Source organism: Mesorhizobium sp. WSM3879, assembly GCF_002294915.1.
Lineage (GTDB): Bacteria > Pseudomonadota > Alphaproteobacteria > Rhizobiales > Rhizobiaceae > Mesorhizobium.
In genome coordinates this window covers 1-57,671 of the sequence record NZ_NSFZ01000016.1, presented here as the reverse complement: position 1 = coordinate 57,671, position 57,671 = coordinate 1, and the positions used below count along the sequence as shown (strand labels likewise).

45 protein-coding genes and 2 pseudogenes (1 of these 47 running past the window's edge) are annotated in these 57,671 nt (G+C 63.6%); 38 read left to right on the top strand and 9 right to left on the bottom strand.

Annotated features, from left to right (window positions below; all coding sequences use genetic code 11):
- From CK218_RS26580 to CK218_RS26570, 3 genes are all read right to left on the bottom strand, one after another.
- On the bottom strand, positions 1-499 hold the 5' portion of the coding sequence (locus CK218_RS26580; protein WP_066992159.1) for an ATP-binding cassette domain-containing protein. The gene continues 314 nt to the left of window position 1, outside the view; the window shows 499 of its 813 coding nt (coding positions 1-499); it begins with the start codon at positions 497-499; the stop codon falls past the left edge of the window.
- A gap of 229 nt (positions 500-728) precedes the next feature.
- Complete coding sequence (locus CK218_RS26575) at positions 729-1,796, bottom strand: sugar ABC transporter substrate-binding protein (RefSeq protein ID WP_066992156.1); 1,068 nt, start codon at positions 1,794-1,796, stop codon at positions 729-731.
- A gap of 227 nt (positions 1,797-2,023) precedes the next feature.
- Positions 2,024-2,908 carry an AraC family transcriptional regulator gene (locus CK218_RS26570; RefSeq protein WP_095829463.1) on the bottom strand — a complete coding sequence of 295 codons (885 nt, stop codon included), beginning with the start codon at positions 2,906-2,908 and terminating at the stop codon, positions 2,024-2,026.
- Positions 2,909-3,181: 273 nt separating this feature from the next.
- Here CK218_RS26570 and CK218_RS26565 point away from each other — a divergent pair, with 273 nt between their 5' ends.
- The 7 genes from CK218_RS26565 (at position 3,182) to CK218_RS26535 (ending at position 12,444) form a co-directional block, all read left to right on the top strand.
- Positions 3,182-3,784 (top strand): ANTAR domain-containing response regulator, encoded by a 603-nt coding sequence (locus CK218_RS26565; RefSeq protein ID WP_066992153.1) that lies wholly within the window; start codon positions 3,182-3,184, stop codon positions 3,782-3,784.
- Positions 3,781-5,013, top strand: a complete 1,233-nt coding sequence (locus CK218_RS26560; protein ID WP_095829418.1) for a CmpA/NrtA family ABC transporter substrate-binding protein — start codon at positions 3,781-3,783, stop codon at positions 5,011-5,013. The genes CK218_RS26565 and CK218_RS26560 overlap by 4 nt, the downstream gene beginning before the upstream one ends.
- A 357-nt stretch (positions 5,014-5,370) precedes the next feature.
- Complete coding sequence (locus tag CK218_RS26555; protein ID WP_095829462.1) at positions 5,371-5,550, top strand: hypothetical protein; 180 nt, start codon at positions 5,371-5,373, stop codon at positions 5,548-5,550.
- A 63-nt stretch (positions 5,551-5,613) separates the two neighbouring features.
- A complete protein-coding gene (locus CK218_RS26550; RefSeq protein ID WP_095829417.1) occupies positions 5,614-6,915 on the top strand; it encodes a nitrate/nitrite transporter in 1,302 nt (433 codons plus the stop codon).
- Between the two features lie 17 nt (positions 6,916-6,932).
- On the top strand, positions 6,933-9,383 hold the full coding sequence (gene nirB / locus CK218_RS26545; RefSeq protein WP_095829416.1) for a nitrite reductase large subunit NirB: 2,451 nt from the start codon (positions 6,933-6,935) through the stop codon (positions 9,381-9,383).
- Between the two features lie 58 nt (positions 9,384-9,441).
- Entirely contained in the window at positions 9,442-9,771 is a 330-nt protein-coding gene (nirD, locus tag CK218_RS26540; RefSeq protein ID WP_095824989.1) for a nitrite reductase small subunit NirD, read from the top strand.
- Positions 9,772-9,774: 3 nt separating this feature from the next.
- A complete protein-coding gene (locus CK218_RS26535; protein WP_095829415.1) occupies positions 9,775-12,444 on the top strand; it encodes a nitrate reductase in 2,670 nt (889 codons plus the stop codon).
- 16 nt (positions 12,445-12,460) lie between these two features.
- On the opposite strand, the gene CK218_RS26530 is transcribed toward CK218_RS26535, so the two are convergent.
- Together CK218_RS26530 and CK218_RS26525 are read right to left on the bottom strand one after the other, a co-directional pair.
- Positions 12,461-13,678 carry an FAD-dependent oxidoreductase gene (locus tag CK218_RS26530; RefSeq protein WP_095829414.1) on the bottom strand — a complete coding sequence of 406 codons (1,218 nt, stop codon included), beginning with the start codon at positions 13,676-13,678 and terminating at the stop codon, positions 12,461-12,463.
- Positions 13,679-13,693: 15 nt separating this feature from the next.
- Entirely contained in the window at positions 13,694-14,458 is a 765-nt protein-coding gene (locus CK218_RS26525; protein WP_095829413.1) for an HpcH/HpaI aldolase/citrate lyase family protein, read from the bottom strand.
- Positions 14,459-14,562: 104 nt separating this feature from the next.
- On the opposite strand from CK218_RS26525, the gene CK218_RS26520 reads away from it, so the two are divergent.
- From CK218_RS26520 to CK218_RS26435, 18 genes are all read left to right on the top strand, one after another.
- Entirely contained in the window at positions 14,563-15,453 is an 891-nt protein-coding gene (locus tag CK218_RS26520) for a 2-hydroxy-3-oxopropionate reductase (RefSeq protein ID WP_095829412.1), read from the top strand.
- A gap of 3 nt (positions 15,454-15,456) precedes the next feature.
- Positions 15,457-16,269, top strand: coding sequence for a shikimate dehydrogenase (locus tag CK218_RS26515; protein WP_095829411.1), 813 nt, complete (start codon positions 15,457-15,459; stop codon positions 16,267-16,269).
- Positions 16,262-17,158 (top strand): SDR family oxidoreductase, encoded by an 897-nt coding sequence (locus CK218_RS26510; RefSeq protein ID WP_143749708.1) that lies wholly within the window; start codon positions 16,262-16,264, stop codon positions 17,156-17,158. Before CK218_RS26515 ends, CK218_RS26510 begins: the two co-directional genes overlap by 8 nt.
- Positions 17,083-17,430, top strand: a complete 348-nt coding sequence (locus CK218_RS26505) for a RidA family protein (RefSeq protein ID WP_095824994.1) — start codon at positions 17,083-17,085, stop codon at positions 17,428-17,430. The genes CK218_RS26510 and CK218_RS26505 overlap by 76 nt, the downstream gene beginning before the upstream one ends.
- Positions 17,431-17,506: 76 nt before the next feature.
- A complete protein-coding gene (locus tag CK218_RS26500) occupies positions 17,507-18,295 on the top strand; it encodes a FadR/GntR family transcriptional regulator (RefSeq protein WP_179294604.1) in 789 nt (262 codons plus the stop codon).
- 280 nt (positions 18,296-18,575) lie between these two features.
- A complete protein-coding gene (locus CK218_RS26495; protein ID WP_095784018.1) occupies positions 18,576-19,286 on the top strand; it encodes an SDR family oxidoreductase in 711 nt (236 codons plus the stop codon).
- An 11-nt stretch (positions 19,287-19,297) separates the two neighbouring features.
- A complete protein-coding gene (locus tag CK218_RS26490) occupies positions 19,298-20,047 on the top strand; it encodes an SDR family oxidoreductase (protein WP_095784019.1) in 750 nt (249 codons plus the stop codon).
- Positions 20,048-20,130: 83 nt separating this feature from the next.
- Positions 20,131-21,078 carry a LysR substrate-binding domain-containing protein gene (locus CK218_RS26485; RefSeq protein WP_066992107.1) on the top strand — a complete coding sequence of 316 codons (948 nt, stop codon included), beginning with the start codon at positions 20,131-20,133 and terminating at the stop codon, positions 21,076-21,078.
- Positions 21,079-21,165: 87 nt separating this feature from the next.
- A complete protein-coding gene (locus tag CK218_RS26480; protein ID WP_082980382.1) occupies positions 21,166-22,200 on the top strand; it encodes an amino acid ABC transporter substrate-binding protein in 1,035 nt (344 codons plus the stop codon).
- A 77-nt stretch (positions 22,201-22,277) separates the two neighbouring features.
- Positions 22,278-23,444, top strand: coding sequence for an ABC transporter permease subunit (locus CK218_RS26475; RefSeq protein WP_245299545.1), 1,167 nt, complete (start codon positions 22,278-22,280; stop codon positions 23,442-23,444).
- 3 nt (positions 23,445-23,447) lie between these two features.
- Positions 23,448-24,527 (top strand): amino acid ABC transporter permease, encoded by a 1,080-nt coding sequence (locus CK218_RS26470; protein ID WP_095829410.1) that lies wholly within the window; start codon positions 23,448-23,450, stop codon positions 24,525-24,527.
- Positions 24,528-24,540: 13 nt separating this feature from the next.
- The gene (locus tag CK218_RS26465) at positions 24,541-25,296 is read left to right on the top strand and encodes an amino acid ABC transporter ATP-binding protein (protein WP_095829409.1); all 756 of its coding nucleotides are present in this window, start codon (positions 24,541-24,543) and stop codon (positions 25,294-25,296) included.
- Positions 25,297-25,349: 53 nt separating this feature from the next.
- Positions 25,350-26,756: an FAD-binding oxidoreductase gene (locus CK218_RS26460; RefSeq protein ID WP_095829408.1), complete on the top strand. Its 1,407-nt coding sequence runs from the start codon at positions 25,350-25,352 to the stop codon at positions 26,754-26,756.
- A gap of 117 nt (positions 26,757-26,873) precedes the next feature.
- Positions 26,874-28,544, top strand: coding sequence for a thiamine pyrophosphate-binding protein (locus CK218_RS26455; RefSeq protein ID WP_095829407.1), 1,671 nt, complete (start codon positions 26,874-26,876; stop codon positions 28,542-28,544).
- Positions 28,541-30,637: a hydantoinase/oxoprolinase family protein gene (locus tag CK218_RS26450; protein ID WP_095829406.1), complete on the top strand. Its 2,097-nt coding sequence runs from the start codon at positions 28,541-28,543 to the stop codon at positions 30,635-30,637. The genes CK218_RS26455 and CK218_RS26450 overlap by 4 nt, the downstream gene beginning before the upstream one ends.
- The gene (locus tag CK218_RS26445; RefSeq protein WP_066992090.1) at positions 30,634-32,253 is read left to right on the top strand and encodes a hydantoinase B/oxoprolinase family protein; all 1,620 of its coding nucleotides are present in this window, start codon (positions 30,634-30,636) and stop codon (positions 32,251-32,253) included. The genes CK218_RS26450 and CK218_RS26445 overlap by 4 nt, the downstream gene beginning before the upstream one ends.
- Complete coding sequence (locus CK218_RS26440) at positions 32,250-33,452, top strand: pyridoxal phosphate-dependent aminotransferase (RefSeq protein ID WP_095829405.1); 1,203 nt, start codon at positions 32,250-32,252, stop codon at positions 33,450-33,452. Before CK218_RS26445 ends, CK218_RS26440 begins: the two co-directional genes overlap by 4 nt.
- Before the next feature lie 3 nt (positions 33,453-33,455).
- Complete coding sequence (locus tag CK218_RS26435; protein WP_095784029.1) at positions 33,456-34,268, top strand: NAD(P)-dependent oxidoreductase; 813 nt, start codon at positions 33,456-33,458, stop codon at positions 34,266-34,268.
- A gap of 77 nt (positions 34,269-34,345) precedes the next feature.
- On the opposite strand, the gene CK218_RS26430 is transcribed toward CK218_RS26435, so the two are convergent.
- Positions 34,346-35,722 (bottom strand): aspartate aminotransferase family protein, encoded by a 1,377-nt coding sequence (locus CK218_RS26430; protein WP_095829404.1) that lies wholly within the window; start codon positions 35,720-35,722, stop codon positions 34,346-34,348.
- Between the two features lie 263 nt (positions 35,723-35,985).
- Between CK218_RS26430 and CK218_RS26425 the strand changes: the two genes are divergently transcribed.
- The 3 genes and pseudogenes from CK218_RS26425 (at position 35,986) to CK218_RS26415 (ending at position 39,597) form a co-directional block, all read left to right on the top strand.
- Positions 35,986-37,104: an NAD(P)/FAD-dependent oxidoreductase gene (locus CK218_RS26425; protein ID WP_095829461.1), complete on the top strand. Its 1,119-nt coding sequence runs from the start codon at positions 35,986-35,988 to the stop codon at positions 37,102-37,104.
- A 166-nt stretch (positions 37,105-37,270) separates the two neighbouring features.
- Positions 37,271-38,060 (top strand): annotated as a pseudogene (locus tag CK218_RS26420) (enoyl-CoA hydratase-related protein).
- Position 38,061: 1 nt separating this feature from the next.
- On the top strand, positions 38,062-39,597 hold the full coding sequence (locus CK218_RS26415; protein ID WP_280950836.1) for a 3-hydroxyacyl-CoA dehydrogenase: 1,536 nt from the start codon (positions 38,062-38,064) through the stop codon (positions 39,595-39,597).
- Between the two features lie 91 nt (positions 39,598-39,688).
- Here CK218_RS26415 and CK218_RS26410 read toward each other — a convergent pair whose 3' ends face one another.
- The 3 genes from CK218_RS26410 to CK218_RS26400 form a co-directional block, all read right to left on the bottom strand.
- A complete protein-coding gene (locus CK218_RS26410) occupies positions 39,689-40,393 on the bottom strand; it encodes a Crp/Fnr family transcriptional regulator (RefSeq protein WP_082954067.1) in 705 nt (234 codons plus the stop codon).
- Between the two features lie 147 nt (positions 40,394-40,540).
- The gene (locus tag CK218_RS30790) at positions 40,541-40,711 is read right to left on the bottom strand and encodes a hypothetical protein (RefSeq protein WP_170950321.1); all 171 of its coding nucleotides are present in this window, start codon (positions 40,709-40,711) and stop codon (positions 40,541-40,543) included.
- Between the two features lie 139 nt (positions 40,712-40,850).
- Positions 40,851-41,447 (bottom strand): hypothetical protein, encoded by a 597-nt coding sequence (locus CK218_RS26400; protein WP_141245490.1) that lies wholly within the window; start codon positions 41,445-41,447, stop codon positions 40,851-40,853.
- A gap of 372 nt (positions 41,448-41,819) precedes the next feature.
- Between CK218_RS26400 and CK218_RS26395 the strand changes: the two genes are divergently transcribed.
- From CK218_RS26395 to CK218_RS26350, 10 genes and pseudogenes are all read left to right on the top strand, one after another.
- On the top strand, positions 41,820-43,910 hold the full coding sequence (locus CK218_RS26395) for a polysaccharide biosynthesis tyrosine autokinase (RefSeq protein ID WP_095829460.1): 2,091 nt from the start codon (positions 41,820-41,822) through the stop codon (positions 43,908-43,910).
- A gap of 20 nt (positions 43,911-43,930) precedes the next feature.
- Positions 43,931-44,494, top strand: coding sequence for a transcription termination/antitermination NusG family protein (locus CK218_RS26390; RefSeq protein ID WP_095779451.1), 564 nt, complete (start codon positions 43,931-43,933; stop codon positions 44,492-44,494).
- A 271-nt stretch (positions 44,495-44,765) separates the two neighbouring features.
- Positions 44,766-46,514, top strand: coding sequence for a hypothetical protein (locus CK218_RS26385; protein ID WP_179294603.1), 1,749 nt, complete (start codon positions 44,766-44,768; stop codon positions 46,512-46,514).
- A 185-nt stretch (positions 46,515-46,699) separates the two neighbouring features.
- The gene (locus CK218_RS26380) at positions 46,700-47,920 is read left to right on the top strand and encodes a glycosyltransferase (RefSeq protein ID WP_095829400.1); all 1,221 of its coding nucleotides are present in this window, start codon (positions 46,700-46,702) and stop codon (positions 47,918-47,920) included.
- Positions 47,921-48,056: 136 nt separating this feature from the next.
- A complete protein-coding gene (locus tag CK218_RS26375; protein WP_245435199.1) occupies positions 48,057-49,421 on the top strand; it encodes a polysaccharide biosynthesis/export family protein in 1,365 nt (454 codons plus the stop codon).
- Between the two features lie 387 nt (positions 49,422-49,808).
- Positions 49,809-51,632: a type I secretion system permease/ATPase gene (locus CK218_RS26370; protein WP_095829458.1), complete on the top strand. Its 1,824-nt coding sequence runs from the start codon at positions 49,809-49,811 to the stop codon at positions 51,630-51,632.
- A gap of 27 nt (positions 51,633-51,659) precedes the next feature.
- Positions 51,660-52,979 carry an HlyD family type I secretion periplasmic adaptor subunit gene (locus CK218_RS26365; RefSeq protein ID WP_095829399.1) on the top strand — a complete coding sequence of 440 codons (1,320 nt, stop codon included), beginning with the start codon at positions 51,660-51,662 and terminating at the stop codon, positions 52,977-52,979.
- A gap of 60 nt (positions 52,980-53,039) precedes the next feature.
- Positions 53,040-53,993, top strand: coding sequence for a sulfotransferase (locus CK218_RS26360; RefSeq protein WP_095784038.1), 954 nt, complete (start codon positions 53,040-53,042; stop codon positions 53,991-53,993).
- 72 nt (positions 53,994-54,065) lie between these two features.
- The gene (locus CK218_RS26355) at positions 54,066-55,571 is read left to right on the top strand and encodes a lipopolysaccharide biosynthesis protein (protein ID WP_245435198.1); all 1,506 of its coding nucleotides are present in this window, start codon (positions 54,066-54,068) and stop codon (positions 55,569-55,571) included.
- Between the two features lie 151 nt (positions 55,572-55,722).
- Positions 55,723-57,671: pseudogene (locus CK218_RS26350) on the top strand (hypothetical protein); the annotation flags it as partial.

Here is a 57,671-nt window from a genome sequence, read left to right as displayed (position 1 = left end):
GCAGCGAGCGGGCGATCGCCACCGTCTGCCGCTGCCCGCCCGACAGCGACGCCACCGGCTCGCGCACGCTGGGAATCCGTGCCGAGAGCTCGTTGAGCAGTGTCCAGGCGCGGACCTCCATCGAGACCTCGTCGAGGCGAAGCGGATGAAGCTCGCGGCCGAGAAAGATGTTGGCCACGACGTCGAGGTTTTCGCAGAGCGCGAGATCCTGGAAGACGGTGGCGATGCCGAGCTTCAGCGCCGCGGCGGGATTGGCAAGCGTCACCGGCTGGCCGTCGAAAGTGATCGAGCCCGAGCTCGGCATATGCGCGCCGGCCAGGATTTTCACCAGCGTCGACTTGCCGGCGCCGTTGTCGCCAACCAGGGCGACGATTTCCCCGGCATTGATGTCGAGATCGACGTCGGTGAGAGCCGACACCGCGCCGAAATTCTTCGAGATGCCGCGCAGGCTAAGCACCGGCGGACGGCTCGTCGTGGGCGGTGCGTCGGGTATTGCCATTGCGTGTCTCTCTTCCCGCGTTTTGGTCGATCTGTCCGGCCGCCAGGAGGTAGCGGCCGGACACACAGCTCTCAGCCCTGACGGGGCCAGCCGAGCATATCGCAGGCGACGCGGCTGCGCCGCATCGCTGTTGGAGACGATACGGCTCCGCCGCCTCGCTCCTCGAAGACGATGCACCCTTGGGCCGCATCGCTTCTGGGAGACGATGCGGCTTCAGCCGCATCGCTCCTTATTGAATGCCGAGCTTCTTGCAGCCTTCGGCGTAGCGGTCGGTGCAGAGCTGGGCTGCGGTCTGGATCTTCTTGTCGATGATTTCGGCCTTCAAATTCTCCTGCGTCACCACCGCCGGCACGAAGAGTTGCGAGGGCGTATCGTATAGCGTTGTCTCGGCTTTCGGAGTCTCGCCCTTGAGAAGCTGCACAGCAACGTTTGCCGCCGCCGCGGCGACGATTTCGCTCGGCTTGGAGATAGTGTTGTACTGGTCGCCGGCAATGATGAGCTGCAAGGCGGCGATCGTCGCGTCGTTGCCCGTCACCGGCGGCACCGGATCGACGCCGGCTGCCTTGAAGGCGGCAATGGCGCCGCCGCCCGTGCCGTCGTTGGCGGCGACCACGCCGACGATCTTGTTGCCGAAGCGCGAGATCTGTCCCGCCGCCCATTGCTGGGCATTCGATGGCGCCCAGTTCGGCGTGTCAAACTCGGCGAGCGTCTTGTAGCTGCCGGTCTTGAGACCCTCATGGATGCCGTCCTTGATCAGGCCCGCCGCGGCGTCGGTCGGCGAGCCGTTGATCTGCAGCACGCCGACATCGCCGTCGCTCGACACGCCCTTGGCCTTGAGATGCTCGACCAGCGAGGCGGCGATCGCCTTGCCGATGGCCTTGTTGTCGAACGATACATAGAAATCGGCCTTGGCCGTGGGGATCGGACGGTCATAGGCGATCACCTTGACGCCCTGAGCCTGCGCATTGTGCACCAGCGAGGCCGCCGCCGCGGAATCGACCGGGTCGAGCACGACAACCTTCGCGCCCTGGGTGATGACGGAGTTGAACTGCTGCTGTTGCTTGGTGACGTCGGCGTCGGCATTGAGATAGAGCACCTTGCAGCTGTCGCAAAGCTTCTTCATTTCAGCGACGAAGCCCGGATGATCATGCTCTTCGTAACGCGTCGAGCCCTGGTCGGGCATCAGGAACGCGACCGTGGAGCCGGCGATATCCTGCGCATTGGCAAAAGTCGCCCCAAGAGCGAGGCTCGAGACGGCCATCGCGGCTGCTGTCAATCTGGACACGTATCTGGACATAAGGTCTTCTCCAATTCCCATTGTGTGATCTAAACGGACTTCGACATCGAGCCGCGGATGCTGCTCGCGCACCCCATCGGAAGTCCAGTGAACTCGTGCAGCAGCCTCACGGCTTCCTCCCGCTGGCATGACACGAGGAAATACTCGTCCATCGCTGGTTCGCTTGCGCGACCCACCGCTTCGTCCTGGTTCTTGTCTAAGGCTTGTTTCTCCTCCCGAACTCCTTTCTATGCGGCGCGCGCGGCCGCGAAATTATCCGCAACCAATCTCCTGAACTGCGAAGGCGGCATGCCCTTCTCGGCCAGGAACTGGCGATTGAAGTTCGACAGATTGTTGAAGCCGACCTCGAAGCAGATGTCCGAGATCTGCGCCTCTTCGTCGCTCATCAGGATCTGGCAGGCGAGGTTGATGCGCAGCCGCTTGATGTACTGCAGCAGCGACATGCCGGTATGCTTGCGAAACGAGCGCGAGAAGGCGCTCGGCGTCTGTCCCGCGATTGCCGCCAGATCGCCTTCGTTGAATTGCTGGGTCAGGTTCTCGCGGATATAGGCGAGCGCCTGGTTCATGCCCGCAGACATGTATCCGGACGGGTCCGGCAGATAGTTCTCGCTGGCGAGCACGCGCGGCGTAGTTTCGCGGCTCAGCGCCTCCATGATCGACATGAACAGGCTGATCCTGTGAACGCCGTAAGCATGAGTGATCTCCGCCAGCAACGGCATGACCGCCCTGCTCACACTGGCGCTGAACAGGACGCCGCGCCGCGCGAGCTCGAGCAGTGGCGAGACCGCGCCAAGCTCGGGAAAAGTGACGATCGCGCCGCCGATGAATTCCTCGCTGAACTGGACCAGCCTGCAGCGCAGCGGAACTGACTGACCTTCCGGAACCTCGCTGATCCAGTTGTGCGGCAGGTTCGGACCGGTGAGAACGAGGTTGCCGACCTCGAACTCCCCGATGAAGTCGCCGACGAAATAGCGGCCCTTGGTCGCGACGATCTGGTGCAGTTCGTATTCCGGATGAAAATGCCAGCGCACCGTATGGTAGGGATAGCCATGCCACCTCACCGCGAACGACTCGCCAGGCCTTATCTGTATGACTTCCAGATCGGGTCCCATCGATTCCTCCCGCAGGCTGTGCCAGCCTTCGAACCGCGGCCGTTTGTTCCGGCTCATCTAGGGTCAGGATAGCGGCGGCCAAGGATGTGCGCCACCTCGCCACGCCGCGCCGACTGATACGTTTTTGACCTTTTTGGCCTAGCGAAAAACCTGCCTTCGAAAATTAGAAGCTTCGAATATCGGCGACTGGCCGGCGGCGTTTGGGCGTGGGAAAGTCGCCGCGGACCACGCTACCGCATTGCACAATTCCGGCCGGGCTGCACAATAGGGCGCATGTCCGCTGGTTCGTTGACCATCCTTGTTATCGACGAGAACCGCATCCGCGCCTCGATCATTGAGGCCGGATTGCGGGACGCCGGCCATCGCCATGTCACCGTTGTTCATGACGTGGCCGGCATTGCCAAGCGCATCGCCGAGATCGAGCCGGATGTCATCGTCATCGATCTCGAAAATCCCAACCGCGACATGCTGGAGAACATGTTCCAGCTTTCGCGAGCAGTGAAACGGCCGATCGCTATGTTCGTCGACCGCTCCGACCGGGCCTCGATCGAGGCGGCGGTCGAAGCCGGCGTGTCCGCCTATGTGGTCGACGGGCTGAAGAAGGAGCGCATCAAGCCGATTCTCGACATGACGATCAGCCGCTTCAACGCCTTCTCGCGCATGGCGCGCGAACTGGAGGAGGCGCGCAGCGAGCTCGAGAACCGCAAGGTCGTCGATCGCGCCAAAGGCATATTGATGAAGTCGCGCGGCTTGAGCGAGGAGGCCGCTTACGCGCTTCTTCGCAAGACCGCCATGAACCAGAACCGCAAGATCGCCGACATCGCCCAGAGCCTGGTGACGGCGGCGGGATTGCTGGGCCCGCTGGAGGGCGAATGAGCAAGACTGCCGCGCACCAGATCACCGCCGGCTTCATGCCGCTCTTCGACAGCGCCGTCCTTGTAGCAGCCGGCGAGATGGGCTTTGCCACCCGCGAAGGCATCGAGCTCAAGCTGCATCGCGAGACCTCGTGGGCCAACATCCGAGACCGCATCGCCATCGGCCATTTCGACGTGGCACATATGCTGGGGCCGATGCCGCTCGCCTGCAGCCTCGGCCTCACGCCGCTTGCCTCGGAGACCATAGTGCCCTTCTCGCTCGGGCTTGGCGGCAACTGCGTCACCGTCTCCAATGCGGTGTGGCAAGGCATGTCGGCGCACGGGGCCGCGCCCGATCTCGATCCGGCGCGCGCCGGGACGGCGCTTGGCGCTCTCATCCGCGAGCGGGCGGCCGCCGGCCGCGAGCCTTTGCGTTTCGCCGTCGTCCATCCGCATTCCGGGCATAATTACGAGTTGCGCTACTGGCTCGCCGCCTGCAGCATCGATCCCGACCGCGATGTCGAGATCGTCATCGTGCCGCCGCCCTTCATGGCCGATGCGCTCTCCGCCGGCCGCATCGACGGCTATTGCGTCGGAGAGCCCTGGAACAGTGCCGCCGTCGCCGCCGGCACCGGCCGCATCGTCACCGTCAAGGCGCTGCTGTGGCGCAACAGCCCGGAAAAGGTGATCGGCGCGCGCAGAAGCTGGGCCGAGGAAAACCCCGACGCGCTGGCGGCGCTGCTGAGAGCGCTGCATCACTCCGCGCGCTGGTGCCAGGATCCGGTGAACCGCGGCGCGCTGGCCGCGCTGATGGCCAAGCCTGCGTTCCTCGGGCAGCCGGAGGCGATCCAGATGCCGGCACTCACCGGGCGACTTCAGCTCGGCGGCGGCCCGGAGCGCAGCGTTGAGGCTTTCTTCCTGACCTTCGACAAGGCGGCGAACTTTCCCTGGAAGAGCCATGCGCTCTGGTTCTACACGCAGATGGTGCGCTGGGGACAATTGCCGCATACGCCGCAAAACCTGGCGATCGCCCGCGACTGCTACCGGCCCGATCTCTACCGCTCGGCGCTGAAGCCGCTCGGCGTGGCCCTGCCCGGCGCCAACGCCAAAGTGGAAGGCGCGCTGAAGACCGCGACGCCGGTCGGCTCGGCCGGGGCGAGCCTTGTGCTCGGCCCGGACGGATTCTTCGACGGCCAGATCTTCGATCCCGATCGGATCGATGCCTACATCGCGGCCCAGAATCGCGACTGATCATTTGCGCGCCATTCTTGTGCATTGCACAAAATTTGTGCGCCCTGCCCGCTCCGTTGATCAACGTTTCACCGTGTCTCGGCTCGGCCGGGCCGGCGCCTGAAGCGCCTAGCGCTTTGATTCTCCTAGAAATCCGTCTTCCACGCAAAACTGGCACGCTTCGTGCTTTAAGATAATCGCGCCCCTCGCGGGCAATAGAACAGGCGTCCAATGGCGGGCGCCACAGGCAAAGCTGCCGCTCAGGTCGACGCGTGTCCCGGATGTACGGACGCGACAAGCCTGGCCGGCAGCTTTTTTGTTTTGGACCGAAACGCAATCGAAGGCGCCGATCCCAGGCGGCGCCGAACGGAGACGACGATGACGAAACGGATCGGAACTGGCGCTTCCCTGAAGGACTTCACCCGCCGCGATTTCCTGGCGAGCAGCATCCTGACGGCGGTGCTGTTCGCCGCCGCGCTTCTGCTGTTTCCCACCAATCACGACAGAGAGGCCAAGGGTCCGCAAGTCACCGCGCAGGTCCCAGCCTCGGCGCGCTGACCGATGCCGAGCCTTTGATCAACACAACACGCGGTGCCTCCCACGCCGCAAACGGAGCCGACCATGACCGCAAACCTCCAAGCCGCGCCCAGCCAGGACAGTAGCTCCCGGCAGGCGCTCGTCATCTCCACCATCGCCTTCACCGTCTGCTTCGCGGTGTGGACGATCTTCTCCATCATCGGCGTGCGCATAAAGCAGGAGCTCGGCTTGAACGAGACCGAGTTCGGACTGCTGGTCGGCACGCCGATCCTCACCGGCTCGCTCGTGCGCATGGTGCTCGGCGTCTGGACCGACCGCTACGGCGGCCGGCTGGTCTACACCATGACCATGCTCGCGGCGGCGGTCGCGACCTTCCTGCTCGCCTTTGCACACACCTATGAGCAGATGCTGGTCGCGGCGCTCGGCGTCGGGCTTGCCGGCGGCTCCTTCGCGGTCGGCGTCGCCTATGTCTCGCGCTTCTTCCCCGCGCGCAAACAAGGCACGGCTCTCGGCATCTTCGGCGTTGGCAATGTCGGCGCTGCGGTCACCAAGTTCCTGGCGCCGCTCGTACTGATTGCCTGGGGCTGGCAGTCGGTCGCGCTGATCTGGGCCGCGGCGCTGGTTGTCATGGCCGGCGTGTTCTGGTTCATGACCAGCGACGATCCGGTTATCCGCGAGCGCCGTGCCGGTAAGGCAGTACCGGCGAGAAGCTTCTGGCAGGAATTCGCGCCGCTGAAGAACCTGCAGGTCTGGCGCTTCGCCTTCTACTACTTCTTCTCCTTCGGTGCGTTCGTGGCGCTGTCGCTTTGGCTGCCGCGCTATCTGATCGGCGTCTATGGCTTCGGCATCGCCACCGCCGGCATGATTGGGGCCGCCTATTCGATCCCCGCAAGCATTTTCCGCGCTTATGGCGGCGTGCTTTCCGACCGCATCGGCGCCCGTACCGTGCTCTATTGGACCTTCGCCGTATCTGCCGTCGCGACCCTCGTTCTGTCTCTCCCCTCGGCAGATTACGTCGTGCGCGGTATCAGCGGGCCGATCCCGTTCCATGTCGAGATCGGCCCGCTCGCCTTCATCGCCGTCGCCTGCGTGCTCGGCTTCTTCATGAGCCTCGGCAAGGCCGCCGTCTACAAGCACATCCCCGTTTACTACCCGCAGAGCGTCGGCGCGGTCGGCGGGGTGGTGGGCATGATCGGCGGCCTCGGCGGCTTCATCCTGCCGATCGCCTTCGGCGCGCTGAACGACCTCACCGGCGTCTGGTCGAGCTGCTTCATGCTGCTGTTCGTCATCGTGGTCTCGTGCCTTCTCTGGATGCACGCCACCATCCGCCGGATGGAGCGCGCGGCCGCCGTAAAGCCCGCGCCCCTCACCTACGCCGCCGAATAGATCGGAGCTGACCGGACATGAGCGAGAAACTCGTCATCATCGGCAACGGCATGGCCCCCGGCAGGATGCTCGAGCACCTGCTGGAAGCTGCACCCGACCGCTACGCCGTCACCATCTTCAACGCCGAGCCGCGCGTGAATTACGACCGCATCATGCTGTCGCCGGTGCTTTCGGGCGAGAAGGAGTTCGAGGAAATCGTCATCCATGGCGACGGCTGGTACATCAAGCACGGCATCACCCTCTACAAGGGCCACAGGATCGTCGCCATCGACCGCGACGCGAGGACCGTCACCTCGGACCACGGCGTGACCGAAGGCTACGACAGGCTGATCATCGCCACCGGCTCGGTGCCGTTCATCATCCCGGTGCCGGGCAAGGACTTGCCGGGCGTGCTCAGCTACCGCGATCTCGACGACGTCAACGCCATGCTGCTTGCCGCGCAGTCGCGCGCCAAGGCGATCGTCATCGGCGGCGGCTTGCTCGGCCTTGAAGCGGCGGCCGGGCTTAAAGAGCGCGGCATGGACGTGACCGTCCTGCACGTCATGCCGACACTGATGGAGCGCCAGCTCGATCCGGCTGCCGGCTATCTGCTGCAGAAGGCCGTCGAGGCGCGCGGCATCAAGGTCATGACCAAGGCCAACACCAAGGCCATTGTCGGCAATGGCAAAGTCGAGGGCGTCGAACTCATGGACGGCACGATCATTCCGGCGACGCTGGTCGTGATGGCGGTCGGCATCCGCCCGAATATCGCGCTGGCCAAGGACGCAGGGCTGGAAGTCAATCGCGGCATCGTCGTCGACGACCGCATGCAGACATCCGATCCGGCGATCATGGCGCTCGGCGAATGCGCCGAGGTCGGCGGCCATGTCTACGGGTTGGTCGCGCCCCTCTACGAGATGGCCCGAGTGGCGGCAGCCGGGCTGGCGAACGGCGAGGACAGGCGCTTCGTCCATTCCGACACGCCGACCAAGCTCAAGGTCACCGGCATCGACCTTTATTCGCTCGGCGACTTTGCCGACGGCGACGACCGCGAGGAGATCATCCTGCGCGACGCATCCGCCGGCATCTACAAGCGGGTCGTGCTGCAGGACAACCGCATCATCGGCACGGTGCTGTTCGGCGAGACCGCCGACGGCGCCTGGTTCAATGATTTGAAGAAGAAGGCGACCGACATCTCGGAGATGCGTGACACGCTGATCTTCGGCCAGGCATTCCAGGGAGGCGCTTCCTCGGACCCTTTGGCGGCCGTTGCGGCACTGGCGGATGATGCGGAAATCTGCGGCTGCAACGGCGTCTGCAAGGGAAAGATCACCGGCGCGATCACCGGCAAAGGGCTGACCGGGCTCGACGACGTGCGCGCCCACACCAAGGCCTCGGCTTCGTGCGGCTCGTGCACGGGTCTCGTCGAACAACTCCTGAAACTCACGCTGGGCGAGGCCTACAATCCGGCGGCCGTGCAGCCCATGTGCGGCTGCACGAGCCTCGGTCATGACGACGTGCGGCGCCTGATCAAGGCGAAGGGGTTGAAAACGATACCGGCCATCATGCAGGAGCTCGAATGGAAGACCTCCTGCGGCTGCGCGAAGTGCCGGCCCGCGCTCAACTACTATCTGGTCTGCGATTGGCCGGACCAATATGCCGACGACTATCAGTCGCGCTTCATCAACGAGCGTGTGCACGCCAACATCCAGAAGGACGGCACCTATTCGGTCGTGCCGCGCATGTGGGGCGGCGTCACCAGCGCGAGCGAATTGCGCGCCATCGCCGACGTGGTCGATAAGTTCGACATCCCGACCGTGAAGGTGACCGGCGGCCAGCGCATCGACATGCTTGGCATCCGCAAGGAGGACCTGCCTGCGGTATGGGCCGATCTCGGCAAGGCTGGCTTCGTCTCAGGTCATGCCTATGCCAAGGGCCTGCGCACGGTGAAGACCTGCGTCGGCTCCGACTGGTGCCGTTTCGGCACCCAGGATTCGACGGGGCTGGGCATCCGCATCGAGAAGTTCATGTGGGGTTCCTGGACCCCGGCCAAGGTGAAGATGGCGGTCTCGGGATGCCCGCGCAATTGCGCCGAAGCGACCTGCAAGGATGTCGGCGTGGTCTGCGTCGATTCTGGCTACGAGATCCACTTCGCTGGCGCCGCCGGCCTCGACATCAAGGGCACCGAAGTGCTCGGTCTGGTGAAGACCGAGGACGAAGCGGTGGAGGTGATCGTGGCGCTTGTCCAGATGTATCGCGAGCAGGCCCGCTACCTCGAGCGCATCTACAAATGGGCCAAGCGCGTCGGTGCCGCCGAGATCAAAAAGCAGGTCCTGGAGGACGTGGAGAAGCGCCGCGCCTACTTCGAGCGCTTCGTCTTTTCGCAAAAATTCGCGCAGGTCGACCCGTGGTCCGAACGCGTCTCCGGCAAAGACAAGCACGAGTTCCGGCCGCTGGCCTCGGTCGGGTTCGCCGAGGCGGCCGAGTGATGGAGAAGTTCGCGCCATCCTGGACGCTCGCCTATCAAGCAAATACGGGAGTGCCCCAATGAACTGGATCGCAATCGGCTCCGTTTCCGACGTCCCTCGCCGCGGCGCGCGTTGCGTGGCCACCCCGCAAGGCAAGATCGCGGTTTTCCGCACCGCGGATGACCAGGTCTTTGCGATCGAAGACCATTGCCCGCACAAGGGCGGGCCGCTCAGCCAGGGCATCGTCCATGGCGCGGCGGTGACCTGCCCGCTGCACAATTGGGTGATCTCGCTGGAGACCGGCAAGGCGCTCGGCGCCGACGAAGGCTCGGTTAGGACGATCCCGGTCAGGATCGAAGGCGAACGGCTGTTCATTGCGCTCGAAGCGTTGGCCTCGAAAGCGGCCTGAGCCATGGAAGAAGCACGCGAGGTGAGGACCACCTGCCCCTATTGCGGGGTGGGATGCGGCGTGGTGGCCGAGATCGCCGCGGATAGCAAGGCAACCGTCCGCGGCGATCCCGAGCACCCGGCCAATTTCGGCCGCCTTTGCTCTAAGGGTGCCGCGCTTGGCGAAACGCTCGGCCTCGAGGGCCGCTTGCTTCAGCCGGAAATCCAAGGCAGGCAGACGAGTTGGGACGAAGCGCTCGACCTCGCCGCCGCGAAATTCTCGCGTGCGATTGCCGAGCATGGGCCGGACTCGGTTGCCTTCTATGTCTCCGGCCAGTTGCTTACCGAAGATTACTACGTAGCCAACAAGCTGATGAAGGGCTTTATCGGCTCGGGCAATATCGATACCAATTCGCGGCTGTGCATGGCCTCGTCGGTCGCCGGCCACCGCCGCGCTTTCGGCGAGGACATCGTTCCCGGTGTCTATGAGGATTTCGAGCACGCCGATCTGATCGTGCTCACCGGCTCCAACACCGCATGGTGCCACCCCGTGCTCTACCAGCGCATGCTTGCGGCGCAGCGCGAACGCGGAACCAGGATCGTCGTCATCGATCCGCGCCGCACCGCCACGGCCGACGAATGCGACCTGCATCTGGCGCTCGATCCGGGCACGGACGTGCTCTTGTTCAACGGCCTTCTGGCGCATCTCGTCCAGAGCGGAAAGATCGACGCGGATTTCATCCGCACCAGCACATCGGGCTTCGAAGCCGCTGCCGCGCTGGCCGGTGCCGATGCGCCGTCGGTCGCGCGCGTCGAAAAAGGCTGCGGGCTGGCGGCCACGGATGTCCAGGCCTTTTATGAGATCTTCGCCGGCACCGAACGGACGGTCACCGTCTACAGCCAGGGCGTCAACCAGTCGGCACATGGAACCGACAAGGTCAACGCCATCCTCAACTGCCACCTCGCCACCGGCCGCATTGGCAAGCCAGGCATGGGGCCGTTCTCGGTCACGGGCCAGCCGAACGCCATGGGCGGCCGCGAGGTGGGGGGCCTCGCCAACCAACTTGCCGCGCACATGGACTTCGCGGATCAGGCCGCTGTCGAGCGGGTCTCCCGCTTCTGGAAGGCGCCCGGAATCGCGCGACGCGGCGGGCTGAAGGCCGTGGACATGTTCCAGGCGGTTGCCGACGGCCGCATCAAGGCGCTGTGGATCATGGGCACCAATCCCGCGGTGAGCATGCCGGACGCGTCGCGCGTGCGCGCCGCCCTGTCCAAATGCGATTTCGTCGCGGTTTCGGATGTGACCCGCACCGACACCACGCGCTATGCCGACGTGCTGCTGCCCGCCGCTGCCTGGGGCGAGAAGGACGGCACGGTCACAAATTCGGAACGGCGCCTCTCGCGTCAGCGGCCGTTCGTGCCGTCGCCGGGCGAAGTGAAAGCCGATTGGCGCATCATCTGCGAGGTCGCCGCGCGCATGGGCTTCGGCGATGCTTTTGCCTACCAGACGGCGGCCGAAATCTTCCGCGAGCATGCCGCGCTCTCGGCTTTCGAGAACAATGGGGGGCGCTTGTTCGATCTGGGCGAACTGATGGACCTCAGCGATGCGGGCTATGCCGGCTTCGCGCCGCGCCACTGGCCGGCACCAGAATCGCGCGAGTACCAGACGAGATTGTTTGCGGACGGTCGTTTCCCGACACCGGACGGCCGTGCGCGTTTCGTGCCGGTGCGGCAGGAGGCGACGGCGTTTACAGTCGATGCGGACTATCCGCTTGCGCTGAACACGGGCCGGTTGCGCGACCAATGGCACACCATGACGCGTACCGGCACCGTGCCGCGCCTGATGGCCAACACGCCGGAACCGGCGGTCGACCTCAATCCGGCGGATGCGGCCGCGCACCAGCTCAAGGATGGTGACCTTGCCCATCTGTCGACGCGCTTCGGTTTCGTGCGCGCGAGAGTACGTGTGACCAACGCGCAGCGGCGCGGCCATGCCTTCATGCCCATGCATTGGAGCAGCCAGTTCGCGGCCAGGGCCGCCACCGGCCTGCTGTCCTCGCCTGTCACCGACCCGCATTCCGGCCAGCCGGAACTGAAGCATGTCCCAGTCAGAATCGTGCGCGAAAACACTGGATGGGCCGGCGTGCTCATCACGCGGCGCGACCTCAGGCCGACCGGTTTCGTCCACTGGAGCCGCTACGCGGTCGAAGGCGGCTGGGTCTACGAACTGACGGGGACCGAGCCGCCGGACCAGGGCATTCTTCTGGCGCGCAAGCTGCTCGGCGTTCAACGGCAGGATCAACTGCTCGAATACACCGATCGCCGCGGGCTCGCTTATCGCGCCGCTGCGATCGACGAAGGCGGCGCCATGGCTGAGGCCGTGCTGATCGCCGCTCCAGACCAGTTGCCGACGCGGGACTGGCTGGTCTCGCTGCTGGCCACCCGCCAGCCGCTGTCGGCAGGCGATCGCCATGCGCTTCTTTCCGGGCGTTCACCAGCGCCGATGCCCGCCATCGGGCGGGTCGTGTGCTCATGCTTCCACGTCGGCGTCAACCAGCTCGCTTCGGCGGTCGCTGCGGGCTGCGACAGTCTGGAGGCGATCGGCTCGACGCTGCGCGCCGGAACCAACTGCGGGTCGTGCCGCTCGGAGATAAGGGCGATCATCGACGCCCGGCACGTTCAGGCCGCCGAGTGAAATTCTCCGGAACAGCTCAGATCACCGCTTCTTCCAGGAACGGTTCGTTGCGCGGGATGCGCTCGTAACAGAACGGTGACAGGTCCAGCGTCTGGAAGGCGCCGTGAACGATCAGCTCCGACACCGCCCGCCCGACCGCCGGCGACTGCTGCAGGCCGTGCCCTGAGAAGCCGTTGGCGAACATGAAGTTCTTCACCTCCGGGTGAAAGCCGACGATGCCGTTGTGGTCGAGCATGTTGTATTCGTAGTGGCCGGTCCAACTGGTCTGGACCTTGAGCGCGTCGAAGGCCGGAATGCGGTGCCACAGCGCCGGCCAGATATAATCGTCGAACTCCTCGAAATGCATTTCGAAATCGTCGTAATCGGCCGGCCCGTCGCCCTGCGGCGTGTTGCCGGTAAGGAAGAGCTCGCCTTCCGGGCGCACGAAAGTGCCGGAAAGGTCGATGACGTTGGGCATTCGCCCAGGGATCGGGTTGGCGCTGGCGAAGACGAAGCTGTAGCGCTTGTACGGGGCTACCGGGATGGAAAGGCCGGCCATGGCAGCGACCTGCTGCGCTCGCGGGCCGGCGGCGTTGACCAGGGTTCCGCAAGCGACTGTCTCGCCGGTCGCCAGCCGAGCGGAGACAACCCGCCCATCGACGACATCCAGTCCGGTCACGGCATTGTCGATGTACTCGACCCCGCTGGCGCGCGCGGCGCGGCGGAAGCCGTTCAACATGCCCATGGAATCGAACCAGCCCTCTTCGCGCGCACCCCACGAACCGCCGCCGAGGTCGTCGACATTCAGCCAGGGGAAGCGTTCCTTCAGCGGACCCGGCTCGAGGAAGACGGTGTGGGCGCCGAGGCTGCGCTGCAGCTCGACCCGCTCCTTGGCCGCCTCCACGCCTTCCGGCGAACAGCAATAGAGATATCCGTGCTCCTTGAAGCCGAGATCGGGCGCCGGCTCATTCGTGTAGAAGGGCGCCATCCGCTCCTGGAAACCGCGGATGATCTCGATGCCGAACTGGCTGATCTTCACATTGATCGGATTGGAGTATTGCTGGCGGATGGCGCTGGTGGAGAGCGCCGTCGAGGAGAATTCGTAGCTGGAGTCGCGCTCGACCACGAGGATCGAGGCGCCACTGCCCAGCGCCTGGCTCAGCCAATAGGCCGTCGAAGAGCCGATGACGGCACCGCCGACGATGACGATGTCGTAGGCGTAGCGCGAGGGTGCTTTGTAAGGGGGGATCGCCACGGCCGTCTCCCGAGTCTAGCGGTTGAAGGACGCAATCAGGGCGTCCGAGCCCCGCGCCAACAGGCCGAGGTCGGAACCGACGGCAACCATGGTGAAGCCTTCGGCGAGATAGCGGTCGGCGTCGGCCTTCACGGGAGCCAAAATCCCGCTCGCCTTGCCTGCCGCGGCCGCGGCCTTGCGCACGGAAGCGATCGCCTCCTGCACATGCGCAGCGCCGGGATTGCCCATCGCGCCCATATTCATGGAAAGATCGCCGGGCCCGACAAACAGAACGTCCACGCCATCCACCGCTGCGATCTCAGCCGCATTGGCGACGCCGGCCGCGTCCTCGATCTGCACCGCCAACAACTGCTGCTCGCGCGCTTTCGCATGATACCCGGCGATACGGCCGAAGGCGTTGGCGCGATGGCCGACCGAGAAGCCGCGGAAGCCGCCCGGAGCATAGGTCATCGCCGCGACGATTTTGCGCGCCTGGTCCGGCGTGCGCACATTCGGAATCATCAGGCTGCGGGCACCGACATCCAGGGCCTGCTTCATCAGGTTGGGATCGTCGGACGGCAGGCGCACCACCGCCTCGCACGGAAATGCCGCCGCGACCTGAAGCTGCGCCATGATGCTGCGCAGATCGTTGGGGCTGTGCTCGCCGTCGATCAGCAGCCAGCCCGCTCCGGAACCAGCCACCACTTCTGTGGTCAGCGCTGAAGCCAGCGAGCACCAGATGCCGATATGAGGCCGGCCGGCCTTAACGGCCGCCTTCAGCGAATTGACGCGCTCTTGCATTTGCGATCGGTCTCCAGTGGAAGAGGCATTGAAATTTGTATGATGTCCTATATCATACGCCTCCATTGAGCTGCAAGACGCTCTGGCGAGCACGGGAGTTGCGCATGAAAATCGGTTTCATCGGACTTGGCGTCATGGGCGCGCCCATGGCGCGGCATCTTGCCGATGCCGGGCACGAGATCGTCACGGTGCTCAATCGCTCTCCTCTGCCTGCGGATCTGAAAGCGTCGGTGCTGGCTTCCCCGGCGGAAGTGGCGCGGGTTTGCGAAATCATCATCACCATGCTGCCCGATACGCCCGACGTGGAGCGCGTCCTGCTCGGGCCGGGTGGCGTGCTCGAAGGGATTTCAGCCGGCAAGCTGGTCATCGACATGAGCTCGATCAGCCCGATCGCCACCGCGCAATTCGCGGCGAAGTTCAGGGAAGCGGGAGGCGGCTTCCTCGACGCACCCGTCTCCGGCGGCGAGGTCGGCGCAAAAGCGGCGAGTCTCACCATCATGGTCGGCGGGCCGGCTGCCGAATTCGAGCGCGCGCTGCCCATCTTCGAAAAGCTCGGCAAGAATATCACCCTGATCGGCGAGAAGAACGGCGCCGGCCAGACCTGCAAGATAGCCAACCAGATCATCGTCGCGCTCAACATAGAAGCCGTTGCCGAAGCGCTTGTTTTTGCCAGCAAAGCGGGCTGCGATCCGGCGAAGGTCCGAAGCGCGCTGATGGGCGGCTTCGCCTCGTCCCGCGTGCTCGAAGTGCATGGCGAGCGCATGATCGCCCGCACCTTCGCGCCGGGCTTCCGCATCCGCCTGCACCAGAAGGATCTCAACCTCGCGCTCGAAAGCGCCCGCGCGTTTGGAGCCGCCCTGCCGAGCACGGCGCTGGCGCAGCAACTGATGAATGCCTGTGCGGCCCGCCCGGGCGGCGCGGAAGCAGACCACTCGTCGCTCGTCCGGGCTCTCGAGGTCCTGAGCGATCATGAACTGTCAAACGGAAAGGAATAACCGATGCGCGGAACCGGCAAGGCCGATGTCTTCGTCATGCTGGCCCATCCCGTGGGCCACGCGAAAAGCCCTGGGATCTTCAACGAGATCTTCGAGCAGAAGGGGCTCGACAGTCTGATGGTGCCGCTGAGCTGCCGTCCGGAAGATTTCGATACTTTCTGGGCCGGCATCACGGCGGCGGAGAACATCCGCGGCGTGATCATCTCGGTGCCCTATAAGGTCCCGGTCTACCACAAATGCGCCGCCGCCCACGATCGCGCCACGCGCGTGCAAAGCGCGAATTCCGTGCGCCGGCAGGCGGACGGCACCTGGTATGCCGACAATTTCGACGGCGTCGGCTTCATCGACGGCTTGAAGGCCGGCGGACACCGGATCGCCGGCCGGCGCATCCTCCAGGTCGGCGCAGGCGGTGCGGGCGCATCGCTGACCTACTGCCTCGCCGAGGAAGGCGCGACGGAGATCCGCCTGGCCGATTTCGACAGGGAACGCGCGCAAAAACTCGCTTCGCTGGTCAACAAGTCGTTCCCCGATTGCCGCATCGAGGTCGGCGAACCCGATCCGTCCGGAATGGACATGGCGATCAACGCGACGCCCTCCGGGCTGAAGGCCGGCGATCCGCTGCCGATGGATGTGAACAAGCTGACGCCGGAGATGACCGTGGTCGACATCATCATGGAGCCGGCCGAAACGGCCCTGCTCAAGGCGGCGAAAGAGATCGGCTGCCGCATCCAGCCCGGACGCCCGATGATGGACTTCCAGGTCGAGGCCATGGCCGCATTCTTCGACATCGAGCGAAAGGAGCGCCACAATGGCTGAGGCTTCGACCGCGGTCGTCATCGGCGGCACATCCGGGATCGGCCGCGCTATTGCGGAGCGCTTCGCCGAGGAAGGCTACCAGGTGGTCGTCGCAGGCCGGGACGCGAGCCGCGGCAAGGAAGCCGCCGAGGCCTGCGAGAGCGCCGGCGCCCCACGCGCCGCGTTTGTCCAGACCGATGTCGGCGATCCCGCTTCCGTCGAGGCGCTGGCGCAAGACGTCAGCAATGCGTTCGGCACCCCTCATGTCGTGGTCAACTGCGCCGGCATCCTGCAGAGCGGCAAGCATGTGCTCGACCAGGACCTCACCGAAGACGAGCAGATGTGGCGGATCAATTATCGCGGCACGCTGCTTGGCTGCCAGCTGTTCGGCCGGCTGATGTCGGCCGCCGGGCGCGGCGCGATCCTCAATGTCGGCTCGCTCGCCTCCTTCGCGCCGCTGTCGCTTCCGGCCTACACGCCCGGAAAGCATGCGGTGCTGGCGCTCACCCAGATCCTGGCTGCCGAACTCGGCCCGCATGGAGTCCGTGTGAACGCCGTAGCGCCGGGCTATACCCTCTCCGACGGGCTGAAGGCCAGGATCGCCAAGGGCGAACGCAACCCGGAAGCGATCCAGGCCACCACCGCGCTGCGCCGCTTCGTCGAGCCGCGCGATGTCGCCGAGGCGGCGCTGTTCCTCTGCTCCGACCGTGCCGCCTCGATCACCGGCGTCACGCTGCCCGTCGATGCCGGCTGGCTCGTCCAGGCGCCGTACGCGCAGTACCTGCAGGGCAACCCCCATCCGGCAGACGCCGGCCATCTGACGAGGAAGAACCAGTGGGCGATATCCAGCGCTTCGACTTCGACACCCGCATCCATCATGGCGTTATCCACAACGGCACGCTCTACCTGACCGGCCAGGTTGCCAGGCCGGGCCAACCGGCGGCCGACCAGATGCGCGAGGTGCTCGCCAAGATCGATGCCCTGCTCGCCACGGCAGGCACCGACAAGACCCGCATCCTCCACGTCCAGATGTGGCTGGACGACGTGCGGGATTTCGACGAAGTCAATGCGGTCTGGGACGCCTGGATGCCGAAAGAGCATGCGCCGGCACGCTCTTCCGGCGAGGGGCGGATGGCCAAGCCCGGCATGCTGGTCGAACTGATCGTCACCGCGGCGGTTTGAATGGTCTCGCCGGTTCGGGCATCATCCCGAATCTGAACTTGAACGGCCCTAGTCTGGACTTGAACGGAAGGCCTGAATGACGAAGCGCAAGCCGCTTTCCACCCTCGTGGCGGAGAGCCTGGCCGAAAAAATCCGCTCCGGTGAGTTGCAGCCGGGCGCGCAACTGCCGACCGAGGCGGAGCTTTGCGCCGAATACGATGTCAGCCGCACCGTCGTGCGCGAAGCCGTGGCGCGGCTGCGCTCCGAGGGCATGGTGGTGCCGCAGCAGGGTCGCGGCATGTTCGTCAGCGAAACACCCGTGCCGCGCAATTTCTCGATCCCGGACGAGGCGCTGAGAACCTTGCCGGAAACCATCGCCTTGCTCGAACTCAGGTTGAGCGTCGAAGTCGAATCCGCCGGGCTCTGCGCCGAACGCCGCACCGACAAGGAGGCGAGCGCCATCCGTGCCATGATGGATGACATCGACGCGCAGCAGGCCGACCCGGCGGCCGTCCAGATCCACTACGACTACGATTTCCACCTCGCGATCGCCAAAGCCGCGCGCAACGAATTCATCCATGGCTTCCTGGCCTATCTCGGACCGATGATCGTGCCGCGCTTCCAGCTCGGCTATGTCGTCGAGCCGGCCCTGAAGGACAGCTATTACGCTCGCATCCACAGCGAGCACAAAGCCATCGTCGATGCCATCGAAAGACAGGACGGCGGCAAGGCCCGCCAGGCCATGCGCAAGCATCTGTACAACAGCCTCGGGCGCGTTCGCGCCCTGGCGCGGGCTTCCGGAGTCGAGGCGACCGACGCGGAGCAAAAGGCCGCCGCAGCCTCGCTCTTCACCAAAATGAAAAGGCCTGCGCCAACGGTCGGTTAGGGCCGGGACGGGTTCGATCCTTCGCGTGGGCACCGAATGTGACTTGCCGCGCGTCGCGAAAGCCGTGTTTTTGTTCCACCGACGACCGGGAACCTTCTCCCGCGCGCCGACGGGATTATTTTCCTTTGGTTCGCAGCGTTGGAGGCCACGCAGGCAGCGTGGAACGTTTGAGCTGCCGGAAAGGCTCTCGAAAGTTTATCTTTCCTTTTTGCTGCTTTTCTTGGTTTCGCGGCACCGGTCGAGGCCGCAGACTAAAGATCAGGCAATAGGGGAAGCCCACGTGACGACAGCCTTCATCACAGGTGCGACGAGCGGCATTGGGCGAGCCATCGCCATCGCGTTGAGCGACGCCGGTTACGACGTCTATGCGGTCGGTCGCAGCCAGGCGGCGCTGAAAGAACTGCAGTCCGAGCGTCCTGGCATCCTGCCGATCGCCGTTGACGTTACCGACCGCGAGGCTTTGGAATCGGTCCTGGCCGATCTCACCATCGATGTGCTGATCAACAACGCCGGCATCATGCCGCCGCTCGGCAATTTCGCCGACATGACGATCGCAGACATCGACACCACGTTAGAGGTGAACCTCAGCGCGGCGATCCTGCTCACCCGCCTCGTCGCGCCGCAGATGCGCGAGCGCCAGTCAGGCCACATCTTGTTCACCGGCTCCACCGCCGGCCACGCGGCCTATTCCAACATCGCCGTCTATTCGGCCACCAAGGCGGCGATCTCCGGCTTTGCCGCTGCCTTGCGCGCCGACCTCTCGCCGTCCGGCATACGCGTCACCGAGATCGTCGCCGGTCGGGTCGAGACGCAGCTCTACAAAGACATCCTCGACGCCGACGCCCGGGCGGCGATGTACGCCGGAAAAGTGGTGCAGCCGGACGACGTGGGCAGGATGGTCGTCGCTGTGCTGGCGCTCCCCGCTTGGGCCGACGTTACTCGTTTCGACATCATGCCGACCTGGCCGACCTCGCCCAGCGGCACCAAGTAAGGAAAACTGCAATGAAGGATCTTTCCGTTCTGATCGTCGGCGGCGGCGCCGGCCTTGGCGCCCTTCTCGCTCGCATGGCTGTGGAGGCCGGGGCAGCAAAGATCGGCATCATCGACATCAACCAGGAAGCTGCCGAGAGCGCTCTCGAAGCGGCGAAGGCCAAGGGCCTGCCTACGGCTGCCGCAGCTTGCGACATCCAGATCGGACCGCAGTGTCACGCCGCCTTCGACGCCATTGTCGCGAAGCTCGGGCGCGTCGACACGCTGATCAATTGCGCCGCGATCTATCCTCGGCGTCCGCTCCTCGAGATCACCGACGCCGAGTGGGACGCCTCCAACGGCATCAACATCAAGGGCACGTACCACATGATGGTGGCGGCCGTTCGCCACATGCAGTCGCAAGAGCCAAAAGCGCATGTGCGTGGAAGGATCGTAAACCTCACTTCCGTCGACGCCTTCAAGGCGCATCCGCAGAACGCCCATTATGCGGCGACCAAGGCCGCCGTCGTCAGCCTCACGCGCTCCTTTGCCCATCACGTCGCCAAGGACGGGATTTTGGTGAATTCCGTCGCGCCCGCCGGCATGGCCACCGAGAAGGCCAAGGCGCTCGGTTTTCTCGAGGAACTGGCCAAGGCAAGCCCGCTCGGCCGCGGCGCCGAGCCGACCGAGATCGCCGAGTGGGTGCTCATGACCGGCGGCCCGAAGAACACCTATATGACCGGTGAAAACGTAATCGTCTCAGGCGGTTACATCTACGCCTGAATCGGTTTTCATAAGCCGGCGGCGTCTGAAATCCAGCAGTGCATGATCAACGGAGTCTCGAACGAAAGGAGGCGGACTTCACGATGACCGGCAAGCTTCGCCTTCCTTCGCTCAATGCGCTTCGCGTCTTCCACGCCGTCGCACAGCACAAGAGCTTCCGGCAGGCCGCCGACGAGCTCCTGGTGACGCCGCAAGCCGTCGGTCAGCAGATCAAGCTTTTGGAAGACACGCTGCAGGTGACGCTGTTCGAGCGCAAGGGGCGCTCGATCGAGCTGACTGAGTCGGCGATCCTGCTCTCGCACTATGTCAAAGCCGGCTTCGACGAATTTTCCGAAGGCGTTCGCCGCGTCACCAAATCGAACTACCGGGACCGCATCAATCTCAATGCGAGCCCCTACTTCGCGACGCACTATCTGCTGCCCAGGCTTTCATTGTTCCGCGAGATCCTGCCGGGCGCTGATCTGCGCCTGACGACGATGGTCGACCTGCCCGATTTCGGGCGTGACGACATCGATATGACGGTGCAGTGGGGCTATGGCAACTGGCCGGACTACGAGACCACGCTGCTGGTGCCGGACCCGAAGATCATATGCTGCACCCCGGCGATTGGCGAGAAGATCAAGTCGGCGCAGGACCTGACGCGGTTCACGCTGCTCGACACCGTCAAGTCGAAGCGGCTGTGGCCCGACATATTGCGGCACCTCGGAGTGGAACTGGCTGAAGGCGACCGCAGCATCGGCTTCGATGACGCCGCCACCATGCGCCGTGCGACGCTCCAAGGCATCGGTGTCGGCCTGGTTTCCGTCATCGATGCCGAGGAGGACTTCAGGTCGGGCGCGCTGGTCGCGCCACTTGGCCGTGACGCCCTCTCGGACATGAAGCCGGAAGAAGTCCCCGGCTTCTACCTCGTCATGCCGCGCGGGCATCTGCGCGTGAAGGCGGTGGCCGCCCTGCATCGCTGGCTCGTCCAGCAGGATTGGGGCAGCGACCTCAAGCTTTCTCTGCCGAAACCGACACCGCTCTCCGATTAGGAGCGGCTTAGCGACCGAGGGCCGAAGCGCGTGTTTCGGGCCTCCAACAACAAGAACAAGTGAACCTCAACAGTGGAGACAACAAACATGAAAATGACGAAATGGGGGGCCGCAGCCATGGCCCTTGGCCTGGTTCATTTTGCGGCGCCGGCCGAGGCGGCGGGCGGCAAGACGCTGGAAACCGTGAAGGCGCGCGGCGTGCTCAACTGCACGGGCCATGACGGCTCCTATCTCGGCTTCGCCGAGGTAGACGACAAGGGCAACTGGAAGGGCATGGACATCGACCTCTGCAAGGCGGTGGCGACCGCCGTGTTCGGCGACCCGGCCAAGCTGAAGATCGTCCCGATCAGCTGGGCGCAGCGCTGGCCGTCGCTGCAGTCGGGCGACGTCGACATCATCATCAAGGCGTCGGGCGGCACGCTCAGCCGAGATACCGAGCTCGGCCTGCAATTCTCGATGTCCTATTACCTCGGAACGACCAAGGTGATGGCGCATAAGGAGCTCAATCTGAAGTCGCTCAAGGACGCCGATGGCGGCTCGATCTGCATCCCCGCGGGGACGACCATCGAGCAGCAGGTCGCGGCCTATGCGCAGAAGGTCGGGATAAAGCTGGAGCCTGTCGTCATCGAAAAGACGGAAGAGCTCGAGCAAGCCTACTTCTCGGGGCGCTGCGACATGTATGCCCAGTGGGGGCCAGTTCTCGCAATCGCGCGTGTCGCCAAGGGCAAGGTCGACGACCACGTGATCCTGCCCGACGTGCTCGCCGTCGAACCCGAGGTCATGATCGTGCGGCAAGGCGACGACAACTGGGTCGACGTCGCCAACTGGACGCTCTCCGCCCTGCTCTTCGCCGAGCAGGAAGGCATCACGTCCAAAAATGTCGATGAGATCAAAGCCAAGCCCACGTCGCCGGCGGTCGCCAAGTTCCTCGGTGCCGCGCCAGGCATGGGCAAGGGTCTCGGACTTCCTGACGACTGGGCCTACAACGTGATCAAGAAGGTCGGCAATTATGGCGAGATCTTCGATCGCGATCTCGGCAAGGAGTCGCCCTACAAGATGGATCGCGAGCTCACCAACCTCTGGAACAATGGCGGCGTCCTGTTCCCGCTGGTGATCGACTGACTCCACCTCTTAACGCAGCTCGCTCTGAGCTCCGCCTGGCACCGCCAGGCGGAGCCGGCGACAATTCGGGGAAGACCATGATGGTCAGCCTGCTAAGAAATCAGAGGGTCCGCAATACGCTTTTACAGGTTCTTTATGTCGGCTCGCTTGCCGCGATGATCCTTGCCTGCGTGATGATTGCCCGGCGGAACCTGGCGCAGCAAGGCATCACCTCCGGCTTCGACTTCCTGTTCAAGTCGACGGGCTGGGATGTCAACTTCTCGCTGCCGCCCGCCACCGCCAACGACCCCTACTGGTGGTTCTTCCTCATCGGCGTCATCAATACGCTATTCCTGGGATGCACCGGGCTGATCCTGGCGACGATCGTCGGCACCATCGTTGGCCTGGCGCGGACTTCCTCGAACGAACTGGCGCGGCTGCTTGGCCGCACCTATGTCGACATCTTCCGCAACATCCCGCTGATCCTCCAGGTCTTCTTCTGGTACGCCGTCATCACGCATCTGCCGACGCCACGCGCCGCGCACGAGGCCTTCGGCATGCTGCTGACCAGCCGCGGCCTCTATGTGCCGGTCCCCAATGTCGGCGGCGTCGCGTTTGCGGCAGCTTTCCTTGCCGTAATCGCGGCGATCGCGCTGCCGGTTTGGCTGGGCCGGACCACGCGCCTCAGCCAACCGCCCGGCGAGCGGCTCGGCATTCAACTGACCGCGGCCGCGACGGCACTGGCCAGCGCAGTCATTGTCCTTGCGCTGGGCCGCCTGCCGGACCTGCCGCTGCTCGACTTCCCTGCCCTGCAAGGTCTCAATCTCAAGGGTGGCCTGCGCATCCCTCCCGAATTTTCCGCTTTGGCCATCGCGATCGCCATCTATGGCGGCTCCTATATCGCCGAAATCGTGCGTGGCGGCTTCAAGGCCGTCGGGAAGGGCCAGATGGAGGCCGCACTTTCGCTGGGGCTGAGCCCCTGGCGCGTGTTCACGCTGGTGCGGCTGCCGCTGGCGCTGCGTGCCATGCTGCCGATCCTCGCGAACCAGTATGTCTGGCTGATGAAGGCGACGACCATGGGCATTGCGGTGGGCTTCACCGACTTCTTCATGATCGTGGCGCTGACCATCAACCACTCCGGCCAGACGCTGGAAGCGATCGGTATCCTGATGGCAGGGTTCCTGGCGATCAATCTCAGCCTGGCAGCCGTGTTCAACCGCATCAACAAAACCATTGCCCTCAAGGGCAATCAGTTGAGGGGGTGACTGATGGAGTTGGTAATTGTCGCTCCCCCTGCCCCTGGCAAGCTCGAAGACCTGAGGCGCCGTTTCTTCGCCACGCCGCTGCAGGCGCTGCTGTCGCTGATATCGCTGGCGATCATGGCTTTCGTTCTCTGGAAGCTGTTGAACTGGGCGGTGTTCTCAGCGGTGTTCACCACCAGCGGCGGGCCCGAGGCCTGCCAGGCGGCGGCAGGAGCCTGCTGGTCGGTCATTGCCGCCAGATGGCGCATCATCCTTTTCGGCCTCTATCCCTTCGAGGAGCAATGGCGCTCGGCCTTGGCCTGTGTGGTCGTCGTGGTCATGACCGTGCTGAGCTGCATCCCGGCCTTTTGGACCGGCCGCCGCATCGCGCTCGTCTGGGGCGTCGGAGCGGCGCTCTACTATGTGCTGATGAAAGGCGGCGTGCTCGGCCTCCCCTATGTCGGCGAGGAAGCCTGGGGCGGATTGGCGCTCACCCTTTTCATCTTCGTCACCACCTGCCTGATCGGCTTCCCGCTGGCGATCTGCCTGGCTCTCTTGCGCCGCTCGGAGCTGCCCTGGATATCCAGGACCACCGGCCTGATCATCGACGGAGTGCGCTCGCTGCCGCTGATCTCTATTCTCTTCACCTTTGCCGTCGTGCTGCCCTTCGCGCTGCCGCAATGGATGGCAGGCGACAAGCTGTACCGAGTCATTCTCGGCTCGGCCCTGTTCTTCTCGGCCTATCAGGCCGAGATCGTGCGCGGCGGCATGCAGGGCGTTCCGAAGGGCCAGGAGGAAGCCGCCATGGCGCTGGGCATGAGCTACTGGCAGCGCATCGGCCGCATCCTCCTGCCGCAGGCCATGCGCAACGCGCTGCCGGCGACGATCAACCAGTTCGTCATCTCGTTCAAGGAAACCTCGCTGGTGGTTATCGTCGGTTTCTTCGAGATCCTCGCCTCCGGCAATGCCGCCTACGGCACCGGCGAATGGCGCTTCGCCTATGTCGAGGTCTATGCCTTCATTGCGTTGATCTATTTCGTCTTCGTCTTCAGCCTGTCCCGCTACGGTGCTTACCTCGAGCGCCGCATGTCGGTCGGCGAACGGTAGGGAGGCGCGCAAAGTGATTTCGACGCAGTCATCCGGCGCCGCGGTTCATATCGAGAACCTGGACAAATACTACGGCTCTTTCCACGCGCTGCGGAACATAAACCTTTCCGTGAAGCGCGGAGAAAAGATCGTCGTCTGCGGCCCCTCGGGCTCCGGCAAGTCGACCATGATCCGCTGCATCAATCGACTCGAGCAGCACAATGGCGGGCGCATCACCGTGCTCGGCTCCGAGCTCAACGACGATGTCGGCAACATTGACGGGATCAGGCGCGAAGTCGGCATGGTGTTCCAGCACTTCAACCTGTTCCCGCACATGACCGTGCTGGAGAACTGCATGATCGCACCGATGATCGTGCGCAAGCGACCGCGCGCCGAGGCCGAGGCGACCGCCCGGCGCTATCTGGAGAAGGTCCGCATTCCCGAGCAGGCGACGAAGTTTCCCGGACAGCTCTCCGGGGGCCAGCAGCAGCGGGTGGCCATTGCGCGCGCCCTTTGCATGCAGCCGCAGCTCATGCTGTTCGACGAGCCGACCTCGGCGCTCGACCCGGAAATGATCGCCGAAGTGCTGGACGTCATGGTGACCCTTGCTTCGGAAGGCATGACGATGATCTGTGTCACGCACGAGATGGGCTTCGCGCGCCGCGTCGCCGACCGCGTCATTTTCATGGACCGCGGCGAGATCGTCGAGGAGGCGCCGCCGGAGCAGTTCTTCACCTCTTGCCGGAACGAGCGCACCCGGCAATTTCTGTCGCAGGTGCTGGGTCATTGAGCCAGAGCCAGCTGCTGTCTATACGCGGCGTGCCACACATCGCAGGTATCGCAATGACCGATCCCGTCACCGCTTTGCGCGAGATTCTCGGACCGAAAGGCTGGCTTTCGGGCACCGACGCCGAGCCTTATCAGCGCGACTGGCTGAACCGCTATGGCGTCGCGCCTTTGGGCGTTGCCAGACCCGCGAGCACGGCCGAAGTTGCGGCAGTGGTCAAGGCATGCCGGGTGGCCGGCGTGGCCGTGATTCCGCAAGGCGGAAACACCGGCCTGTGCGGCGGCGCCGTCGCCGATCGGGCGAACGCGGTGATCGTCTCGCTTTCGCGCATGACGGCAATAGGCGAACCGGATCCGGAGAGCGGGTCGATTGCGGTTGACGCGGGCGTTGTGCTCGCCGCGTTGCACGACGCGCTGGAGCCGCATGGCCTGATGTTCCCGATGCATCTCGGCGCCGAAGGCAGCGCCAGGATCGGCGGCCTGATCGGCACCAATGCCGGCGGCAGCCAGGCGTTTCGCTATGGCATGATGCAGGACCTTGTGCTCGGCCTCGAAGTCGTGACCCCGGACGGCGCGGTATGGGACGGCCTTCGCGCGGTGCAGAAGGACAATGCCGGCTATCAGCTGCGCAAGCTGTTCTGCGGTGCCGAAGGCACGCTCGGCATCGTCACGCGCGCTGTCCTCAGGCTCTATCCCACCCCAAAACAACAGGCGAGCGCGCTTCTGGTGATGTCCGACTTCGCCGCGGCCGTTTCCTTCGGCACCTATCTGCGCGGCGAGGCCGGCGAGTTCCTTGCCGGGCTCGAATTCTTCTCCGATGTCGGCCTGACGCTGGCGCTCAAGCATCTGCCTGATCTCGCCTACCAGCTGGAAACACGAGGCGACGTCTACCTGCTCGTCGAACTGGCGTCAGGTTCGGCGCGCGTTCCGCTGGAGGAGATCCTCGCTTCGGCACTGGAATGGGGTATGGAGGAAGGTCTGGTCGTGGATGGCGCGCTGGCCAATTCGGGCGCGCAGCGGGCGCAATTCTGGCGGCTGCGCGAGGAACAACCCGAGGGGCAGCGGCTGGAAGGCGAACAGTTGAAGCACGACATCTCGGTGCCGCCGGGCGCCATCGCCCGCTTCATCGAGACCGGCGCCGGGATTTGCGACGACATCCTGCCCGGCGTGCGGATCAACCCATTCGGGCATCTCGGCGACGGCAACATCCACTACAATCTGTCGCCGCCGGAAGGCCGCGCCGATTTCGACGGCAAGGCGGGACAATTTGCCGAGGCGCTGGCTGCGCTCGCTACCGAGATGGGGGGCAGCTTCGCGGCGGAACATGGGCTTGGGCGCACCAAGATCGCCATGGCCGAGCGGAATCGCAGTTCTGTGGAGCGGGAACTCATGGCGCGGCTGAAGGGCGCGTTCGACCCGCAGGGCACGATGAATCCCGGCGTCCTGGTTCGAATTGCAGAATAAAGAAAAACTTTCGAATGGATCGCATTTCTTGATTTCGCGTCGGCCCGCCAGAGTGCAGGTATAAGTTCGAAAGGCAGGCTCCGTCTGCTTGCCACCAGCGTAAGAGGATGCCGAAGCATGGTCCGCAATGGCGGTCGCCTTCTTGTCGAGTGCCTGATCTCGCTTGGCGCGACCAAGAGCTTCGGCGTTCCCGGCGAAAGCTATCTCGCCGTTCTCGACGCGCTGCACGACACGCGTGGAAAGCTGGACTACGTGCTCTGCCGCAATGAGGGCGGTGCGGCTTTCATGGCTTCCGCCTACGGCAAGCTGACGGGCACGCCGGGCATCTGCTTTGTGACGCGCGGCCCGGGCGTGACCAATGCCAGCATCGGCGTGCACACCGCCATGCAGGACAGTTCGCCGATGATCCTCTTCGTCGGCCAGGTCGGCACCGACATCAAAGGCCGCGAAGCCTTCCAGGAAATAGACTACCGGGCGGTGTATGGAACCGTCGCAAAATGGGCGGTCGAGATCGATGACGTCGATCGCCTTCCCGAAATCGTGGCGCGGGCCTGGACCACCGCTTTGACCGGACGCCCCGGCCCCGTGGTGGTCGCGCTGCCGGAAGACATGCTGACGGCCATGACCGAAGCCGCGCCGCTCGGCGGGCCGGCGCCTATCTTCGAAGCGGCGCCGGCACAGGAGGCAATTGCGTCGGTATTGAAGATGCTTGCCACCGCCGAAAATCCGGTGCTGCTGATGGGCGGCGCCAACTGGACGGCTGACGGACGCGCGGCGCTTCAGGCTTTCGCCGAAGCCTCCGATATCCCGGTCGTGACAGCCTTCCGGTATCAGGACCAGTTCGACAACCATTCGCCGGTGTTCGTCGGCGAGGCCGGCGTCGGGATGGTGCCGCATGTGAAAAACTTGATCCGCGACGCGGACGTGATCCTCGCCGTCAATGTCCGCTTCGGCGAGATGACGACCGACGGCTACACCCTGCTCGAAGTTCCCGTACCGCGCCAGAAGCTGATCCACGTGCACGGCTCCGATCGCGAGATCGGCAAGATCTATGTGCCCACGATCGGTATCCATTCCGGTCCGAACGCCTTCGCCAAGGCGCTCACCCCGATCAAGGGTTCTTGGGCCGACTGGCGCACGACGGCACGCAAGGCCTATGAAGGCACGTTCGCTGCGCCCGTGCAGCCCGGCCCGGTCGACATGGTCGCGGTCAGCACCTGGCTGCGCGAGACGCTGCCGCCCGACGTCATCCTCACCAACGGCGCCGGCAATTTCACCGTGTGGCCGAACAAGTTCTTCAAGTTTGGACCGCAAGCGCGCCTGCTTGCGCCGCAATCCGGCGCCATGGGCTATGGCCTGCCGGCCGCGATCGCGGCCAAGGTCGCATACCCGCAACGCACCGTGGTCTGCTTTGCCGGTGACGGCGACTTCCAGATGAACTGCCAGGAACTCGGAACCGCCATGCAGGCCGGCGCGCAGCCGATCGTGCTGATCGTCAACAATGGCATATACGGCACCATCCGTGCCCATCAGGAGCGCAACTATCCGGCTCGCGTCTCCGGAACCTCGCTCGAGAATCCCGACTTCGTGGCGCTGGCGAAGGCCTATGGCTTTCACGCCGAGCGGGTCGAATCCACGGGGGATTTCGCGGCGGCGTTCGAGCGGGCGCTTAGCTCGACGACCGGCGCCGTCCTCGACATCGCCATCTCGCCCGAAGCGATAACGCCCCGGCAGACCCTCTCTCAGATGCGCGACGCCGCGCTCGCTTCCCAGAAGGCCAAGTCATGACCTCCAGAACTGACGACATCCGTCTCGGCGCGGACATCGGCGGCACCTTCACCGACATCGCCCTTGATGTCCGAGGGACGATGTTTTCGACCAAGGTGCTGACCAACTATGCGGCTCCCGAGCAGGCGATCCTCGACGGCATCGCCATCGTCATTCGCGACGCCGGAATTTCTCCGTCCGAGATCGGCATCATCATCCACGGCACGACACTCGCCACCAACGCGCTGATTGAGCGCCGTGGCGCGAAGACCGCGCTGGTCACGACGAAAGGGTTCCGCGACGTGATCGAGATGCGAACGGAAAACCGCTTCGAGCAGTATGATCTGAACCTGCAACTGCCGACGCCGCTGATCCCGCGCGAGGATCGCTTCACCGTCAAGGGCCGCATCGGCGCGGAAGGCCAAGAGCTGCAGCCGCTCGACGAAGCCGCTCTGGAAGACATCGCCGACCGCATTGCGGCGGGTGGTTTCGGCTCGGTGGCGATCGGCTTCATCCATGCCTATGCCAACCCCGACCACGAGCGCCGGGCGCGCGAGATCCTCGCCAGAAAACTCGGCATCCCGATCTCGATCAGCGCCGAAGTCTCGCCGCAGATGCGTGAGTTCGAACGTTTCAACACGGTCTGCGCCAACGCCTATGTGCGGCCGCAGATGGCCGACTATCTCGCCCGCCTGCAGACGCGCCTGAAGGACATGGGCGCCGAGTGCCCCGTCTTCATGATCCATTCCGGCGGCGGCCTGATCTCGGTGGAGACCGCTTCGGAATTTCCGGTCCGGCTGGTGGAATCCGGCCCCGCGGGCGGCGCGATCTTCGCCGCAGACGTCGCCAGGCGCTTTGGTCTTGAGAAGGTCGTCTCCTACGACATGGGCGGAACCACCGCCAAGATCTGCCTGATCGAGGACTATGCGCCGCGCACTGCGCGAACTTTCGAAGTGGCGCGCACCTACCGCTTCTCGAAGGGCTCGGGCATGCCGATCTCCATCCCGGTTATCGAGATGATCGAGATCGGCGCCGGCGGCGGTTCTATCGCCTGGGTCGACGCCATGGGCCGTATCCAGACCGGGCCGGAGAGTGCCGGCTCGGAGCCGGGGCCGGCCTGCTACGGGCGCGGCGGCAACCGTCCGGCGATCACGGATGCCGATCTCGTGCTCGGCAAGCTCGACCCCGACAATTTCGCCGGCGGGGCGATCAAGCTGGACAGCACTGCGTCCGAGCAGGCGATTCTGCGCGATGTCGGCGAGCGGCTGTCGCTCGATGCCATGTCGACGGCCTTCGGCATCTGCGAGGTAGTGGACGAGAACATGGCCAATGCTGCCCGCGTCCATGCGGTCGAGAACGGCAAGAACATATCCGACAATCTGATGATTGCCTTCGGCGGCGCCGCCCCGCTTCACGCGGCGAGACTGTGCGAAAAGCTCGGCATCGACCAGTGCATCGTTCCGCGCGGCGCCGGCGTCGGCTCGGCGATCGGCTTCCTCAAGGCGCCGTTCGGCTACGAGGCGCTGGCCTCGAAGCTGACGCGCCTGTCGCGGTTCCAGCCTGCCGAAGTGAATGCCCTGCTCGCCGATCTCAAGGCCTCCGCCGAGGGTTTTGTGCGCGGCGGCGCCAGCGGCAGGATCGTCTGCGAAATCACCGCCTTCATGCGCTATGCCGGCCAGGGCTGGGAAATCCCCGTGCCGGTGGCAGACGAGCCGTTCGGCGACGATGCCGTTTCAGAACTCAAGGCGTTGTTCGAGGAGAATTACCAGCGCTTCTTCGGCCGCGCCATCGAGGGGCTCGACGGACTGGAAATCGAGATCGTCACCTGGTCGGTCAAGGCGACGGATGTCCGTCCCGCCGTCGCCAGGCACGAGCTCACAACTGGCAAGAAGACGAGCGAACTCAAAACGACCCGCGAGGTGTTCGATCCGGTCAGCGGCGCGCCGCGCAGCTACGGCATCGTCGAGCGCGACACGCTCCGCCCCGGCGATCGGATCGCGGGCCCGGCGGTCATCGTCGAGCGCGAAACTTCCACCGTCGTCACCACCAGCTTCGACGCCGTCATCCAGAGCGACGGCGCGATCCTACTGATCCGCAAAGGCAGCCAGGCATGAGCGATATTGGCGAAATCCGCATGCAGGTCATGTGGAACCGGTTGATCTCGGTGGTCGAGGAGCAGGCGCTCACCCTGCTGCGCACCGCCTTCTCGACTTCGGTGCGCGAATCCGGCGACCTGTCGGCTGGCGTATTCGACCCGCGCGGCCAGATGCTTGCGCAGGCAGTCACCGGCACGCCGGGCCACGTCAACACCATGGCCGAGGCGGTGCTGCATTTCATGCACGAAATCCCACGCGACCAGATGTTCGAAGGCGACACTTACGTCACCAACGATCCCTGGCAGGGCACCGGCCACCTGCACGACATCACCATGGTGTCCCCGTCCTTCCTCAACGGCGAACTCGTCGCCTTCTTTGCCTGCACGGCGCATGTCGTCGATGTCGGCGGGCGCGGCTTCGGCGCCGACGGCAAGTCGGTCTACGAGGAAGGCATCCAGATCCCGATCATGAAGTTCGCGGAAAAGGGCAAGGTCAATCTCGATCTGGTCAGGATCCTGCGCGCCAATGTCCGCGAGCCCAACCAGGTGGTCGGCGATTTCTATTCGCTCGCCGCCTGCAACGAGGTCGGGCACCGGCGCCTCGTCGACATGATGAAGGAAATCGGCCTCACCTCGCTGGCTGGGTTAGGCGATTTCATCTTCTCGCGCACGCGCGACGCCATGCTGGAACGCATCGAGGCGCTGCCCAAGGGAAGCTGGTCGAACGAGCTGGTGACCGATGGCTACGACGAGCCGGTGAAACTCGCGGCCACGGTGTCGGTGCGCGAGGACCATGTCGAGGTCGACTTCACCGGCACCGACCCGATGAGCCGCTGGGGCATCAACTGCCCGATCATCTACAGCAAGGCCTATGCCTGCTATGCGCTGAAATGCATGGTGGCGCCGGACATCCCGAACAATGCCGCCTCGCTCGCCTTCTTCACCGTGTCCTCGCCGGTCAACATCCTGAATGCCGTGCGGCCGGCGCCGGTGGCGTTGAGGCACATCTTCGGCCACATGGTTCCCGATCTGGTGCTTGGCGCGTTCTCCAAGGCGTTGCCCGGAAAGATCCTCGCCGAAGGCGCCGGCGCGCTGTGGAACATCCACATTTCGGCGCGGCCCGTCGCCGGCGCGTCCGGCCGCCGCGCCGAAGTGCTGATGTTCAACTCCGGCGGCATGGGCGCGCGGCCTGAGCTCGATGGCTTGTCGGCGACGGCCTTCCCGTCCGGTGTCCATACGATGCCGATCGAGGCGACGGAGCATACCGGTCCGATCGTGATCTGGCGCAAGGAGCTGCGGCCGAATTCCGGCGGCGACGGCGAGTTCCGCGGCGGCCTGGGTCAGATCATCGAGATCGCCGCGACCGACGGCCACGAGTTCGACTTCTCCGCCATGTTCGACCGCGTGAACCATCCCCCGCGCGGACGCAATGGCGGCGAGCCCGGCGTCGCCGGCGTGGTCAAGCTCGACGACGGCACAAAGATGCGCCCCAAGGGCTGGCAGCACGTGCCCGCCGGGCGGCGGCTGATCCTCGAACTGCCGGGCGGCGGCGGCTATGGCGATCCGGCCAAGCGCAGCGCCGCCGCGCGGGCCAACGACCGATCCAAGGGTTACATCTCGGAGAACGACCAATGAGTTACGTTGCCTCGCGCCTCTCGGCGGTGAAGCCTTCGGCTTCCATGGCGGCTTCGCAGGCCGCCAAGGCGCTGCGCGCCAAGGGAGTGGACGTGATCGACCTCGGGTTGGGCGAACCCGATTTCCCGACCCCGCTTCACATCATCGATGCCGCGCATTTTGCCGCCAAGGCCGGACAGACGCTCTACACCGCCGCCGCCGGCACCGCAGAAGTGCGCGAAGCCGTGGCCGGCAAGTTCCGCCGCGAGAACAGCCTGGACTACACGGCCGACGACATCGTGGTCGCCAACGGCGCCAAGCAGATCATCTTCAACGCGCTGATGGCGACGCTGGAGCCAGGCGACGAGGCGATCCTGCCGGCGCCCTATTTCGTCTCCTATCCCGAAATGGTGAAGCTGCTCAGCGGCACGCCCGTCGTCGTCGAATGCCCGGAGACCACTGGCTTCCGGCTGACGCCGGCGCTGCTGGAAAAGGCAATCACGTCAAGGACAAAGTGGCTTTTCCTCAACATGCCCGGCAACCCGTCTGGCGCGGTCTATTCCGCGTCCGATCTCAAGGCGCTGGGCGCGGTCGTGGCAAAACACCCGCAGGTGCTGGTCCTGTCCGACGAGATCTACGAGCACATCCTCTTCGACGGACGCGAATTCGTCTCCTTCGGCAAGGCCTGCCCCGAGCTCAAGGACCGCACCCTGATCGTCAACGGCGTCTCGAAGTCCTATGCGATGACCGGCTGGCGCGTCGGCTACGCAGCCGGCCCCGCGCCACTCATCAAGGCGATGTCGACGATCCAGAGCCAGTCCTGCACCTCGGTGTGCTCGATCGCACAAGCCGCGACCGTCGCCGCCCTCAACGGTCCGCAGGATGAAGTCGCGCGCTTCCGGCAGGCCTTCGAGGCGCGCCGCAACCTGGTAGTGGACGGCATCAGGAAGATAAACGGACTGACGTTGTCGCCGCCGGAAGGCGCCTTCTACGCCTATATCGGCTGCGCCAGCCTGATCGGCCGCAAGACGCCCAAGGGCCTCGTCCTGGAGAATGACGCGGCCGTGGCCAACTATCTTCTCAACGAAGGACGCGTGGCGTCGGTGCCGGGTGTCGCCTATGGACTGTCACCCTATTTCCGCATCTCGACGGCGACCGGCGAAGGGGTGCTGGCCGAGGCGATCTCGCGGATCAATGCCGCCGTCGCGCAAGTGGAGTAAACGATGCCGCACTACGAACGTATATTGATCACCGGCGCCGCTGGCCGGCTCGGCTCGCAATTGCGCAAGGGACTGGTGCCGCTGGCAAGCAAGATCCGCCTGGCGGGCCGCGGGCCGTTCAGCGATCTTGCGCCTCATGAAGAAGAAGCCGTCTTCGATCTTGCCGACATGGAGGCGACCATCGCAGCCACCAAGGACTGCGATGCGATCGTGCATTTCGGCGGCGCGCCGCTCGAATGCGAGTGGCAGACCATCCTCGATTCCAGCATTCGCGGCTCCTACCACATCTATGAAGGCGCGCGGAAACACGGCGTGAAGCGCGTCGTCTACGCCTCCTCGGTACATGCCATCGGCTACCACGAGATCGAGGCGCACATCGGCGTCGACGCGCCGGTGCGCCCGGACAGTCTTTATGGCGTGTCGAAAAATTTCGTCGAAAGCCTCAGCCGGCTTTACTGGGACAAGTTCGGCATCGAGACGGTGTGCCTGCGCATCTTCTCGTCTTTCCCCGAGCCGGCAGACCGGCGCATGCTGTGGTCGTATCTTTCCTTCGCCGACTGCGTGCGCCTGGTCGAGGCATCGCTGACGGCGCCGCGCGTCGGCCACACCATCTCGTTCGGCCTATCCAACAACAAGCTGAAGATGGTCGACAACAGCGGCGCCGATCATCTCGGATTCATCCCGCAGGACAGCGCCGAACCGTTCCGCGCCGCCGTCGAGGCGAAGACTCCCGTTCCCGACCCAAAGAGGCCGTCGGTGAAATATCTCGGCGGCTGGTTCTGCGAGCTCGGTCATCCGGACGACAAGCCCGAATAACCATGCCTCGCAAGCAGGTCAGTTCGGAAATGCCGACCTGACCCAGCCGACACGGCGCTCCCATAGTGATCGATGGTTCAGCCTTGTGGCCGGACCTGCGGCAGCGCGGCCTCGAGCGATCGTTCGAACGCGTCGACCAAAGCGTCGACCTGAGTCTCGGTAATGATCAGCGGCGGACAGAAAGCAATCGCATCGCCCATGTTGCGCGAGATCACGCCGTTGTGCTGCATGAACCCATTGACCAGCGCACCGAGAGCCGCAGGCTTGCCCCATGGCGCCTTGCTCGCCTTGTCGGCGACCAGCTCGACGGCGGCGATCAGGCCGACGCCACGCACCTCGCCCACCAGTGGATGGGAACCGAGCTTGCGCAGCCTGGCCTGCAAATGCGCGCCGACCGTGCGCGCATTGCCGACAAGGTCGCGCTCCTCGATCAGCTTGAGGTTTTCCAGCGCGACGGCCGCGGCGACAGGATGACCGCCGCCGGTGAAGCCGTGGCCGAAGGTGCCGATGCGATCGCTCTCGTCGGCGATCGGTTCGAAAACCTTGTCGTTGATCAGCAGCGCCGAGATCGGCAGGTAGGACGACGAGATCTGCTTGGACAACACCATGATGTCGGGCTTGATGCCGAAGGTCTGCGAACCGAACATCTCGCCGGTGCGGCCGAAGCCGCAGATGACCTCGTCGGCCACTAAAAGAATGTCGTATTTCGACAGCACCGCCTGGATTTTTTCCCAATAGCCGGCGGGCGGAACGACGACGCCGCCGGCGCCCATGATCGGCTCGCCGATAAAGGCGGCGATGGTTTCCGGCCCCTCTGCGAGGATCAGTTTTTCCAGGTCGTCGGCCAGACGGCTGGAAAACTGCTCCTCGCTTTCGCCGGGCTCGGCATCGCGCCAGTGGTGCGGCGTCGAGGTGTGCAGGATATTGGCGATCGGCAGGTCGAAGGACAGATGATTGTTCGGCAGCCCGGTCAGGCTTGCGGACGCGATGGTGACGCCATGATAGCCACGCTTGCGGCTGATGATCTTCTTGCGCGCCGGCCGGCCGAGCGCGTTCGACCGATACCAGATCATCTTGATCGCCGTGTCGTTGGCCTCCGAGCCCGAATTGGTGAAATAGGCCTTGCTCATCGGCACCGGCGCCATCTGCACCAGCTTTTCGGCCAGATCGATCAACGGCGAATGCGCCTTCGAGCCGAAATCGTGATAGAAGGGCAGCTTCGACATCTGCCGCGTGGCCGCCTCGACCAGTCGCTTTTCCGAGAAGCCGACGGCAACGCTCCACAGGCCGGCCATCGCCTCGATATAGCGGTTCCCGGCAATGTCCTCGACATAGATGCCGTCGCCCTTTTCGATGACCAGCGGTCCCGTTTCCTGATGCTTGCGGGCATTGGTGTAGGCGTGCATGTGGTAGCGGATATCGCGGGCTTCAGGGGAATTCGGTCTGGCGTCCATGATGGCTCCTGTCTGCGAGTGTAGGACCATCTCGCTGGTCGAGAAGTCCGAAATTTGCCCTCGTGTCTGAGCTGTGATGCATCATCGCACGTTCAAGCCGCAAGAGCCGCCCTGTCAGGATCGATAGCGCCATGGGAACCTGGCGCATGGTCGGTCTCGCAAGCCGCGGCGGGCACATGATTGCCCTACAGCAATGGACAACAGCCAGATGATCCTTGAGAAAGGGCTGTGAGGTGCCGCTCGCGCAACCGAATGGACTGGGCATGGAACGGGTTGACTGCGTGATTGCCGGTGCCGGCGTGGTGGGCCTAGCGATCGCGCGCGGCCTTGCCGCGCAAGGTTTCGACACGCTGATCCTCGAAGCGGCGGATGCCATCGGCACCGAGACGAGCTCGCGCAACTCGGAAGTGATCCATGCCGGCATCTATTATCCGCAAGGCTTGCTCAAGGCGCGGCTCTGCGTGGCCGGACGCGAGATGCTCTATCGCTACTGCGCCGAGCGCTCGATCCCGCACCGGCGCTGCGGCAAGCTGATCGTCGCGACCGATGATGCGCAGGAGCCGGTGCTTGCCAACATTCGAGCCAATGCCGCGGCGTGCGGCGTCGGTGACTTGCGTTTCCTCTCCGCCGCCGAGGCTCACGCGCTTGAGCCAGCGCTGCATTGCACGGCTGCGCTGCTTTCGCCCTCCACCGGCATCATCGACAGCCACGCGCTGATGCTCGCCCTGCTCGGCGATGCCGAGGGAAGCGGTGCGATGCTGTCGCTCAACACCCGCATCGTGTCGGGCCGGATCGAAGCCGACCGCATCGTTCTCCAGACGACCAGCACGGGGAGCGGCGAAGATTTCGATATCGCCACATCGCGGCTCGTGAACGCGGCGGGCCTCGGTGCTGTCGCGCTTGCCGGCTCGATCACAGGATTCGATCGCCGGTTCCTGCCCGGCCTTTGCTACGCCAAAGGCAACTATTTTTCAGTGGCGAAGCGAGCGCCCTTTTCGCACCTCATCTATCCCGTGCCGGAGCCCGGCGGGCTCGGCGTCCATCTGACGCTCGACCTCGGCGGCGCGGCGCGCTTTGGGCCTGACGTCGAATGGACCGATGCGCTCGACTACCGCGTCGACCCCGCACGCGGCACCCGCTTCTATGCTGAAATCCGCAAATACTGGCCGGAAGTGGCCGACGGCAGCCTGCAGCCGGCCTATAGCGGTATCAGGCCAAAGCTTTCCGGTCCCGGCGAAGCCAACAGAGATTTCGTCGTCCAGGATACCGGGACGCATGGCATCACGGGCCTGGTCAATCTGTTTGGCATTGAAAGCCCCGGGCTGACCTCGAGCCTGGCCATCGCCGAGCATGTGACGCGCATCTTGCTGGAGCATCGCTAATGGACATCGGAGCTCGAGCGAAAACATGACGCTGAGAAGCCGGCTCCGGCCTGCGGACCGCCCCGATCGCACCGGCCGCAGCAAACAATATCCTTGCGGGCCTCGCGGCTGCTGACCATAGTTCGGGTATGAAATCAAGTCTCCCTGTTAGATTCCGCAGCATGAAATGAGTTCCGCGAAAGAATCCCTCGTTGTCGTCGAGAGCCGCCCTGTCGAGAATGTGGGGCTGGTCGAAATCAATCGTCCCGAAGTGCGCAACGCGCTCAACCTCGAAGTGCGGGAGAAGCTGGCCGCCGCCGTGGCAAGCTTTTCCGAGGACACGGAAATCCGCTCGATCGTCATTGCTGGGCGCGGCGGCAACTTCGCTGCAGGAGCCGACATAAAAGCGTTCGAAAAGCTCGGCTCGGCCGACATGCTTCTGCAGCGCACCCACCGCTACTGGGACGCGATCGCCAGGTGCCCGAAGCCGGTCATTGCCGCGGTCGAAGGCTTCGCGCTGGGCGGCGGGTGCGAGCTTGCCATGCACGCCGACATCATCGTCGCCGCAAGGTCAGCCACTTTTGGCCAGCCTGAAGTCAAGCTCGGCTTGATGCCGGGCGCCGGCGGCACCCCAGCGCCTGCTCAGGGCAATCGGCAAATACAAGACGCTGATGCTCCTTCTCACCGGCGACATGTTTTCGGCCGAGGATGCCGAGCGTGCCGGCTTGGTCAGCACCCTGACGGATGAGGGTCAGGCCTTGCAGCAAGCGCTGCAAATCGCTGAGAGGATCGGCCGTCTTCCGCCGCTGGCCGTCGAGCAGATCAAGGAGGCGGTCGTCAACGGCGAAGACGCTCCGTTGGAAACCGCCTTGAGGCTGGAACGCAAAGCCTTCCAGCTGCTTTTCGATACCGCGGACAAACGGGAGGGCATTGCCGCCTTCCTGGAGAAGCGCGGACCCTCGTTCAAGGGGCGCTGACTTGGCAGGCGCGGGAGGGGAGCCCACCAGTCGGATCGGGAAAGCCGGTGTCGTAGGCGCCGGGGTGATGGGTTCCGGCATAGCGGAGGTCCTGGCGGCGGCAGGCATCGATGTGATGATGGTCGATGATGCCCCCGGAAAGGCGGCGGCGGCCATCGAGCAAATCGCGTCGCGTCAGCGCGCCAGGGCAGCCGCCGGCAAAGTCAGCTCGGAGGTAGTCGAGAAGCTGCTCGCCCATATCGAACCTGCCGAAACACTTGGGCGACTGGCAGGCGCCGATCTGGTGGTGGAAGCTATTGTCGAACGTCTCGAGCCCAAACGTCAGCTCATCGAGGCGCTGGAGACAATCGTCAGGCCGGACGCCATCATCGCGACCAACACCTCTTCGCTGTCCGTCACGGCGATCGCTTCCGCGGCCAAGCGACCTGAGCGGATTGCCGGCTACCATTTCTTCAATCCCGTGCCCGTGATGAAACTGGTCGAGGTCATCTCAGGAGCTCACACGGCGCCTGAGGTCGAGCACACGCTGGTCGAGCTTGCGGCCCGCTTCGGCCACCGGCCCGTCGTCGCCAGCGACACGCCCGGCTTTATCGTCAATCACGCCGGCCGTGCCTTCGGCACCGAGGCCCTGGCCATGCTGCGGGAGGGCGTGGCCTCGATCGCCGAGATCGATGCGATCCTGCGCGACGCCGCCGGCTTCAGGATGGGCCCCTTCGAATTGATGGACCTCACCGGGCTCGATGTCTCCCACCCGGTGATGGAGGGTGTCTACAACCAGTTCTATCAGGATCCGCGCTACCGCCCTTCCGTCATCGCGGCGCAGCGTGTGGCGGCGGGCCTGCTCGGGCGCAAGACCGGACGCGGCTTCTATGCCTACGACCGCAACCGGCAAGCCGTTCCGCCCGCATCAACACAGCCGGCGGAGACCAGCGGGATTCCGGACCGTGTCACCGTCTTGGCCGACAATGACACCGGCGAAATGCAAAAACTGGTCGCGTCGGCCGGCGCCACTGTTTGCGGCCGCCAGGATCAGGCGCTAGGGCGGGACGGCCTCATCCTCGTAGGGTTGGAGGGGCACGATGTCGCCGGCGCCGCGATGCGTCTTGGCCTCTCACCTTCACTATGCCTCGGGTTCGATCCCTATTTCGGCCTGGACCGTCACGTCACGCTCGTCGCGTCGGCGGCGACGTCCGACAAGGCCAGGAGCGCCGCCCTCGCGCTTGTCAAACGCGCCGGCCGCAAGGCGACCCTGGTGAGCGACAGTTGCGGCGCGGTCTGCCAGCGCGTCGTCGCGATGATCGTCAATATCGGCTGCGAGATCGTCGAGCAGAAGATTGCATCGGCGGCGGATGTCGACGCCGCCGTACGGCTGGGGCTCGGCTATCCCCACGGACCGCTGGAGTGGGGCAACAAGCTCGGCCCTGCCCGCATTCTGCGCATCCTGGATACGATCCATGACCGCACCCGGGATCCTCGCTACCGCGCAAGTCTTTGGCTGCGACGGCGCGCCGAATTGGGGCTTGCGCTGGAAGAATAGGCTGGCCGGAAGGAGACGATTTGGCCCAAACGGTTTGAGCAGTTCAGCACTCCCGCGCTGAACTGCCCGTGCCGGGCCTGAGCGCCTTGCATCAGCTCGAAATGTAGGACCGATCAAATCCGGCTGTTTTGATCAGTCCCGGAAGATCGTGCAACTCGACGACCCCATACCGGAATGAGGCCAGGGCGGTCTGACGCAACGTTTTCAACACGCGACTTACATGCACAGCCGAAAGTCCCAATGCATCGGCGAGTTCGCCCTGGGTCAGCGGGCATTCGAAGCGGGCCGGATAGCTCGTTGCCGATCGATGTGAGCGGCAGGCCAGTTCGAGAAGGAAATGGGCCGTGCGCTCAACGGCACCCCTTCTGCTGACGCTTGCCAGGTGTTCCGCAACCCTTGAATATCGATCGGCCTCAGCCCGCAGGATTGCTTCGCAGATGGACTGCGGATAACGCGCAGAACATGTACGGACGGGACCGGCCAGCTCAATCGCGATAACGTCCGAGAGGGCCGTCACCGTATCGCCCGCTTTTCCGGCGAACTCGATCACCGCAATTTCGCGAGGAAGCGCAAAATCGACGATGAGACGTGAGCCATTCGGCAATGTCTTCGCAAATGCCGCCCAGCCGGCGATCATAATCAGAATAGAGGATTTGGTGTGGTATTCGCCTGCAATAGTCGCGTTGGCCGCATAGGTACGGCGCACGGCTCCTGGCAGTACAGAGATTCCCCTTTCCCAGCTTGCGTCAGCAAGCGTGGGTCCTTTCACCAATCCAACTTGCTTCGATAAGTTCATTTCCCCGAATCGCCCAAGCCCATGATCCACCCCCCCGGGTCAACCTGAAGCTGCAACTATCGACTAGGCAAAAAGTTCCATCTGTCACCTCATCCGAATTGCAGCGCAGTCTACCACCTTTTGGTACAACCCTACACCCTTGGTATATTAAAGTCGCTCAGGCAGCACAGCTTTGGCTTGCAGCGCACGATGACTTCGGAACAACAGCTCGTGCCGCACCGATGCCAGCAGCATGCCGCGGCGTGCCCGCATGCCGTCGAAATGCAGCCCCACCGCACCGATCCCGCATACTGCGCCCGACAGTATCGTCTGGACCATCGCAAAGCCCCGGCGGGAGAGTCTCGTCATTACGCGCGACGCTGCGGATGCAGCGAAAAGTTGAACCGCGCTGTCGGTCCGGACAGGCTGCCCGAGAACCTGCCGCCGGAACACCGATCCTTGTCTTCGAACCTTGTTGTCAGGGGCCCCCACCCGTCGATGAGGCAAAATTGCGCCCTGCCGATTGCGTTGAGGCCGGAGCCGCGGATTCAGGTCGCGGACCGGGCGCTTGCAGCTCTTGCCAAGGCGGCCCTGGGATATATCGCGTCTCGCTTTCTGGATTGTCCGTCGCGCCGACCGCGACGGTTTGCACCATTGCTCCGGCTTCCGGCTTCCGGCGCGAACGCCTGACGCTGTAGGTCTGTCGCCGCTCCTCGGCGACTTCCAGGCCGTCTATTGCCGACGCAACCAATGCGAGGCGGTCCTCGATCTGCTTCATACGCCTCCAGGTGGAAAGCAAGGCCAATGAAACGAGGACGCAATAGGCGAGAAGGGCGGCGACCGCTCCCGCCCAATTCTCGATACCCAACAATAGCAACATGACAGTGCCGATAATGACGGCAAGGGTCCCGTAGCCCAGCGGCCGGCCCTTAAGAAGAAGCATCAGCGGCAGGGTTGCCGCCAGCAGAAGAATGACCCCGGGACCGTCGAGCACCCAACCTGCAAAACTCGGAACGACTTCGCTATAAGTGTCCATGTCAACCTCAGAACTGCCGAGGCCGGCCGCTTCTCTCATCGTCAGGAGCATCCTTGACGATCGTAGCGTTGTAGTGGACCTCCCTGAAGGGCGAGAGGAAGGTGTCTCGGCGACTTCTTAAAGCTCGGAGAGGCATACGGGGTAGACCAGATCGACCTTTAGCCGAGTTACTACTCAATAATGGTAATGGCGGCGATGTCCGCGAAGCTGATATGTTTCTGCCTTACCGGTGACGCGATCGGTGAGTGGGCGCAGAAGAGCGATTTGGACATGTCGGCGGGACACCAACCCTTACGATTCATGCGTTTGAGAGCGCATAACGGCTAGCTGCCCGACCCATTTTGAAATGAACGCCATTCAGCCGACGCTGAAGGGCTGGGAGTTGTGCTGTCGATCGTGAGGATTCGGGAAATGGCCAATCCAACTGATAATCCGAGGATGATTCGGGAATTCCTGCCCCTCGACGTCAGGGAAGTCTTCGATTTCTTTCTTCGTCGGTGGAAGCTGGTGTGCGGAATTGCCGTCATCACTTTCACTCTGTTTATAGCTGCCGCGTATATTCTTCCGACAACATACACTGGAGTTTCTCAGATATTACTTGACGCTCCGATCGACTATATGACTCCACAAGATTACTCCAATTCTGATTTTTCTGACAATCCAACGTTCATTGAAAGTCAGATCGCTGTCTTGAGGTCTGCGTCACTTCTTCAGCAGGTCGTCGACAGCCAAAAGCTGGCGGAAGACCCCAAGATAGGACCGGGGGCATTGATATGGCTCCAGAACGCGCTGGGAGTTTCGCGCGTCGGGCTTGGCAACGTCATTGAGCTTGATGTAGGCGCCTACGATCCGGAAAAAGCGGCATCGCTCGCGAACGCGATTGCCCAGGCCTATGTGGCAGATCGAATAAGGTCCCGTTACGAAGGGGTCCAGAAGGCCTCCTCGTGGCTCAGCGATCGGGCCGCCTATCTGCGAGCGGAACTCAGCCGTTCGGAGCAAGCTGTCCAGAAGTTTCGGATCGATCACAATTTAGTGGCCACGCAGGCGGGCAGCTTGACTGACCAGCAGCTGTCCGAGTTGAACGTCGCCCTAATCAATGCGCGCGCCGAGTTGTCCGAGAAACGTTCGCAATATCAGCAAGTTAGCAAGGTACAGGCTGCCGGAGGTGACATCCAGTCGATTCCGGACGTGCTGCAGTCGGTGGTGATTAACGCGCTCAGGGCTCAGCTCTCCGGAGTGACCCGGCGGGAAGCCGACCTCAAATTGAAGTATGGCGAGCGGCATCCCGAGGTCTTGTCCGCTCAGGCCGAGCGCCGCGACATCGAGGGACAGATCGCTGCCGAAGTCCAGCGCCTGATCGGCAATCTGAAGAACGAGGTCGACGCGGCCGAAGCACGGGAGGCTTCTCTGGCTCGCGCCCTGGACTCGGTATCCAACCGCTCCGAAATCGAAGGTCAGGTTGGCGTCCAGTTACGCGATCTGGAGAGGATCGCGGCCGCGAACAAGGAACTCTTCGAGACGTTCCTGTCACGCGCCAAGCTTACCGAAGAGAAATCCACCCTCCTCAACAGCGGCGTGCGTGTAATCACCGATGCGAGCGTTCCTGGCGCGCCAAGCTTCCCAAACAGGCCTCTTTTTGCGGCTTTGGGTGTGGTTTTCGGCATCTTCTTCGGGGGCGCCGGCGCCGTGCTACGTGAACTCTTCGCTTCCGGCTTCATGGCAAAGAAGCAGATCGAGGAAGAATTGGCAGTTCCGGTTCTTGCGTCGATGCCAAGGATGTCAGGCTGGTCGAAAGACGTCCATGCTCAGCCTGTGGCCTATCTCGAGCGCAAACCGCTCTCCAGGTACAGCGAAGCGGTGCGGCGGCTTCGCCTCGGTATCCAGGCCACGCCGGAACTGGACCGTTCGCCGCGCCTGGTGCTCGTGACATCAGCGATGCCCGGCGAAGGCAAGACAACGCTGGCATTAAGCCTGGCTTGCTCGGCGGCTGCCGACGGCGAACGGGTTCTGGTCATCGACGCGGACTTGCGTCTTTCGGCCGCCACGGCCTTCTTCGGCATGGCTGACAAGGTCGGATTGGTCGATCTCCTGACCTTGCCGGTGAAGGCCGCAAACGCGATCCATCTGGACGAACGCTCGGGCATATCCATGCTGCCCGCAGGAGCAAGAACCCGCAACCCGCCTGCCCTTCTTGCTTCGGCGCGAATGCGCTCGCTGCTTGAGGAGGTTCGGGGAAAATTCGACACGGTGATCATTGACGCACCACCCGTCGGACCCGCGGCCGATGCCTCGATCCTGGCCAGGCATGTCGACAAGGTCGTCTTCGTCGTGAGGTGGCGGGAAACCTCGCGCGAGGCCGTTGCCGAAGGAATTCGACATCTTGGCGATCGGTCCAAGCTTGCCGGCATTGCCCTGACGATGGTGGACGAACCAAAGCTGCCCAGATACGGCCGTTACACGTCGCTCGAAAGCAGTGTCTCGGATAGTTACTACCTCAATTAGGGAAGAGACAGTATTGCGTCATGCTGCACACTAACTTCTGCAACAACGGTTTTCCTGACTCGACGGACAAAAGTCACGGCGGCGAAGCTGCGCGCTGGTGCGTGGTCCAGACGCACCAGCATTCCGAGAGCCTTGCCGAGCGGCACCTGCTGTCGCAGAACTTCCGGACCTATCTGCCCAAGCGCAGGCGAACCGTCCGGCACGCCCGCAGGGTCAGGACCGTCTCCAGCGCGTATTTCGACTGCTATCTGTTCGTCTCCCTGGCTGTCCATCAGCAGAGCTGGTACCCGATCAACTCGACCGTGGGCGTCCGAAAGCTCGTCATGAGCAAGGGCATGCCGGTACCGGCGCCTTATGGGGTGGTTGAATCCTTGATATCGGCAACCGATGAGGACGGGATTTTGCACCCGGACATCCTGTTGAGGCCGGGCCAGAAAATCAGGATCATAGACGGGCCATTTTCGGACCAGCTCGGGATTCTTGATCATGTCGGAAGCGCCGGAGCGGTCAGAATTCTTCTCGACATCATGAACCGGTCTACTCCTATCACTATTGATCGGGACAAGTTGTCGATAGTGTCTTGAAACTACTCGGTGAGTTTTACTCACCGCTTTCGTTACAAAGATGCCGAAACACTCGGCAGGGAGTGATGAGTTGGCACCCAATTCACCCTCGGTGCGGTAGCCTGCGAAGGTGACGTCAGAACCTGCGGGCCGGCACTGAGACGATTGGTCGTTCGACATCCCAGGAACACCAGCCCACCGAGGGGCTTGGACCTACCGCACGCCAGTTCCACGACGTTTCCGGCGATGACGAGCGAGTGACGCTCGCCCGCGACCAATCACGAGAAATCTCTTGCAAACACCACGCAAGTCCAAATCGGCAGCCTTCCCTCCGGCCGGGCCCGGAGACCTTCGGGATCGTCTGCTGCCGCAACAGTATCGCCGTTGGGCTACGGAGGCCAAGGCGGAGATCGTGGCGGAAACGTTGGCGCCGGGAGCGAATGCTTCAGCGTCGACGAAGACTGTTGGCGCGGGCGCGCTGGGCAGCCACTCAGATGCCGCGCCGTATCAAACTGACGGAGACGCTCCTTTCAGGCCGGTTGAAACGGCGCCGGCACTGCCGATTGTCAGCGAACTGTTTCGAGCACTCAATCAAGCCGGCGTGAGGTACGGAATTATTCAGGATCTCGCGTCCGTGCGTGACGGATTTGCCGGACGGGATGATCTGGATGTGCTTTTGGACAAGCATGACTACCCGCTCTTCTGCTCCATCGTCTGTCAATTGCACGGCCGGCGCGGCGTGAGCCTCTCCTGCTACGACAATGTCTGTGCCGGCAGAGAAGACTGGTTCCTGCCTGACTTCACGCATGGCCGCTATCTCCATCTCGATATGCATATCGGTGCCCGCGTCGGCCGGGAATTTCGCAAGCGCTATTCGGCTTTCGATTATGCGGCGATCACGCGATGGGAGGCGATTTGCGTCGACGGAGTATCGGTTCCGGTGGTCTCTCCCGAAGACGAGCTTCGAATAGCGATTGCCCGCTTCGCCTTCCGCGCCTCGGCGCTTCCGTGGAGGCAATGGATCGCCCTCGACGAGGGTTGGAAGCAGCACTTTGCGCGCCTGCCATCCACGTCCGACGAGCACGGCTTGCAGGTCGTCGACTGCACGTTTGACGGCGCAAGAACGGTGCGCTGCAGGTTCCTGCGAAGCGCCGACGGCTTGGCCGCCCACCGCGGAGATCTGGCCAGACTGCGGCGTTCGATCCGCGAAATGTGTGGTTACACGGGACGCTTCGCAATCGCCGATGCGGCGGTGCATCTGGCACGCAAGACCTGCTATCTCGCCCTGAGATCCCTCCACCGCTTGCTGCCGGGGCGCTTTCCACCGAAGAGACGGCCCGCAGCTGGTGGATTCGTGGTGGCCTTGATAGGTCCCGATGGCATGGGCAAGAGCACTCAGGCTGACCGGCTGAGGCAGATATTCGGGTGGAAATTCGGGTGTGCCCAAGTCTATGTCGGAACTGGCGATGGCAATGGATGGCGGCTTCGCAAGGCATTGCAGACCGTCGTCTCTCCCCATAGACGGCGCCTGAAGTCCCTGGCCCAGAACGATGGCAGCGATTCCTCCGGCCGGGCTTGGTCGAAGGGAGGACTTGTCGCTGCCGCGTTGGCGTTTTGGGCGGTTTTCATCGCGTTTGAGCGATACGCTGTGGTGAAACGCGCACATCGATGGTCGACGCGCGGCATGATCGTCATTTGTGACCGGTGGCCGCAGGCGCTCGGCAGGGGATATCTGGACGGGCCGACCATCCCCGCTCGCCTGTTCTCCGTCCCAGGCCTGTCAGCCCTCGCCCGGCTTGAGCAGCGACTCTACGAGAAGATGGCGGAACGCCGCCCACACCTCGTTTTGCACCTCGTTTCGGACTTTGCGGTCTCGGAACAGCGAAAGCCCGGGGACATCAGGAAAGAAGCGTTCGATGCGCGGCTATCGCTGATGGCGGAACTGCGGGCGAAGGACAAGGATATCCGGACCGTTGACGCCAGCGCCGGCATAGAGACCGTCGGCCGCGAGTTGTTCAGGCATATCTGGCTGTCTCTCTGAGAGGCAAACCGGGCGGTCCAACCGCCCCGCATCATCCCCGAACGTGCAGCTTTTACGCGATCGCACCGAACCACAGGCGAGCCCGGCCCGTGCCCCGAAGGCCGCGGAAGGCGCCCGGCGATACTCCCGCTCGATCCCCTCGATCTCCCGCCGCTTCGGATTTCATGTCCCTGAGGTACAAGCAAATGAAGATCGTCCATGTGATCACCAGACTGCTTCGAGCCGGCTCCGAGGAGAACACGTTGGCTTGCTGTCTCGCTCAGGCGCGGCACGGCCATGAAGTGCTGTTGGTTCACGGCGCGGAATACGACCCGAGGTTACGGGCATCCCTTGCCGGAGCCCTTCGACTGGTGACGCTGGAAAAACTCATCAATCCGATCTCGCCGTCCCGCGACGTTTCCGCCTTCAGGCAACTCACCCGCCTTATGCGTGATTGGCGGCCCGACATCGTGCACACGCATCAAAGCAAAGCCGGCATTGTCGGCCGCCTCGCCGCCAAGGAGGCCAATGTCCCCGGCATCATACATGGCGTCCACATCTTGCCTTTCGTGCATGTCGGCCGCGGGCAGAGGCTGGTGTTCCTGGCCGCCGAACGCCTGGCCGCGAAGTTCACGCGCGCTTTCATCGATGTCAGTCAGGCTATGCGCGACATCTGCATCGCCAATCATCTGGGCAGCCCCGATCAGCACCATGTCGTCCATTCCGGCTTCGATCTGGCACGCTTCGCGAACGCGCGATGGCCGCAAGATCCGCATCTGCTCCTGGGGACGGCTGCCGGGGAGCCAAAGCCGCCGGTGGTTCTGATGTTGGCCGCGCTGGAACCGAGAAAACGCCACGTCGAGTTCATTGAGGCATTCGGCAAAGTCGTTGACCGAGTTCCAAACGTGCGACTGCTCCTCGCCGGTGACGGACCAGCGCGTTCGGACGTTGAATCGGCGATTGAACGATCCCGGTTCGCAAACAACATTCGCATGATCGGCTACCATAGCGAGCCCGAACGACTGATCAGCCTGGCGGACGTGTGCGTACTGACCTCGATGCGAGAGGGATTGCCTCGCGTCATGATGCAGTATCTGGCCGGCGGTCGAGCCAGCGTGGTCTCGCATTTGCCCGGCGTGGAAGAGGTTGTCCGCCATGGCGTGAACGGAATTGTGACCCCGGCCGAGGATGTGGGCGCCGCGGCGGCGGCTGTCGCCGGTCTTCTCGAGAACGAGCAGCACCGCACTCAACTTGCCGACGGCGCGAAACGCACCGACCTGTCGTCCTGGGGGCTGGACGCCATGTGCGAAAGCGTCGAGCAGATTTATCAATCGGTGCTCGAGCCCGCCCCTTCGGCCGCGAGGCCAAACGAGGCGAGAATTCGCGACCGCCTCGCCGGGCAAACCTTCGGGCTGCACGGATTTTGATCAGCCTTTGTTGCTCCGATGGAGTTCGCAATGCAGGCTTACTTCTCGAACCATAGGAAGAACCTCGTGTCACGCTCCCGCCGGCGAATGTCGGCGGGCCCCGATGGCAGCAGGCTAGACAACCGGAGTACCGACGATGCGTATGCGTATTGACCAGCAATTTCCTCCCAAGCCTCTGCGCATGAAGGGCTGGTGCCGACGGCTAGTTTCCAACTTCGAACCCGCGGTCGGCAGCATGCTCGCAATGATCGGTGGGCTTGCCGTTGCCATCGTACTGCTCACCGCAAGTGCCTCCCGCGCGGATGGATACACCTTCGACACCGGCGACATCCTGCGTGTGTCCGTGATCGGCGAACAATCCTATCCGCTGGAGGTCGTTGTCGATGATCGGGGCTCGATCTCACTGCCAATGTTGGGTGATATCAAAGCGCGCGGCCTGACCACCGTTGCCCTCTCGCAGGCCATCCAGCAAGCATTTCAGCAGCAGAAGCTGATCCTCCAGCCGTTCGTGAAAGTGGAGATCGGACAATACCGGCCATTTTTCATCTCCGGAACGGTGGCCCACCCCGGATCCTATCCGTTTCAACCCGGAATAACGGTTCGCCATGCACTGGCCATAGCAGGCGGGTTTCGCGCCAGCGCTGTGGGCAACACGGAGCCCGCCCTGGAAATAGCTGATCTGCGAAGCGCGCGCTCAAACCTGGCGCTTGAAGAATATCGCCTGAAGGTCCGTCTTGCCCGGCTCCAGGCGGAAAGTCGACTGGAAAAGTCCTTCGTCGCTCCTCCCGATTCGCCCGTCGAGTTTGGCGGGCAGTTGATTGACGGCATCATCGCGTCTGAACAGCAGCAGTTGGACGCCCGGCTTGCCGCGTATCGGGATGACGTTTCCTACCTGGAGGCCTCGCTGGATCGGGCCAAGAAGGAAGCGGCCATGCTAGCCGCGGCCAGGGAAGAACGTGAAAAGACCGCGAACATCCAACTGCAAGAACTGCAGTCTGCCCGGTCTCTGCGGGAAAAGGGTTTGATAACGAACTCGAATGTGCTGACGGCGGAACGAGCACATACCAGCTATCGGGCGGAACTGGCGCAGACGGAATTGCAGCAGGAACAGGCGCAGCAAGCGATGCTGAACGCTGAAAGTGAGCTGCGAAAGAAGCACCAAAGTCACGAAATGGAATTGATCGCCCAGACCCAAGACGCGCAAGTTGAGCTCGGAAAAATCCAGAGTCAAATCAGATACGTGGCCGACAAGCTTCTCTTTATCTTCACTTACGGCGAACAGAGAACCTTCGACGACCTGCAGGGCTCGGTGAGGATTTCCATCTTCAGGCGCGACCAGAAGATCGCCCACGACATTGTCGCCGATCAAAACACGGAAGTGAGAGCCGGCGACGTCATCGAGGTTTCCGTCGTGGCCAACAAGGGGTTCTACGCTCCGGACCCTGGTACCTCTCCCAAAGTGCAAAATCCGGCCGTCCAGCGCAGCATCGTCGGCCAATAGAGCAGCAGCTATCTTCGGAATTTTGACGTGATCTTTGGCACCGCATTGACGGCCTTCGGAGCGCGTCCCCGCCGGGCGAGTTTCCATGCCAAGACGAAGCAGCGGCCGCCAAAGCGTCCCCGCACAACTGCGCGCCGCAAGAGGTCGAGCAAGGTACCGCGCCGCCGCCTCAGCGTCCGTGTTCCTGCTGCAATCCTGCTCCTCCTCGCCGCTGCGCTTGCGGGTGCGGAGTTTCTGCCACGCTTTGTTGATCTCGCCAGGGTTTCGCAGACGCGACCCTGGACGGACCTCGTGGCTGGCTGGCGCTATTTTTCCGATCCCCAGGCCTTGCTGGCCGATCCAGGTGCCCTCCAGGTTTTCGTGGCGATCGCGGCCCTTGGTCTCTTCATGGCAGCCGTCCGCAGCGCAAGGCGGAGACGAAGAAACGACTTGCCCGGCGCATTCGCGAACGCCGGCGCCCCGTCCTCGACCAAGGAATCGGCGCCCGGCTCCGAACTGGCCAGTGCGTTGCGCTCCTGCAAGGCAGCCTTCGCGGGCGTTGCGGCTTTCAGCGGCGTGAGCAACATCCTCATGCTGACCGGCGCAATGTTCATGTTAGAGGTCTACGACAGGGTGCTGCCGAGCCGCAGCGTCCCCACTCTGATAGCCATGGCAATACTGGCCGGCGTTCTGTTTGCCGGGCAGGCGGTAATCGACCTCGTGCGCGGCCGCATCATGAACCGGATCGGCGCTGAGCTGGACGAAGCGGTCGGGGGACGCGTATTCACCGCCGTTTCGAAATTGCCCCTGTACATCGGCCAGCAGGGAGATGGATTGCAGCCGCAACGCGATCTCGACAACATCCGTACTTTTCTGTCGAGTGCCGGGCCTGGCACCCTGTTCGATCTTCCCTGGCTGCCCTTCTATCTGGCGATCATCTGGAGCCTTCATCCGACCCTCGGGACAACCGCCGCTTGCGGCGCGTTGGTGCTGGTGACGCTGACGGTCGCGACGGAGATCCTCACACGCAGACCGATGGGCGCCGCGGTTCTAAGCAGCGTGAGGCGCAACAGCTTGGCCGAGGCCAGCCGGCGCAACGCGGAGGTGCTTCAGGCGATGGGCATGGGCAGGCGCCTGCACGACCACTGGCGCGAAGCGAGCTGCGAGCATCTTGCGCTGCAACAGCGTGTCAGCGACATCGTTGGCGGTTTCGGCAGTTTCGCTCGTGCGTTGCGACTGATGCTTCAGTCGGCGATGCTGGGTGTGGGCGCCTGGCTTGTGATCGAGGGCGAGGCGACCTCCGGGATCATCATCGCCGGCTCCATCCTTGTAGGCCGTGCGCTGGCGCCCGTCGATCTTGCCATCGCCCATTGGCGCAACTTCGTCGGGGCGCGACAGAGCTGGAGCAGGCTGAGCAAATTGCTCGCCCGGTTGCCGCAGGATGCTCAACCGATGGCGCTTCCGGTGCCCGGGTCGAAGTTGACGGTGGAGCGCATCGCGATCGGTGCGCCGGGCGCACAGCGCATCATCGTGCAAGGTGTGGAATTCAGCCTGGACGCCGGCTCGGTGCTCGGCATCATAGGACCAAGCGGTTCCGGCAAATCGAGTCTGGTTCGAGGGCTGGTCGGCGCATGGCGACCGCTGGCCGGCCGTATCAAGCTGGACGGCGCCGCTCTCGACCAGTGGTCGTCGGAGCGGCTGGGCCGCTACATAGGCTACCTTCCGCAAGACGTCGAACTGTTCGCGGGAACGGTTGCCGACAATATCGCGCGCTTCGATCCCGGGCCGGACCCGCAGGCCATTGTCGCAGCCGCCCGCGCCGCGGGCGTCCACGAGCTCATCATCGGTCTCCCCAATGGCTACGAGACGCAGATCGGAGAGGGCGGAACCGCGCTTTCAGCCGGCCAGCGTCAGCGCATTGCGCTGGCGCGCGCGCTGTATGGCGATCCGTTCCTGGTGGTCCTCGACGAACCCAACTCCAATCTCGATGCCGAAGGTGAAATGGCGCTTGCCGCTGCCATCCTCGCAATCAAGGCCCGCGGCGGCATCTTAGCGATTGTGGCGCATCGGCCGAACATTCTCAGCACAGTGGATTTCCTGCTCGTGATGAAAGAAGGCCAGACGCAGATGTTCGGCACCAGGGAAAGCGTTCTGTCGACACTCTTGCCCGCGCCACAGACCGTGACCGCAGGCCTGCAGCCGGTTTTCAAGCTCACTCCGACACCGCGTTGATGGCTGACCCGGATTGGAAATGGGGAAATGACAGCTGCCCTTTCGAACGTGTCGCTTTTGAACCGACGGTCGATCCGTCGCAATCTGCTGGGTGGCACGACCATCGTCGCATTGCTCATCGGCGGAATGGGAGTCTGGGCCGGGACGGTGGATGTTTCGGGAGCGGTGATTTCGCACGGCACGGTGGTCGTCGACAGCAGCGAAAAGAAGGTTCAACACCCGACCGGCGGCGTGGTCGGTAAGATTTTTGTGCGCGACGGCGACCGCGTCAGGGCCGGAGACGTTCTGGTCCAGCTCAGCGACACCGTTCCGCGTGCCAGCCTGGCATACGTGACGAAGAACCTGGATGAGCTCTATGCGCGAAAGTCCCGGCTCGAGGCCGAGCGTGACGGCAGCGAGCGCATCACGCTTGCTCCGATGCTTGTCGCGAGAATGAACGACCCTGAGATAGCTGCCACAGTGGCCAGCGAACAGCGGCTATTCGAGCTTCGTCGAACCGAGGTGTCTGGCAACAAGGCGCGCCTACGCGAACGCATCGAGCAGTTCGGGAAGCAGATCGAAGGCTATTCGGCGCAGGAATCGGCAAAGACGAAGGAGATCAAGCTGATCAACGACGAGCTCGTCGACATCCGCAGTCTTGTCGAAATGAAACTCACCCTCAAATCGAAGCTGACCGAATATGAACGTGAGGCGACGCGCATCGAGGGTGAACGGGCGCAACTTGTGTCGAGCATTGCGCAGGCACAGGGAGCGATCGCCGAAATCGAGCTGCAGATCCTGCAGCTGGACAAGGAGTTTTCCAGCGAGACCGGGAGCGATCTGCGCGATGTCGAGGCCAAGATCGCCGAGTTCCAGGAGCGCAAGGTCGCCGCCGAGGACCAGCTGTCGCGCATCGATATTCGCGCCCCCGCCAGCGGCACGGTCCATCAATCGGCAGTCCATACCGTTGGCGGCGTGATTGGCGCGGGGGATCCGATCATGCTGATCGTGCCCGACACCGATGCTCTCGCGGTCGAGGTAAAGGCCGCACCCCAGGACATCGATCAGCTCTCGATCGGTCAGCGCGCGCTTCTTCGCTTCACGGCTTTCAACGTCCACACCACGCCCGAAACGGAAGGTATGGTCTCCATGATCGCGGCAGACGTGACGCGCGATCAGCATACCAACGAAATCTACTACACGGTACGCATCACCCCCGACCCCCACGAGCTGAAGAAGCTTGGAGCGCTCTCGCTGGCGCCCGGCATGCCGGTGGAAGCGTTCGTACGGACTGGCGACCGCAAGGTGCTCTCATACCTGATGAAGCCTTTGACGGACCAGATGATGCGTGCCTTCAGAGACCAGTAGCATCGCAGCTATCGTGCGCATCCGTGCATCCTGGTTGACCTTTAGCGATAGGGGCTTGTCATGACGACAACAGAGTTGAAACCTCCGATTTTTCTGATTGGCAACTACCGGTCGGGCACCACCATCACGCAGAAATTGATCGGGCTGCACCCGGATGTCGTCACCTGGTACGAGCCAAAAACATTGTGGCTCTATGCCGATCCGGCGCGGCGGCATGACGAATTTGTCAAAGCCGACGCCAGCGAGAAGGTCGTGCGCTACATTCGCAACCGGTTCCTCGACTATCAGCTGCGGAACGGCAACCGGCAAATCATGGAAAATACGCCCGCCAACGTCTTGCGCGTGCCATTTATCCACCAGATATTCCCAGAAGCTATATTTCTATATATTACAAGGAATCCGTTCTCCTATATAAGCTCCATGGAACTTAAGTGGCAGCGCGCAAAAAGTTTCAAAGGTCTTCTGCGACTATTGAAAGAAACGCCGGCCACGCAAGTCCATTACTACGTGGGAGACGTCGTAAAGCAGATAGTCGCCAAGAGGATACTACACAGAAAATACACGTCGATCTACGGACCGCGCTACAAGGGAATAGATCGGGATTTGCAGGAGCATCAAAAATTGACAGTGATCGCGCGCCAGTGGGCGCGCGGCAATCGAATGGCCCGAGAGGATCTCGCCAGGCTTGGCGAAGGCCGCGTGCTGTCGTTTCGCTATGAGGATCTGATACAGGATCCCGAGTTGGTCTTGCGCCGTATCTATGAACATTGCGGGCTGCATTGCTCTGACGACATCCTTCGCGTGGCGAAGGAGATGATCGATCCCGGCCGCCAGCAGAAGTGGCTGCGCCTGGATGCGAACGAACTGGCGGCGATCATCCCCGAGGTGCGGGATGAGATGGGATTCTACCGCTACGAGATCCCCCCGTCCCTTCTCGTCGGGCATGGCTCGCGGCCCACGCGGGCGCCGTTGGCGTTTCAGCATGGCCATCCGAATATCCCCTCCCCCCGCTGAGCGGTTCCGGGGAGATGCATGGCCGCCCTTCTTTGGTCGGTCGAGTAAGCAAGGCGGCATGTGGAGATTGGCGTGAGCGACATCCGGCGCGGGCTGGCAAAACGCAGTGTCGTAGGCATGTTCTGGACGGGCCTGTCCATGGGCGCCTTGGCGGTTGCCGAGCTTGTCGCCCTCGTCCTCCTGGCCCGGTTGCTCTCGCCCAACGAGTTCGGTCTCTACTCCGCGGCACTGATCGTCATCAAGTTTTCGGCCATCTTCCAGGGCCTCGGCATCACGCCTGCGATCGTGCAGCGACCTGTACTGGAGGAGCGGCATCTCCGGGTCGGATATACCCTGTCGCTCTTCCTTGGCCTTACCGTAACCGCTCTGGTATGGGCGTTGGCACCCGCTATTGCCGGTCTTCTTCGCCTGCCCGAGCTCACTCCGATCGTGCGTGCGGTCTGCTTCATCTTTCTTTTCCAAGGAGCCTCCATGGTGGCGCTGGCCTCGGCCCAGCGTGCCTTGCGGTTCCGTTGGCTCGCGCTCGTCGACGCGGTCGCTTTCGCCATCGGCTACGTGGTCGTCGCTCCGGTGCTGGCTTGGCTCGGCTTCGGTATCTGGGCACTTGTCGCAGCGATCCTGGTCCAGCAGTTGTTCCGCACGATCGTGCTGCTCGTCGGCCAGCGGCACCCGATGCGGCCGTTGCTCGAGAGGGGCGCGATTTTCGGACTGCTCTATTTTGGCGGCGGCTTCACCATTGCGCGGGTCTGCAACTACCTTGCCACTCAGGTGGACAGGCTTGTCGTGGGCCGCTATCTCGGCGCCGATGCGCTCGGTGTCTACGGTTTGTCGTCCCAACTCATGACCACTCCGGCGGTCATCGTGGGCCAGGTGCTCGATCGCGTGCTGTTCCCCACCATGGCGCTGGTCCAGGAAGAGCCCGTCAGGCTTGCGCGCGCCTATCGCAGCGCGGTCGCCGGTTGCAGCCTGCTTGTCCTGCCGGCCAGCGTGGTGGTGGCGATCGTCGCGCCCGAATTGGTTCGGGTCATTCTCGGACGGGGCTGGGAAGGCGTGGTCGGCCCGCTCCAGATCCTGGCGTTCAGCATGCTGTTCCGCACGAGCTACAAGCTTAGCGACTCCGTCTCGCGAGCAACCGGAACGGTTTACGCCCGGGCCTGGCGCCAGGCTGTTTTCACCGTCGGTGTCTGCATCGGAGCCTTCACAGGGCAATTCTGGGGCGTGGAAGGGGTGGCGTTTGGTGTCGGCCTGGCATTCGGGGCAAATTTCTTTCTCATGGCGCAGCTGAGTCTCCGCGTGACCGGGATGACGTGGGCGAATTTCTTCCTTGCGCACCTGCCTGGCGTCGCGCTCGCGGGCGTTGTCGGAACCGGTACCTGGGCATTCGTGGACTGGCTTCGCGCCCTCCATCTATCGCCTCTTCCGCTGCTCATCGATACGGCATTGCTGGCGTCTGTGGGGGGCTTGCTGTTGTGCTGGCTCCTGCCGTCGCTATTCCTTGGGCGGGAAGGCCTGTCACTGCTGCGCCTGCTCGCGGCAGTCGTGCCCGCATGGCCAAGACTGAGGCAGGCAACAGACTGATCAGCGGCGGAACTCGAGGTCAGTTCCCAGGATCACGTTCTTCACGCGCAACGACGCCATCGCCTTGCTCGATCATGGGCTCAGCCTGACGCCCGATCGGGCACCGGGAGATTCCGTCGTTGCGGAGGAAATTTACGAGAGGAGACCGACTATGGCTGAACTATTCGAAGCGCGGCTGGCGGCCGCGGGCGATGATGTCGAGGAGAAAGCTTCGGGCTCGATTTCAACCAATGTCGACGATCTGGAACTGGGCTTTGCCAGCACGACTCGCCAGACGGTCGGCCTACGCTTCACCGGCGTCGATATCCCGCAAGGCGCGATCATCACGAGCGCCTACATCCAGTTCCAGGCCAATGAGGTGAAGACCGGCGCGACCTCGCTGGTGATCAAGGGCCAGGACACCGACGACGCAAGCGCCTTCACCAGCACCAGCTTCAATGTATCGTCACGGGCAACGACCGACGCGTCGGCGACTTGGACGCCGGCCCCGTGGACCACGGTGGGCGAGCAGGCCCTGGCCGAGCGCACGCCCGACCTGACGGCTATCGTGCAGGAGATCGTCAGCCGCTCGGGCTGGGCGGCGGTCAACGATATGGCATTCCTGATCACCGGCACCGGCACGCGCACAGCCGATTCCTACGAGTACAATCCGACCAGCGCGCCGCTGCTGCACATCGAATATGTCTTGCCCGGATCCGGAAGTCCGGTGGCCTTCAACACGCCTGCCGATGCCGATCCCACTGCCAACCAGATCGCCGAGCTCGCCGCGGCGGGAGCGCCGACCGGGATCACCGCTTCGGCCACGGATCCCGACGCCGGCGCGACCGTCACCTACAGCCTCAACGACTCGCGTTTCGACATCAATGCCAATACCGGCGTCATCACGCGCTCGGGCACAGGCACGCTCGACTTCGAAACCCAGTCGTCCATCAATCCGACGGTGACGGCAACTTCTTCCGACGGCAGCACCGCCACCCAGAGCTTCACCCTCGATGTCCTCGACAGCCCGGAGCCGGTTGCGTTCAACACGCCGCCGGATGCCAACTCCGCGGCCAACCAGATCGGCCAGAACGCTGCCGCCGGCACCGCCGTCGGTATCACTGCTTCGGCCTCTGATCCCGATGCCGGCTCGACTGTCGCCTACACGATCGACGACACGCGGTTTGCCATCAGTTCCAGCACCGGCGTCATCACGCGATCAGGTACCGGCACGCTCAACGCCCAGTCCGAGCCGTCTGTCAACCTCACCGTCACCGCCACCTCGTCGGACGGGAGCGTCGTCACGCACCCCTTCACCGTCGCCGTCACGGCCGGCCAACAGCCTGTGGCCTTCAACACTCCGCCCGACTCGAACCCCGGCTCCAACCAGATCGCCGAGCTCGCCGCGGCGGGGACACCGACAGGGATCACCGCTTCGGCCACCGATCCCGATGCCGGCTCGACGGTCACCTACAGCCTCAACGACACGCGCTTCGCCATTGATTCCAGCACCGGCGTCATTACGCGCTCGGGCACAGGCAGCCTCAACTTCGAGACCCAGTCGTCGATCGACCTGACGGTGACGGCAACCTCTTCCGACGGCAGCACGGCCAACAAGGTCTTCACCATCGCCGTCCTCGACAGCCCGGAACCGGTTGCGTTCAACACGCCGCCCGATGCCAACACCGCGGCCAACCAGATCGGCCAGAACGCTGCCGCCGGTACTGCCGTCGGCATCACCGCTTCGGCCACGGATCCCGATGCCGGCTCGACGGTCACCTACAGTCTCAACGACCCGCGCTTTGCCATCAATCCCAGCACCGGTGTCATAACACGCTCGAGCACCGGCACGCTCAACGCCCAGTCCGAGCCGACGGTTGCGCTCACGGTCACCGCGACCTCGTCGGACGGCAGCACCAACACCCACGCCTTCAATGTTGACGTCACCGGCGGCAGCACGCCTGGGACTTTCGAGGCCAGGGTGGCGGCCGCAGGCGACGATGTCGAGGAGAAAGGTTCCGGCTCGATTTCGAGCAACGTCAGTGATCTGGAACTGGGCTTTGACGGCTCTACCCGCCAGACGGTCGGTCTCCGCTTCACCGGTATCGACGTCCCGCAAGG

Bases quoted from the DNA above. Each gene is read 5' to 3' on its own strand.
- CK218_RS26525 (WP_095829413.1), bottom strand. From the start codon at position 14,458: ATGCAAGAGCGCGTCAATTCGCTGAAGGCGGCCGTTAAGGCCGGCCGG.
- CK218_RS26520 (WP_095829412.1), top strand. From the start codon at position 14,563: ATGAAAATCGGTTTCATCGGACTTGGCGTCATGGGCGCGCCCATGGCG.
- CK218_RS26455 (WP_095829407.1), top strand. From the start codon at position 26,874: ATGGTCCGCAATGGCGGTCGCCTTCTTGTCGAGTGCCTGATCTCGCTT.
- CK218_RS26375 (WP_245435199.1), top strand. From the start codon at position 48,057: ATGCGTATGCGTATTGACCAGCAATTTCCTCCCAAGCCTCTGCGCATG.
- CK218_RS26515 (WP_095829411.1), top strand. From the start codon at position 15,457: ATGCGCGGAACCGGCAAGGCCGATGTCTTCGTCATGCTGGCCCATCCC.
- CK218_RS26550 (WP_095829417.1), top strand. From the start codon at position 5,614: ATGACCGCAAACCTCCAAGCCGCGCCCAGCCAGGACAGTAGCTCCCGG.
- CK218_RS26410 (WP_082954067.1), bottom strand. From the start codon at position 40,393: ATGAACTTATCGAAGCAAGTTGGATTGGTGAAAGGACCCACGCTTGCT.
- CK218_RS26400 (WP_141245490.1), bottom strand. From the start codon at position 41,447: ATGAGAGAAGCGGCCGGCCTCGGCAGTTCTGAGGTTGACATGGACACT.
- CK218_RS26390 (WP_095779451.1), top strand. From the start codon at position 43,931: ATGCTGCACACTAACTTCTGCAACAACGGTTTTCCTGACTCGACGGAC.
- CK218_RS26440 (WP_095829405.1), top strand. From the start codon at position 32,250: ATGAGTTACGTTGCCTCGCGCCTCTCGGCGGTGAAGCCTTCGGCTTCC.
- CK218_RS26380 (WP_095829400.1), top strand. From the start codon at position 46,700: ATGAAGATCGTCCATGTGATCACCAGACTGCTTCGAGCCGGCTCCGAG.
- CK218_RS26535 (WP_095829415.1), top strand. From the start codon at position 9,775: ATGGAAGAAGCACGCGAGGTGAGGACCACCTGCCCCTATTGCGGGGTG.
- CK218_RS26430 (WP_095829404.1), bottom strand. From the start codon at position 35,722: ATGGACGCCAGACCGAATTCCCCTGAAGCCCGCGATATCCGCTACCAC.
- CK218_RS26575 (WP_066992156.1), bottom strand. From the start codon at position 1,796: ATGTCCAGATACGTGTCCAGATTGACAGCAGCCGCGATGGCCGTCTCG.
- CK218_RS26560 (WP_095829418.1), top strand. From the start codon at position 3,781: ATGAGCAAGACTGCCGCGCACCAGATCACCGCCGGCTTCATGCCGCTC.
- CK218_RS26395 (WP_095829460.1), top strand. From the start codon at position 41,820: ATGGCCAATCCAACTGATAATCCGAGGATGATTCGGGAATTCCTGCCC.
- CK218_RS26475 (WP_245299545.1), top strand. From the start codon at position 22,278: ATGATGGTCAGCCTGCTAAGAAATCAGAGGGTCCGCAATACGCTTTTA.
- nirB (WP_095829416.1), top strand. From the start codon at position 6,933: ATGAGCGAGAAACTCGTCATCATCGGCAACGGCATGGCCCCCGGCAGG.
- CK218_RS26480 (WP_082980382.1), top strand. From the start codon at position 21,166: ATGAAAATGACGAAATGGGGGGCCGCAGCCATGGCCCTTGGCCTGGTT.
- CK218_RS26360 (WP_095784038.1), top strand. From the start codon at position 53,040: ATGACGACAACAGAGTTGAAACCTCCGATTTTTCTGATTGGCAACTAC.
- CK218_RS26425 (WP_095829461.1), top strand. From the start codon at position 35,986: ATGGAACGGGTTGACTGCGTGATTGCCGGTGCCGGCGTGGTGGGCCTA.
- CK218_RS26370 (WP_095829458.1), top strand. From the start codon at position 49,809: ATGGCAGCCGTCCGCAGCGCAAGGCGGAGACGAAGAAACGACTTGCCC.
- nirD (WP_095824989.1), top strand. From the start codon at position 9,442: ATGAACTGGATCGCAATCGGCTCCGTTTCCGACGTCCCTCGCCGCGGC.
- CK218_RS26470 (WP_095829410.1), top strand. From the start codon at position 23,448: ATGGAGTTGGTAATTGTCGCTCCCCCTGCCCCTGGCAAGCTCGAAGAC.
- CK218_RS26365 (WP_095829399.1), top strand. From the start codon at position 51,660: ATGACAGCTGCCCTTTCGAACGTGTCGCTTTTGAACCGACGGTCGATC.
- CK218_RS26445 (WP_066992090.1), top strand. From the start codon at position 30,634: ATGAGCGATATTGGCGAAATCCGCATGCAGGTCATGTGGAACCGGTTG.
- CK218_RS26450 (WP_095829406.1), top strand. From the start codon at position 28,541: ATGACCTCCAGAACTGACGACATCCGTCTCGGCGCGGACATCGGCGGC.
- CK218_RS26510 (WP_143749708.1), top strand. From the start codon at position 16,262: ATGGCTGAGGCTTCGACCGCGGTCGTCATCGGCGGCACATCCGGGATC.
- CK218_RS26570 (WP_095829463.1), bottom strand. From the start codon at position 2,908: ATGGGACCCGATCTGGAAGTCATACAGATAAGGCCTGGCGAGTCGTTC.
- CK218_RS26435 (WP_095784029.1), top strand. From the start codon at position 33,456: ATGCCGCACTACGAACGTATATTGATCACCGGCGCCGCTGGCCGGCTC.
- CK218_RS26460 (WP_095829408.1), top strand. From the start codon at position 25,350: ATGACCGATCCCGTCACCGCTTTGCGCGAGATTCTCGGACCGAAAGGC.
- CK218_RS26555 (WP_095829462.1), top strand. From the start codon at position 5,371: ATGACGAAACGGATCGGAACTGGCGCTTCCCTGAAGGACTTCACCCGC.
- CK218_RS26565 (WP_066992153.1), top strand. From the start codon at position 3,182: ATGTCCGCTGGTTCGTTGACCATCCTTGTTATCGACGAGAACCGCATC.
- CK218_RS26490 (WP_095784019.1), top strand. From the start codon at position 19,298: ATGAAGGATCTTTCCGTTCTGATCGTCGGCGGCGGCGCCGGCCTTGGC.
- CK218_RS26485 (WP_066992107.1), top strand. From the start codon at position 20,131: ATGACCGGCAAGCTTCGCCTTCCTTCGCTCAATGCGCTTCGCGTCTTC.
- CK218_RS26500 (WP_179294604.1), top strand. From the start codon at position 17,507: ATGACGAAGCGCAAGCCGCTTTCCACCCTCGTGGCGGAGAGCCTGGCC.
- CK218_RS30790 (WP_170950321.1), bottom strand. From the start codon at position 40,711: ATGGTCCAGACGATACTGTCGGGCGCAGTATGCGGGATCGGTGCGGTG.